Origin of the sequence: Achromobacter dolens, from assembly GCF_902859745.1 — a bacterium.
In the GTDB taxonomy this organism is placed as follows: Bacteria; Pseudomonadota; Gammaproteobacteria; order Burkholderiales; family Burkholderiaceae_B; genus Achromobacter; species Achromobacter dolens.
Genome location: NZ_CADIJW010000033.1, coordinates 1 through 54,696 on the forward strand (window position 1 = coordinate 1; position 54,696 = coordinate 54,696).

General features: G+C 66.7%; 56 protein-coding genes and 1 tRNA gene. 27 read left to right on the top strand and 30 right to left on the bottom strand.

The genetic code is table 11. The annotated features are described in order from the left end of the window. The 3 genes from HV783_RS20060 to HV783_RS20070 form a co-directional block, all read right to left on the bottom strand. Nucleotides 1–236, bottom strand: a 236-nt coding sequence (locus HV783_RS20060; protein WP_175189751.1) for a DUF4880 domain-containing protein, incomplete at its 3' end; no start/stop codon positions are given. Continuing rightward, entirely contained in the window at nucleotides 236–739 is a 504-nt protein-coding gene (locus tag HV783_RS20065) for a sigma-70 family RNA polymerase sigma factor (protein ID WP_116791969.1), read from the bottom strand. The genes HV783_RS20060 and HV783_RS20065, both read right to left, overlap by 1 nt. 151 nt (nucleotides 740–890) lie before the next feature. Beyond that, nucleotides 891–1,460, bottom strand: a complete 570-nt coding sequence (locus tag HV783_RS20070) for a helix-turn-helix domain-containing protein (protein ID WP_054503177.1) — start codon at nucleotides 1,458–1,460, stop codon at nucleotides 891–893. Nucleotides 1,461–1,498: 38 nt separating this feature from the next. Between HV783_RS20070 and HV783_RS20075 the strand changes: the two genes are divergently transcribed. After that, on the top strand, nucleotides 1,499–2,380 hold the full coding sequence (locus tag HV783_RS20075) for a DMT family transporter (protein ID WP_144654887.1): 882 nt from the start codon (nucleotides 1,499–1,501) through the stop codon (nucleotides 2,378–2,380). Between the two features lie 10 nt (nucleotides 2,381–2,390). On the opposite strand, the gene HV783_RS20080 is transcribed toward HV783_RS20075, so the two are convergent. Next, a complete protein-coding gene (locus HV783_RS20080) occupies nucleotides 2,391–3,047 on the bottom strand; it encodes a GntR family transcriptional regulator (RefSeq protein ID WP_049072824.1) in 657 nt (218 codons plus the stop codon). Nucleotides 3,048–3,262: 215 nt separating this feature from the next. Between HV783_RS20080 and HV783_RS20085 the strand changes: the two genes are divergently transcribed. The 4 genes from HV783_RS20085 (at nucleotide 3,263) to HV783_RS20100 (ending at nucleotide 8,623) form a co-directional block, all read left to right on the top strand. Beyond that, nucleotides 3,263–4,237, top strand: coding sequence for a Bug family tripartite tricarboxylate transporter substrate binding protein (locus tag HV783_RS20085; RefSeq protein ID WP_054503178.1), 975 nt, complete (start codon nucleotides 3,263–3,265; stop codon nucleotides 4,235–4,237). A gap of 25 nt (nucleotides 4,238–4,262) precedes the next feature. Next, nucleotides 4,263–5,858: a gamma-glutamyltransferase gene (gene ggt / locus HV783_RS20090; RefSeq protein WP_054503179.1), complete on the top strand. Its 1,596-nt coding sequence runs from the start codon at nucleotides 4,263–4,265 to the stop codon at nucleotides 5,856–5,858. 107 nt (nucleotides 5,859–5,965) lie between these two features. Next, nucleotides 5,966–7,306, top strand: coding sequence for a trypsin-like peptidase domain-containing protein (locus HV783_RS20095; protein ID WP_175189752.1), 1,341 nt, complete (start codon nucleotides 5,966–5,968; stop codon nucleotides 7,304–7,306). 54 nt (nucleotides 7,307–7,360) lie between these two features. Beyond that, nucleotides 7,361–8,623, top strand: a complete 1,263-nt coding sequence (locus HV783_RS20100) for an arsenic transporter (RefSeq protein WP_175189753.1) — start codon at nucleotides 7,361–7,363, stop codon at nucleotides 8,621–8,623. 99 nt (nucleotides 8,624–8,722) lie between these two features. Here the strand turns inward: HV783_RS20100 and HV783_RS20105 are convergent, their stop codons facing one another. Both HV783_RS20105 and HV783_RS20110 read right to left on the bottom strand, forming a co-directional pair. Next, nucleotides 8,723–9,268, bottom strand: coding sequence for a thioredoxin family protein (locus HV783_RS20105; RefSeq protein ID WP_144654616.1), 546 nt, complete (start codon nucleotides 9,266–9,268; stop codon nucleotides 8,723–8,725). A 31-nt stretch (nucleotides 9,269–9,299) separates the two neighbouring features. After that, nucleotides 9,300–9,992: a cytochrome c biogenesis CcdA family protein gene (locus HV783_RS20110; RefSeq protein WP_054417701.1), complete on the bottom strand. Its 693-nt coding sequence runs from the start codon at nucleotides 9,990–9,992 to the stop codon at nucleotides 9,300–9,302. Nucleotides 9,993–10,174: 182 nt separating this feature from the next. On the opposite strand from HV783_RS20110, the gene HV783_RS20115 reads away from it, so the two are divergent. The 3 genes from HV783_RS20115 to HV783_RS20125 are packed head-to-tail and all read left to right on the top strand — an operon-like array spanning nucleotide 10,175 to nucleotide 12,408. Then, on the top strand, nucleotides 10,175–10,336 hold the full coding sequence (locus HV783_RS20115) for a hypothetical protein (RefSeq protein ID WP_175189754.1): 162 nt from the start codon (nucleotides 10,175–10,177) through the stop codon (nucleotides 10,334–10,336). An 8-nt stretch (nucleotides 10,337–10,344) separates the two neighbouring features. After that, the gene (locus tag HV783_RS20120) at nucleotides 10,345–11,082 is read left to right on the top strand and encodes a response regulator (RefSeq protein ID WP_054417700.1); all 738 of its coding nucleotides are present in this window, start codon (nucleotides 10,345–10,347) and stop codon (nucleotides 11,080–11,082) included. Next, nucleotides 11,083–12,408, top strand: coding sequence for an ATP-binding protein (locus HV783_RS20125; RefSeq protein WP_175189755.1), 1,326 nt, complete (start codon nucleotides 11,083–11,085; stop codon nucleotides 12,406–12,408). It abuts the gene before it with no gap. Nucleotides 12,409–12,525: 117 nt separating this feature from the next. On the opposite strand, the gene HV783_RS20130 is transcribed toward HV783_RS20125, so the two are convergent. After that, entirely contained in the window at nucleotides 12,526–12,951 is a 426-nt protein-coding gene (locus HV783_RS20130) for an organic hydroperoxide resistance protein (protein ID WP_049072817.1), read from the bottom strand. Between the two features lie 126 nt (nucleotides 12,952–13,077). After that, complete coding sequence (locus tag HV783_RS20135; protein WP_175189756.1) at nucleotides 13,078–14,031, bottom strand: LysR family transcriptional regulator; 954 nt, start codon at nucleotides 14,029–14,031, stop codon at nucleotides 13,078–13,080. 270 nt (nucleotides 14,032–14,301) lie between these two features. On the opposite strand from HV783_RS20135, the gene HV783_RS20140 reads away from it, so the two are divergent. From HV783_RS20140 to HV783_RS20170, 7 genes are all read left to right on the top strand, one after another. After that, complete coding sequence (locus HV783_RS20140; RefSeq protein WP_116791962.1) at nucleotides 14,302–15,276, top strand: ABC transporter permease; 975 nt, start codon at nucleotides 14,302–14,304, stop codon at nucleotides 15,274–15,276. Then, the gene (locus HV783_RS20145; RefSeq protein WP_064527293.1) at nucleotides 15,273–16,178 is read left to right on the top strand and encodes an ABC transporter permease; all 906 of its coding nucleotides are present in this window, start codon (nucleotides 15,273–15,275) and stop codon (nucleotides 16,176–16,178) included. The genes HV783_RS20140 and HV783_RS20145 overlap by 4 nt, the downstream gene beginning before the upstream one ends. Before the next feature lie 8 nt (nucleotides 16,179–16,186). Further along, nucleotides 16,187–17,170, top strand: coding sequence for an ABC transporter ATP-binding protein (locus tag HV783_RS20150; protein WP_175166574.1), 984 nt, complete (start codon nucleotides 16,187–16,189; stop codon nucleotides 17,168–17,170). After that, nucleotides 17,167–18,195, top strand: coding sequence for an ABC transporter ATP-binding protein (locus HV783_RS20155; RefSeq protein WP_217484240.1), 1,029 nt, complete (start codon nucleotides 17,167–17,169; stop codon nucleotides 18,193–18,195). The genes HV783_RS20150 and HV783_RS20155 overlap by 4 nt, the downstream gene beginning before the upstream one ends. After that, on the top strand, nucleotides 18,192–19,787 hold the full coding sequence (locus tag HV783_RS20160; RefSeq protein ID WP_175189757.1) for an ABC transporter substrate-binding protein: 1,596 nt from the start codon (nucleotides 18,192–18,194) through the stop codon (nucleotides 19,785–19,787). Before HV783_RS20155 ends, HV783_RS20160 begins: the two co-directional genes overlap by 4 nt. Next, on the top strand, nucleotides 19,784–21,682 hold the full coding sequence (locus HV783_RS20165; RefSeq protein WP_175189758.1) for a CocE/NonD family hydrolase: 1,899 nt from the start codon (nucleotides 19,784–19,786) through the stop codon (nucleotides 21,680–21,682). Before HV783_RS20160 ends, HV783_RS20165 begins: the two co-directional genes overlap by 4 nt. 109 nt (nucleotides 21,683–21,791) lie before the next feature. Continuing rightward, entirely contained in the window at nucleotides 21,792–22,808 is a 1,017-nt protein-coding gene (locus HV783_RS20170) for a porin (RefSeq protein WP_064527285.1), read from the top strand. A 3-nt stretch (nucleotides 22,809–22,811) separates the two neighbouring features. Here HV783_RS20170 and HV783_RS20175 read toward each other — a convergent pair whose 3' ends face one another. Beyond that, nucleotides 22,812–23,339, bottom strand: coding sequence for a DedA family protein (locus HV783_RS20175; RefSeq protein WP_064527280.1), 528 nt, complete (start codon nucleotides 23,337–23,339; stop codon nucleotides 22,812–22,814). Nucleotides 23,340–23,389: 50 nt separating this feature from the next. Further along, on the bottom strand, nucleotides 23,390–24,775 hold the full coding sequence (locus HV783_RS20180) for an aminotransferase-like domain-containing protein (protein ID WP_054503190.1): 1,386 nt from the start codon (nucleotides 24,773–24,775) through the stop codon (nucleotides 23,390–23,392). Between the two features lie 278 nt (nucleotides 24,776–25,053). On the opposite strand from HV783_RS20180, the gene HV783_RS20185 reads away from it, so the two are divergent. Together HV783_RS20185 and HV783_RS20190 are read left to right on the top strand one after the other, a co-directional pair. Further along, nucleotides 25,054–26,004, top strand: coding sequence for a glycosyltransferase family 9 protein (locus tag HV783_RS20185; RefSeq protein WP_175189759.1), 951 nt, complete (start codon nucleotides 25,054–25,056; stop codon nucleotides 26,002–26,004). Nucleotides 26,005–26,036: 32 nt separating this feature from the next. Continuing rightward, the gene (locus HV783_RS20190) at nucleotides 26,037–27,158 is read left to right on the top strand and encodes a glycosyltransferase family 4 protein (RefSeq protein WP_175189760.1); all 1,122 of its coding nucleotides are present in this window, start codon (nucleotides 26,037–26,039) and stop codon (nucleotides 27,156–27,158) included. 21 nt (nucleotides 27,159–27,179) lie between these two features. Here HV783_RS20190 and HV783_RS20195 read toward each other — a convergent pair whose 3' ends face one another. The 4 genes from HV783_RS20195 to HV783_RS20210 all read right to left on the bottom strand — a co-directional run bounded on the left by HV783_RS20195 (nucleotide 27,180) and on the right by HV783_RS20210 (nucleotide 30,531). Next, nucleotides 27,180–27,503, bottom strand: a complete 324-nt coding sequence (locus HV783_RS20195) for a four-helix bundle copper-binding protein (RefSeq protein ID WP_054503193.1) — start codon at nucleotides 27,501–27,503, stop codon at nucleotides 27,180–27,182. A 128-nt stretch (nucleotides 27,504–27,631) separates the two neighbouring features. Then, entirely contained in the window at nucleotides 27,632–28,219 is a 588-nt protein-coding gene (locus HV783_RS20200; RefSeq protein ID WP_175189761.1) for a GrpB family protein, read from the bottom strand. 43 nt (nucleotides 28,220–28,262) lie between these two features. Next, nucleotides 28,263–29,267: an alpha/beta hydrolase family protein gene (locus tag HV783_RS20205; protein ID WP_254603972.1), complete on the bottom strand. Its 1,005-nt coding sequence runs from the start codon at nucleotides 29,265–29,267 to the stop codon at nucleotides 28,263–28,265. 370 nt (nucleotides 29,268–29,637) lie between these two features. Beyond that, complete coding sequence (locus HV783_RS20210; RefSeq protein ID WP_064527301.1) at nucleotides 29,638–30,531, bottom strand: manganese catalase family protein; 894 nt, start codon at nucleotides 30,529–30,531, stop codon at nucleotides 29,638–29,640. A 235-nt stretch (nucleotides 30,532–30,766) separates the two neighbouring features. Here HV783_RS20210 and HV783_RS20215 point away from each other — a divergent pair, with 235 nt between their 5' ends. Then, complete coding sequence (locus HV783_RS20215) at nucleotides 30,767–31,450, top strand: LexA family protein (RefSeq protein ID WP_175189762.1); 684 nt, start codon at nucleotides 30,767–30,769, stop codon at nucleotides 31,448–31,450. A 402-nt stretch (nucleotides 31,451–31,852) separates the two neighbouring features. Here the strand turns inward: HV783_RS20215 and HV783_RS20220 are convergent, their stop codons facing one another. Genes HV783_RS20220 through HV783_RS20230 form a run of 3 tightly spaced genes read right to left on the bottom strand, consistent with a single transcriptional unit; the run spans nucleotide 31,853 to nucleotide 34,477 of the window. Continuing rightward, nucleotides 31,853–33,481 carry a DUF2326 domain-containing protein gene (locus HV783_RS20220; RefSeq protein ID WP_175189763.1) on the bottom strand — a complete coding sequence of 543 codons (1,629 nt, stop codon included), beginning with the start codon at nucleotides 33,479–33,481 and terminating at the stop codon, nucleotides 31,853–31,855. After that, nucleotides 33,471–33,692, bottom strand: coding sequence for an ABC-three component system middle component 7 (locus tag HV783_RS20225; protein ID WP_175189764.1), 222 nt, complete (start codon nucleotides 33,690–33,692; stop codon nucleotides 33,471–33,473). The genes HV783_RS20220 and HV783_RS20225 overlap by 11 nt, the downstream gene beginning before the upstream one ends. Continuing rightward, a complete protein-coding gene (locus HV783_RS20230; protein WP_175189765.1) occupies nucleotides 33,689–34,477 on the bottom strand; it encodes an ABC-three component system protein in 789 nt (262 codons plus the stop codon). Before HV783_RS20230 ends, HV783_RS20225 begins: the two co-directional genes overlap by 4 nt. Before the next feature lie 566 nt (nucleotides 34,478–35,043). On the opposite strand from HV783_RS20230, the gene HV783_RS29635 reads away from it, so the two are divergent. Together HV783_RS29635 and HV783_RS20235 are read left to right on the top strand one after the other, a co-directional pair. Further along, on the top strand, nucleotides 35,044–35,175 hold the full coding sequence (locus HV783_RS29635; RefSeq protein ID WP_302477811.1) for a hypothetical protein: 132 nt from the start codon (nucleotides 35,044–35,046) through the stop codon (nucleotides 35,173–35,175). Then, nucleotides 35,172–35,408, top strand: coding sequence for a hypothetical protein (locus tag HV783_RS20235; protein ID WP_175189766.1), 237 nt, complete (start codon nucleotides 35,172–35,174; stop codon nucleotides 35,406–35,408). Before HV783_RS29635 ends, HV783_RS20235 begins: the two co-directional genes overlap by 4 nt. 22 nt (nucleotides 35,409–35,430) lie before the next feature. Here the strand turns inward: HV783_RS20235 and HV783_RS20240 are convergent, their stop codons facing one another. Continuing rightward, on the bottom strand, nucleotides 35,431–36,027 hold the full coding sequence (locus tag HV783_RS20240) for a hypothetical protein (protein WP_175189767.1): 597 nt from the start codon (nucleotides 36,025–36,027) through the stop codon (nucleotides 35,431–35,433). Nucleotides 36,028–36,146: 119 nt separating this feature from the next. Between HV783_RS20240 and HV783_RS20245 the strand changes: the two genes are divergently transcribed. Beyond that, a complete protein-coding gene (locus HV783_RS20245; protein WP_175189768.1) occupies nucleotides 36,147–36,956 on the top strand; it encodes a ParB/RepB/Spo0J family partition protein in 810 nt (269 codons plus the stop codon). A gap of 51 nt (nucleotides 36,957–37,007) precedes the next feature. On the opposite strand, the gene HV783_RS20250 is transcribed toward HV783_RS20245, so the two are convergent. Continuing rightward, the gene (locus HV783_RS20250) at nucleotides 37,008–37,760 is read right to left on the bottom strand and encodes a hypothetical protein (RefSeq protein WP_175189769.1); all 753 of its coding nucleotides are present in this window, start codon (nucleotides 37,758–37,760) and stop codon (nucleotides 37,008–37,010) included. Nucleotides 37,761–38,462: 702 nt separating this feature from the next. Here HV783_RS20250 and HV783_RS29370 point away from each other — a divergent pair. The 3 genes from HV783_RS29370 to HV783_RS20265 all read left to right on the top strand — a co-directional run bounded on the left by HV783_RS29370 (nucleotide 38,463) and on the right by HV783_RS20265 (nucleotide 40,670). Continuing rightward, on the top strand, nucleotides 38,463–39,161 hold the full coding sequence (locus HV783_RS29370; RefSeq protein WP_217484241.1) for a BRO-N domain-containing protein: 699 nt from the start codon (nucleotides 38,463–38,465) through the stop codon (nucleotides 39,159–39,161). 256 nt (nucleotides 39,162–39,417) lie between these two features. Further along, nucleotides 39,418–39,741 carry a DUF4224 domain-containing protein gene (locus HV783_RS29665; RefSeq protein ID WP_367646389.1) on the top strand — a complete coding sequence of 108 codons (324 nt, stop codon included), beginning with the start codon at nucleotides 39,418–39,420 and terminating at the stop codon, nucleotides 39,739–39,741. Further along, the gene (locus HV783_RS20265) at nucleotides 39,726–40,670 is read left to right on the top strand and encodes a site-specific integrase (protein ID WP_175189771.1); all 945 of its coding nucleotides are present in this window, start codon (nucleotides 39,726–39,728) and stop codon (nucleotides 40,668–40,670) included. Before HV783_RS29665 ends, HV783_RS20265 begins: the two co-directional genes overlap by 16 nt. 86 nt (nucleotides 40,671–40,756) lie before the next feature. Here the strand turns inward: HV783_RS20265 and HV783_RS20270 are convergent. The 7 genes from HV783_RS20270 to HV783_RS20300 form a co-directional block, all read right to left on the bottom strand. Then, nucleotides 40,757–40,833, bottom strand: a tRNA-Arg gene (locus HV783_RS20270). 109 nt (nucleotides 40,834–40,942) lie between these two features. Then, the gene (locus tag HV783_RS20275) at nucleotides 40,943–41,527 is read right to left on the bottom strand and encodes a helix-turn-helix domain-containing protein (RefSeq protein ID WP_049072794.1); all 585 of its coding nucleotides are present in this window, start codon (nucleotides 41,525–41,527) and stop codon (nucleotides 40,943–40,945) included. A 12-nt stretch (nucleotides 41,528–41,539) separates the two neighbouring features. Beyond that, entirely contained in the window at nucleotides 41,540–42,832 is a 1,293-nt protein-coding gene (locus HV783_RS20280; RefSeq protein ID WP_175189772.1) for an NAD(P)/FAD-dependent oxidoreductase, read from the bottom strand. A 47-nt stretch (nucleotides 42,833–42,879) separates the two neighbouring features. Beyond that, nucleotides 42,880–43,569: an amino acid ABC transporter permease gene (locus HV783_RS20285; RefSeq protein WP_049072792.1), complete on the bottom strand. Its 690-nt coding sequence runs from the start codon at nucleotides 43,567–43,569 to the stop codon at nucleotides 42,880–42,882. A 2-nt stretch (nucleotides 43,570–43,571) separates the two neighbouring features. Next, a complete protein-coding gene (locus HV783_RS20290; RefSeq protein WP_054503196.1) occupies nucleotides 43,572–44,264 on the bottom strand; it encodes an amino acid ABC transporter permease in 693 nt (230 codons plus the stop codon). Nucleotides 44,265–44,301: 37 nt separating this feature from the next. After that, nucleotides 44,302–45,093 carry an ABC transporter substrate-binding protein gene (locus HV783_RS20295; RefSeq protein ID WP_049072791.1) on the bottom strand — a complete coding sequence of 264 codons (792 nt, stop codon included), beginning with the start codon at nucleotides 45,091–45,093 and terminating at the stop codon, nucleotides 44,302–44,304. Between the two features lie 196 nt (nucleotides 45,094–45,289). Next, complete coding sequence (locus HV783_RS20300) at nucleotides 45,290–46,045, bottom strand: amino acid ABC transporter ATP-binding protein (RefSeq protein ID WP_175189773.1); 756 nt, start codon at nucleotides 46,043–46,045, stop codon at nucleotides 45,290–45,292. 127 nt (nucleotides 46,046–46,172) lie between these two features. Between HV783_RS20300 and amaB the strand changes: the two genes are divergently transcribed. Together amaB and HV783_RS20310 are read left to right on the top strand one after the other, a co-directional pair. Beyond that, a complete protein-coding gene (gene amaB, locus HV783_RS20305) occupies nucleotides 46,173–47,675 on the top strand; it encodes an L-piperidine-6-carboxylate dehydrogenase (RefSeq protein ID WP_175189774.1) in 1,503 nt (500 codons plus the stop codon). A 149-nt stretch (nucleotides 47,676–47,824) separates the two neighbouring features. Beyond that, on the top strand, nucleotides 47,825–49,108 hold the full coding sequence (locus HV783_RS20310) for a phospholipase A (RefSeq protein WP_116791951.1): 1,284 nt from the start codon (nucleotides 47,825–47,827) through the stop codon (nucleotides 49,106–49,108). Between the two features lie 27 nt (nucleotides 49,109–49,135). Here the strand turns inward: HV783_RS20310 and HV783_RS20315 are convergent, their stop codons facing one another. Genes HV783_RS20315 through HV783_RS20330 form a run of 4 tightly spaced genes read right to left on the bottom strand, consistent with a single transcriptional unit; the run spans nucleotide 49,136 to nucleotide 53,330 of the window. Continuing rightward, complete coding sequence (locus HV783_RS20315) at nucleotides 49,136–50,071, bottom strand: dihydrodipicolinate synthase family protein (RefSeq protein ID WP_175189775.1); 936 nt, start codon at nucleotides 50,069–50,071, stop codon at nucleotides 49,136–49,138. A gap of 5 nt (nucleotides 50,072–50,076) precedes the next feature. Then, on the bottom strand, nucleotides 50,077–51,249 hold the full coding sequence (locus HV783_RS20320) for an L-rhamnonate dehydratase (protein WP_054503201.1): 1,173 nt from the start codon (nucleotides 51,247–51,249) through the stop codon (nucleotides 50,077–50,079). Nucleotides 51,250–51,306: 57 nt separating this feature from the next. Further along, nucleotides 51,307–52,347 (bottom strand): 4-hydroxythreonine-4-phosphate dehydrogenase PdxA, encoded by a 1,041-nt coding sequence (locus HV783_RS20325; RefSeq protein ID WP_116791949.1) that lies wholly within the window; start codon nucleotides 52,345–52,347, stop codon nucleotides 51,307–51,309. 8 nt (nucleotides 52,348–52,355) lie between these two features. Then, the gene (locus HV783_RS20330) at nucleotides 52,356–53,330 is read right to left on the bottom strand and encodes a Bug family tripartite tricarboxylate transporter substrate binding protein (RefSeq protein ID WP_175189776.1); all 975 of its coding nucleotides are present in this window, start codon (nucleotides 53,328–53,330) and stop codon (nucleotides 52,356–52,358) included. Nucleotides 53,331–53,450: 120 nt separating this feature from the next. On the opposite strand from HV783_RS20330, the gene HV783_RS20335 reads away from it, so the two are divergent. Continuing rightward, the gene (locus HV783_RS20335) at nucleotides 53,451–54,377 is read left to right on the top strand and encodes a LysR family transcriptional regulator (RefSeq protein ID WP_064527261.1); all 927 of its coding nucleotides are present in this window, start codon (nucleotides 53,451–53,453) and stop codon (nucleotides 54,375–54,377) included. Nucleotides 54,378–54,696: the final 319 nt, after the last annotated feature.

The window sequence follows — 54,696 nt, forward strand, 5'->3', positions numbered from 1 at the left end:
AGCAGGCGGCGGCGCTGCTGCCGGCGCGCGCCGCGCAGGGTCGGCAACAGCAGGTCGCCAGGCACGCTGCCCAACCGTTGCTGCAGGGCCAGCATGCGCTCCCAGGCCTGGCGGTGGCGCGCGTCGGCCTCCAGCCAGCGGCGCCAGGCGGTCCGCGCGGGATCGTCGGCATCGGCGTCGCGCAGGGCGACGTACCAGTGCGCGGCGGCCTCCAGCAGTTCCGGCGCGGGCCGCATCAGTCGGCGGCCAGCAACAGGCACTGCGTCAGCGCGCGCACCATGTGCTTCTTGACGGTGGTGACGGACACGCCCAGCCGGGCGCCCACCTGGGCGTAGGTCAATTCCTCGAACTGCGCCAGCAGGAAGATCTCGCGGGTGCGCGGGCCCAATTGATCCAGCATGCGGTCGATGGCCAGCACGGTTTCGAGCAGGATGGCGCGGGTCTCGGGCGAGATGGCGACCGGCTCGGGCCGAGCCGCCAGGGTTTCGAGGTAGGCGCGCTCGATGGCCTGGCGGCGGTAGGCATCGGTGACCAGGCCGCGGGCGATGGTGGCGAGATACTCGCGCGGCCGCAGGATCGCCTCGACGTTGCGGTTGGCGAGCACGCGCAGGAAGGTGTCCTGGGCCAGGTCGGCGGCGCTGTCGCCGTCGCCGAGCTTGCGGCGCAACATGCCCACCAGCCAGGGATGGTGGTCGCTGTACAGCGCTTCGAGGGTGGGAGCGGGAGCCTGGTCGGACATGGAACGCACTTGACGCCCATGCAACCGAGCGGCCTAGGAATGAATATTATTCTCGATTCTAGCCGACCGCCGCGACGCCGTGGCGCAAGAAAATCCGGGCCGTGGCGGCAAACCGACGTCCCGGGGCGGCGGGCGCCCCGCCAATGCGGACCTAGCGCAACACGTTGCGCACGAAGCGCAGCGGCGCGTCGGCGTCGTTGCGATAGGAATACGGCTGCGCGCTGCTGTAGATGGCGAAGTCGTTGGCCCGCACCGGCTGCGTCACGCCCGACAGCTCCAGCAGCAGCGTGCCCTCGATGACGTAGATCATCTCGTGCCAGCCTTGCGGGTCGGGCTCGGCCACGTAGGTTTCGCCCGGTCCCAGCGACCAGATCCAGAGCTGCGCCTCGCAACTGGCGGGCGCGGCGCCCAGCAGCACGGCCTGACTGCCGGGGCGCTTGCCGCGCCAGGCGCGGGCCTCGATGCGGCGCCGTTCGCGCGCCGGATCGCTGACCAGGTCGACAAACCCCACATCCAGCGCCTGCGCCAGCTTGTCCAGGCTGGACAGGCTGATGTTGGCGTTGCCCGCTTCCAGGCCGGCGATCATGCGGCGGCTGATGCCGGAGGCGTCGGCCAGCGCCGACTGGCTCAGGCCGGCCAGCTTGCGCAGGCGTTTCAGATTGGCCCCCACGTGCGTGAGGACATCACTGTCGGAATTGGTAATGTGCAGTATATTGCTCAAATTAGTGACACCTGAAGTCCGCCGTGAAATCCGAATCGATGTTTGCCTTGTCGCGCCAGGAAATCGCCCTGGTGCTGGTCACCATGCTGTGGGGAAGCACTTTCCTCATTATCCATATCGCCATGCAGCATAGCGGACCGCTGTTCTTCGTGGGCGTGCGGTTCACCCTGGCGGGGGTGGGGTCGATGCTGCTGTTCCGCCGGCACATGGCGGGGCTGACGCGGCGCGAGACCGGGGCGGGGGTGGCGATCGGCTGCGCCCTGTTCCTGGGGTATTACCTGCAGACCTACGGCCTGCGCACCATCACCAGCAGCCAGTCGGCCTTCATCACCGCGCTGTATGTGCCGATCGTGCCGTTGCTGCAATGGGCGGTGCTCAAGCGCCCGCCGGGCCTGATGAGCTGGGTCGGCGTGGCGCTGGCGTTCACCGGGCTGGTGCTGTTGGCGGGGCCCGAGGCGGGCGCGCTGCATTTCAGTCCGGGCGAGGTCGCGACGCTGGCGGGCGCGGCGGCGATTGCCGCCGAGATCATCCTGATCGGCCATTTCGCCAGCTCGGTGGACAGCCGCCGTGTCACGGCGGTGCAGTTGCTGACGGCGGGGCTGGTGTCGTTCGCGCTGATGCCGCTGCTGGGCGAGCCCGTGCCGGCGTTCTCGTGGCGATGGGCCGGCGGGGCGATCGGGCTGGGCCTGGCCAGCGCGGTGATCCAGTTGACCATGAACTGGGCGCAAAAGTCGGTGTCGCCGACCCGCGCCACGGTGATCTATGCCGGCGAGCCGGTGTGGGGCGGCATCGTCGGCCGGCTGGCCGGGGAACGCCTGCCGGGCGTGGCGCTGGTGGGCGCGGCGCTGATCGTGGCCGGGGTCCTGGCCAGCGAGATCAAGTTCAAGCGCAAACCGAAGTCGCTGCCGCGCGAGGCCTGACCGCCGGACCTCAGTTTGCCCGTTCGAGGAAGGCCTGCAACGCCGGCACCGTGTTCAGCACGTGCTGGCGCATCGCCGCCTCGCAGCGGTCGGCGTCGCCGGTGAGCAGCGCGTCGATCAGTTCCTGGTGCGATTCGCGCACCCGCAGCACGCGTCCCGGCTGGGCGGCCCACAGGCGCATGTAGGGCTCGACCACCGAGTGCAGTTCGGAGATCTGCCGCAACAGGCGCGGCTGCTGGCAGAAACTGCAAAGGTATTCGTGGAAGTCGCGATGGGCGCTGGTCCAGTCCAGGTAATCGCCGGAGCCCTGTTCGAGCTGGTCCAGCATGTTGGCCAGGCGGCGGATGTGTTCGGCGCTCATGTGGCGCACGGCGTTGCGCACGGCCAGCCCTTCGAGCACCGAGCGCATTTCGAAGACTTCGCGCATTTCCTGCTGGTTCAGGCCGCGCACCACGGCGCCGCGATTGGCGCGGATCTCGACCAGGCCCTCGGAGGCGAGCCGGCGCAGCGCGCCGCGCACCGGCATGCGGCTGGTGCCGATCTCGCTGGCGATGACCTCGGGCACCAAGCGGTGGCCGGGCGGGTAGTTGCCCAGCCTGATTTCGCGCTGCAGGTGCTGGTAGGCCTCTTCTTCGGCGCTGACGGCTGTCTTCTGAAACTGCAGCATTCTCGTCCCCGGGTTTTCAAAGCCGCCATGATAGATAAACGCAAAAATAACACAAATTGGATCCAGTGATCCATGGATGCAAATACCTATATTCGGATCGCCGGCGCTCGCGTCAAATCCGTGACTGGCGCGCCGACCTTGCGCGTCCGCCGGGACCGCAACGGGCGATAGACCCGCCTGGCGCTCCATCGATACAACGCATTCAAGGGGAATCCATGCCTTTCCGTCTCATCCGCGCCCTGGCGGGCGCCGCCGCCGTGGCCTTCGCCGCGCAAGCCGGCGCCCAGGCCACCGATTGGCCGCAGCATCCGGTGCGCATCGTGGTGCCGTTCCAGGCTGGTTCGGCCACCGACCTGATTTCGCGCCAGCTTGGCGCGGCGCTGTCGACCGAACTGGGCCAGCCCTTCGTGGTGGAGGCCCGCCCGGGCGCCGCCGCCGCGATCGGCAGCGCCTCGGTGGCGCGCTCGGCGCCCGATGGCTACACACTGCTGATGGGCGGCCCGGCCGCCGTCGTCACCAACCGATTCCTGCAAAAGCGCCTGGCCTACGATCCGGACAAGTTCGAGCTGGTGTCGATGGTGGCGTATACGCCCAACATTCTGCTGGCCAATCCGCAGCAGCCGTTCAAGACCCTGCCCGAGATGATCGCGTACGCCCGCGCCAATCCCGGCAAGCTGACCTACGCCTCGTTCGGCACCGGCACCACCTCGCACATGGCGGGCGAAATGCTCAAGTCGGTGGCCGGCATCGATATCCTGCACGTGCCCTACAAGGGCGCCGGCGAAGCGATTCCGGCGCTGCTGAGCGGCCAGGTGTCGATGTACTTCGACACCATCATGACCGGCCTGCCGCAGGTCAAGAGCGGCGCGCTGCTGGCGCTGGGCATGTCCAATTCGCAGCGCTCGTCGCTGGCGCCGGACATCCCCACCATCGCCGAGCAGGGCTATGCCGGCTACGACATCGCCCCCTGGTACGGGCTGGTGGCGCCGGAAGGCACGCCCGCGCCGATCCTGGACAAGCTCAACCGCGCCGTCAACAAGGTGCTGGCCGATCCCGCCTTGCGCGGTAAGCTGGCCGAAGCCGGCGCCGAGCCGCGTGGCGGCAGCCGCGAGGAATTCGCCGCCTTCATCAAGGCCGAGATTCCCCGCACCAAGCAGTTGATCGACCAGGCCGGCATCACCCCGCAGTAATTTTCCACAGAGTCTCCACGCCACCATGTCTTCTTCCTTCGATTGGTCTTTTCCGTACGCTTCCCGAAAAATGCCGGTGCTGGCCGCCAACGCGGTCGCGACCAGCCAGCCGCTGGCGGCGCAGGCCGGCCTGCGCATGCTGCTGGCCGGCGGCAATGCCGTGGACAGCGCCATCGCCACCGCCATCGCGCTGACCGTGGTCGAGCCCGTGATGAACGGCATCGGCGGCGACATGTTCGCGCTGGTGTGGCACGAAGGAAGACTGCATGGCCTGAACTCCAGCGGCTGCTCGCCGGCGGCGTGGACGCCGGCGTACTTCGCCGGCCGCGAGGCGATGCCGGGCACCGGCTGGGGCACGGTCACCGTGCCCGGCCAGGTGGCGGGCTGGAAGGCGCTGTCCGACCGCTTCGGCAAGCTGCCGTTCGCGCAGTTGTTCGAGCCGGCCATCGCCTACGCCGAGAATGGCTTCGCGGTGAGCCCGACGATCGCGCGCCAATGGGCCAACCAGGCGTCCAAGCTGGCGCAGGAGCCGGGCTTCGCGCAGGCCTTCCTGCCGCAAGGCCGCGCGCCGCAGGCGGGTGAATGGTGGCGCTTTCCGGACCAGGCGCGCACCCTGCGCGAGATCGCCGAGAGCGGCGGCGACAGCTTCTACCGCGGCGCGCTGGCCAACAGGATCGCCGATTTCGCCGCCCGCACCGGCGGCGCGCTGAGCGCGGCCGACCTGGACCAGCATCGCCCCGAGTGGGTCGAGCCGATCTCGCAATCGTTCCGCGGCTACCAACTGCACGAAATCCCGCCGAGCGGCCAGGGCATCTCGGCGCTGATGGCGCTGGGCATGCTGGAACAGTTCGACCTGGAATCGATGGGCCGCGACAGCGCCGATTACTACCACGTCAGCATCGAGGCCATGAAGCTGGCCTTCGCCGACCTGCATCACCACGTGGCCGACCCGCGCCACATGCGCACCGACGCCCGCGCCCTGCTCGACCCGGCCTACCTGGCCGAGCGCGCGCGGCTGATCTCGATGGATCGCGCCGCCGTGCCGGTGGCCGGCACGCCCGCGACCGGCGGCACGGTCTACCTGACCGCCGCCGACGCGGCCGGCACCATGGTGTCGTTCATCCAGTCCAACTACCACGGCTTCGGTTCGGGCGTGGTGGTGCCGGGCACCGGCATCAGCCTGCACAACCGCGGCCTGAACTTCGTGCTGACGCCCGGCCACGTCAATCAGGTGGCGCCGCGCAAGAAGCCGATGCACACCATCATCCCGGCCTTCGTCACCCGCGGCGGCGAGCCGGTGATGTCGTTCGGCGTGATGGGCGGCTCGATGCAGGCGCAGGGTCACCTGCAGATGATGACGCGGCTGGCGGCCTTCGGCCAGAATCCCCAGGCCATGAGCGACGCGCCGCGCTTCCGGGTGGAAAAGGGTCCGGTGGTGAACGTCGAATCGCACCTGCCCGCCGACGTGGTCGACACGCTGCGCCAGCGCGGCCACAACGTGGCTGTGGCGCCGGTCGACAGCCTGGAGTTCGGTTCGGCGCAACTGATCCGCCGGCTGCCGCAGGGCGGCTATGTGGCGGCGTCCGATTCTCGCCGCGACGGTCAGGCGGTCGGTTTCTAGGCGCGCCGGGCGCGGCGGCGGAACACGCCGCCGGAAAGGGGCTTGATCGGTCATATGGGCGACGCCGGGCGCGGCGATACTGCCGTGCAGACTCAGCAAGGCCCCCCATGAACCGAATCCTGTCCGCCGCGGCCCTGGCCGCCTCCCTGGCAATCCCGTCCGCCCTGCCCTGCCGCGCGCTGGCCGCGCTGCCGATGGCCGTGGGCGGCCAGCCGTTGCCCTCGCTGGCGCCGATGCTCGAACGCGTGACGCCGGCGGTGGTCAACATTTCCGCCCAGGGCGACGGCGGGCAGGCGCCCGCCTTCGGCCCGGCCCGCGCCGGCGGACGCCAGAGCATCGGCTCGGGCGTGATCGTCGACGCGGCCCAGGGCAACATCCTGACCAATCACCATGTGGTGCGCGGCGCCACCTCCATCCGCGTGTCGCTGCAGGACGGCCGCAGCTTCACCGCGACGGTGGTCGGCAGCGATCCGGACACCGACCTGGCGGTGCTGCGCATTCCGCCCGACAGGCTGCAGGCCCTGACCCTGTCCGATTCCAGCGACCTGCGGGTGGGCGACTTCGTGGTCGCCATCGGCGATCCCTACGGCCTGGGGCAATCGGCCTCGTCGGGCATTGTGTCAGCGCTGGAGCGCTCAAGCCTGCGCGCGGCCGGCTACCAGAACTTCATCCAGACCGACGCTTCCATCAATCCGGGCAACTCGGGCGGCGCGCTGGTCAACCTGAATGGCGAGCTGGTCGGCATCAACACCATGATCTACACGCCCTCGGGCGGCAACGTCGGCATCGGTTTCGCGATTCCGTCGAACCTGGCGGGCGAGGTCATGCGCCAACTGCTGCAGCACGGCCAGGTGCAGCGCGGCGGCCTGGGACTGGACACCATCGACGTCACGCCGCGCAACGCGCGCCAGTTGGGCATGGCGCCCAACGCCACGGGGGTGGTGGTGGCGCGCGTGGCGGACGGCTCGCCGGCGCAACAGGCGGGGGTGCAGGCGCGCGACCTGATTGTGGCGCTGGATGGCAAGCCGATCGGCAGCAGCGCGCAACTGCGCAACGCCGAGGGCCTGCTGCCGGTGGGCAAGCAGGTGCGGCTGACGCTGTCGCGCGGCGGCCAGCGCTCGGAGGTGACGCTGCGCATCGAACCCGAGAAGAACGAGCGGCTGCACGGCGGTTCGCTGGATGCGCGCCTGAACGGCGTGGAATTCGCCGAGATCGGCCGCGAACAGCGCCTGAAGGGCAACGATGGCGTGGCGGTCAGCGCCACCTATCCCGAGCGCGGCGCGGTGGCGGCGCGGATGCAGCGCGGCGACGTCATCATCGGCGTCAACCAGCGCCCGGTCAGCCGGCTGGCCGACCTGCGCGGCCTGCTGGCCGGCGCCGCGCCGGGGCAGCCGCTGCTGCTGACGCTGGTGCGCGGCCGGGCGATGTATACCTTGCAGATCCAGTAGGCGCGCCGAACCGGCGATAATGCTTCCCGCCCTGGATTCTCGCCGTCGCCGCCCATGTCCTTTCCCGCACCCTCCCTCGCCCTCTGGGGCATTTCCGCCCTGGCGATCGTCGGCATCCTGCTGCGCCCCTGGAAGCTGCCCGAATACGTCTGGGCCGGCGGCGCCGCGCTGCTGCTGACGGCGACCGGGCTGATCCCGTGGCAGGCGGCGCTGGGCGCGGTCGGCAAGGGGCTGGACGTGTACCTGTTCCTGATCGGCATGATGGTGCTGGCCGAGCTGGCGCGCCAGCAGGGGCTGTTCGACTGGCTGGCGATGGTGGCGGCGCGCCATGCGCGCGGGTCGGCGCGGCGGCTGTTCGACCTGGTGTTCCTGGTGGGTATCCTGGTCACCGTCTTCCTGTCGAACGACGCCACCGCCGTGGTGCTGACACCGGCGGTGTACGCCGCGGCGCGGGCCGCCGGCGCGCGGCCGCTGCCCTATTTGTTCATCTGCGCATTCATCGCCAACGCCGCCAGCTTCGTGCTGCCGATCTCCAACCCCGCGAACCTGGTGGTGTACGGCAGCCAGATGCCGCCGCTGCTGGACTGGCTGCAACGCTTCACGCTGCCGTCGCTGGCGGCCATCGGCCTGACCTATCTGGCCCTGCGCTTCAGCCAGCGCGAGGCGCTGCGCCAGCCGCTGCGCACCGACATCGTGCCGCAACCGCTGGCCGCGGGCGCGCGCCTGACCGGCATCGGCATCCTGGTGACGGCGGCGGTGCTGATGCTGGCCTCGGCGCTGCACGCAGACCTGGGCCTGCCGACCTTCATCGCCGGGCTGGCCACCGCCGGCCTGATCCACCTGAAGCAGCGGCTCAGTCCGCTGCCGGTGCTGCGCCACGTGGCCTGGGGCGTGCTGCCGATGGTGGCCGGCCTGTTCGTGCTGGTCGAGGGCCTGGCGCTCAGCGGCGCCATCGACGCGCTGGCGCGGGCATTGCTGCGGCTGGCAGGCGACTCGGCCGGCGGCGCGCTGTGGGGCGCGGGCATCGTGGCGGCATTGGCCAGCAATGTCATCAACAACCTGCCGGCCGGCCTGATCGCCGGCTCGGTCGGCCAGATCGCCGACCTGCCGGCACAGACCGCCGGCGCGCTGCTGATCGGCGTGGACCTGGGCCCCAACCTGTCGATCACCGGCTCGCTGGCGACGCTGCTGTGGCTGATCGCCGTGCGGCGCGAGGGCCAGCACGTCGGCGCGCTGCGCTTTCTCAAGCTGGGCGCGTGGGTGATGCCGCCAGCCCTGCTGGGCGCGCTGCTGATGCTGGCGCTGGCCGGCGGCTGACAGCCCGCGGCCGCGTCACGCGCCGCTCCCGCGTGCTGTCGCACGCCCTCCGGCGTACCCAGCGGCGGTCCGTCGCGATGGCGGCGCCGCGCGCAGGGGTCAAGACTGGGGCTGCGCCAGCAGCCGCTGGATCTCGGCCTCGGTCTCGGCATAGCGCCCCTCGCCGAAGTGGCGGTAGACGATGTTGCCGCCCTTGTCGATCAGGTAGAACGCGGGCCAGTACTGGTTGCGGTAGGCGTCCCAGGTCTTGTACTGGTTGTCCTGCGCCACCGGATATTCGATGCCGAAGCGCTTGATGGCGTCCGCCACGTTCCGGGTGGTGCGCTCGAACGGGAATTCCGGCGTGTGCACGCCGACCACGACCAGGCCCTGGTCCTTGTACTTCTGGTTCCACTGCTTCACGTACGGCAGGGTGTTGATGCAATTGATGCAGGTGTAGGTCCAGAAATCGACCAGCACGACCTTGCCGCGCAGGCCGGCCAGGGTGAGCGGCTCGCTGTTGAGCCAGGTCTGGATGCCGGTGAATTCCGGCGCGGGGGCCGGCGCGGGCGCGGCGGCGTGCGCGGCGGCGCCGAGCAGCAGGCCGGCCAGGGCCAGTTTGGCGGAGATGAGGGCCCGGCGGGCCGGCAGGCGGATGGATGGCATGGTGCGCTCCTTCAGGTTGCGGATAAACGGCTCAGGAAAACAGGCGGCTGATCCAGGCATAGGCCAGCACGTCGTATTGGAAATGGATGGCGACGGCCGAAGCCACCAGCAGCACGCCGAAGGCGCGCTGCAGGCGCACGGCGTGGCGGGCGATGGCGCCGACCCGGCGCGCGGCGAAGCCGCCGCCGTAGGCGATGGCCAGCATCGGGATGCCCGCGCCCAGCCCGTAGACGAGCAGCAGCAGGCTGGAATGGGCCAGGTTGTCGGCGCGCGCGGCCAGGATCAGGATCGAGGCCAGCACCGGGCCGGCGCAGGGGGTCCAGACGGCGCCCAGCGACATGCCCAGCAGGAAGCCGCCGGCATTGCCCGAACCGCCTTTGTCGCCCAGGCCGATCACCCCTTGCAGCGGACCGCTCAAGCGCGCCGCGAGCCAGTCGTAGGGTCGCGGCCAGATGCGCGCCAGGCCGAACAGCGCCAGCGCCGCCACCGACACCGAACGCACTGCCTCGTGGGCCGACTCGACCGCGCCCGACAACAGGCTGAGCGCGATGCCCAGCCCGGAAAACGCCGCCACGAAGCCCAGCACAATGAACAGGGGACGCAGCCGGCCGCCGCGCTCGACCGCGCTGCCCAGCAGGATGGGCAGCAGCGGCAGCACGCAGGGCGAGGCCACCGTCAGCATGCCGGCGGCCAGGGCAAGGGGGGTGTCGATGAAGGTGGTCATGGCGCGGCGGTCCGTTTGTGTCTCGATGACCGCATTGGACGCGCGCCGGGTATCCGTCCTGTGCCCGGAAAGCGGGTTTTTACCCGGCTTTTGTATCGTGTCCGGCCCCGCATACACTACGACACACTTGGCGGCGCGGGCGGCGCTATAACCTGCCGGACACCCGTTGCCGGAGCCCGCGCATGAACACCGTTCCCCTTCCCCGCCCCCGCCTTTCCTGGCGGCGCCTGCTGGCCGTGCTGGCGCTGCTGGCCGGCGGGCTGGGCGCCGAAGCCGTCCAGCCCGGCCCCTGCCAGTTGATCGTCAACAGCCAGGCGCGCCGCCGCGCGCCGCCCGCTGAGTAGAATGCGCCATGGACAATCCAGACCACATCCTGATCGTCGACGACGACCGCGAGATCCGCGAACTGGCCGGCAACTTCCTCAAGAAGAACGGCCTGAACGTCACCCTGGCCGCCGACGGCCGGCAGATGCGCACGCTGCTCGAAACGCTGACCGTCGACCTGATCGTGCTGGACATCATGATGCCCGGCGACGACGGCCTGGTGCTGTGCCGCGAACTGCGCGCCGGCAAGCACCGCCGCACCCCGATCCTGCTGCTGACCGCGCGCGACGAGGACATGGACCGCGTGCTGGGACTGGAGATGGGCGCCGACGACTACCTGGTCAAGCCGTTCGTGGCGCGCGAACTGCTGGCGCGGATCAAGGCGATCCTGCGCCGCACCCGCATGCTGCCGCCCAACTTCCAGGTCACCGAACCGGGCCGCGCCGTGCGGTTCGGCGCCTGGACGCTGGACACCACCGCGCGCCACCTGGTCGACGCCGAAGGCACCATCGTGTCGCTCAGCGGCGCCGAGTACCGGCTGCTGCGGGTGTTCCTGGACCACCCGCAGCGGGTGCTGAACCGCGACCAGTTGCTCAACCTGACGCAGGGCCGCGACGCCGATTTCTTCGGCCGCTCGATCGACCTGCTGGTCAGCCGGCTGCGCCAGCGGCTGCGCGAGGACGCGCGCGAGCCGATGTACATCAAGACCGTGCGCAGCGAAGGCTATGTGTTCGCCGCGCAGGTCGACGTGTCCGAGGCGACGTAGATGGCCACGCTGGTTCCGGCGCTGCGCCGCTGGCCGCGCACCCTGGCGAGCCGGCTGTTCCTGATCTTCCTGGTGGGCCTGGTGCTGGCGCACGGGCTGTCGTTCGGGCTGCAGTTCTACGAACGCTACCAGTCCGCCAAGAGCGTCATGCTCGACAACCTGGAGCGCGACGTGGTGGTGGCGCTGGCGATCCTGAACCGCCTGCCGGCCGACGAACGCGCGGCCTGGCTGCCGCGCCTGAGCGGCAACAACCGTCAATACCTGCTCGGCCCCGGCGACATCGACCGCCCGCTGCAGACGCCCGCCGCCGAGGCGGTGCGCGACTCGATCCAGGCGGCGCTGGGCAACGCCTACCCGCTGGCGTTCGGCACCGTCGGCGACGATCCCAAGCACATCCAGGCGCGCGCCACGCTGGCCGATGGCCAGCCGGTCACGCTCGACATCCACATGACCGTGATGCCGCTGGCGATGTGGCTGCCGGTGGTGCTGCTGGCGCAACTGGCGCTGCTGATCCTGTGCGCCTGGCTGGCGGTGCGGCTGGCGATCCGCCCGCTGACGCGGCTGGCCGGCGCGGCCGACGCGATGAGCCCCGACCGCCGCAGCCCGCGCCTGGCCGAGGACGGGCCGGCCGAAGTGGCGCAGGCCTCGGCCGCCTTCAACGCCATGCAGGACCGCATCGCCGCGCACCTGGCCGAGCGCATGCAGATCCTGGGCGCGATTTCGCACGACCTGCAGACGCCGATCACGCGCATGAAGCTGCGCTCGGAATTCATGGACGATTCGACCGACCGCGACAAGCTGGCGCATGACCTGCAAGAGGTCGAACAATTGGTGCGCGACGGCCTGGCCTACGCGCGCAGCGCCGGCGCGGCCACCGAGCCGCCGGCGCGCATCGACCTGGACGCGTTCCTGGACAGCCTGGTGTGCGACTACACCGACATCGGCAAGCCGGTGACGCTGCAAGGACACTGCCCCGGTCCCTGGCAGACACGCCCGCGCGCGCTGCGGCGCATCCTCGGCAACCTGATCGACAACGCGCTGAAATTCGGCGGCGCCGCCGAGGTCGAGGTCGGCGCGGCCGACGATGGCCGCGGCGTGTCGATCCGCGTACTGGACCGCGGTCCCGGCATTCCCGAACAGGAATTGCAGGCGGTGCTGCAGCCGTTCTACCGGCTGGAAGGCTCGCGCAACCGCGACAGCGGCGGCACCGGCCTGGGGCTGGCGATCGCGCGGCAACTGGCCGATGTGATCGACGGCGAACTGCGCCTGCGCAACCGCGAGGGCGGCGGGCTGGAGGCGCAAGTGCTGTTGCGGCCCGGCGCCTGAGCCCAGGCGCCGGACGGCGCATCGACGCGCCCTGCTCCCGCCCGCCCCGGTTCCCGGCTGCACGAAAAACGCCCCGCGATGTGTCATCGCGGGGCGTTGCGCTTGGCGTTGGGGGATTCAGACGATCGCCAGTTCCACGTCGATGTTGCCCCGGATCGCCCCCGAGTAGGGGCAGGTCTGGTGCGCGGTGTCGACCAGTTGGCGCCGCTGTTCGTCCGACAGTCCCGGCAGCGAAATGTTCAGCCTGACCGCCAGCGCGTAGCGCGCGCCGCCGTCGGTCTTGCCCAGCGACACCTCGGCATCGACCGCCACGTCGCGCGGCACGGCGATGCCGAGCTTGGCGCCGGCCAGTTGCATGGCGCCGATGAAGCAGGCGGAATAGCCGATGCCGAACAGTTGCTCGGGGTTGGTGCCGGGCCGCCCCGAGCCCGGCGGGCTGAGCGGCAGCAACAGCGCGCCGTCGTCGCTGCGGCCGGCGCCGTCGCGGCCCCCGGTGGTGTGGGTGTGGGCGGTGTACAGCACGGTTTCCAGCGCTTGGGACATGATGGCTCCTGGTATCGGAATTGAGGAACCCGCATTGCACCAAGGCGCTGTATCCCGCCTGTGTCGCAAGACCGCCGCTTTTGCGTCGTACTGTATCCCGCGTCCGAGCCAGCGGCGGCGCGCGCCTCAGGCCGGCGCGGCAGGCGCGGCGGCGTCGTCCGGCGCCAGCAGCGTGAAGGCGTCCGGTCCCGCCCGCCGCGCCATCGCGTCGAGGATGCGCTGGACCAGTTCGGGCACCAGCGGGTGCGGCGGCTGGCCGGCCAGCGTGGCCATGCCCACGCAGTAGTCGATGCGCGGCCGGAACGGCCGGCAGGCGATGCCCATGTCCAGGCACAGGCGCGCGAACAGGCCGTTGACGATCGACACGCCGATGCCCTGCGCCGCCAGGCGGCAGGCCATTTCCACCGAATGCACCTCGGCCTTGATCTGCGGCATCATGCGGCCCTGGCGGAACGCCTGGTCGATCTGCAGGCGCAGCGATCGCTGCCGGCCCAGCAGCACCAGGTCGACGCCGATCAGGTCGGCCGGGCCGATCTCGTCCAGCGCCTCCAACGGATGGCCGGGCGGCATGATGCAGACCGCCTCGGTGGCCAGCCGCCGCATCATCGACAGACCCGAATTCATGGGCGGCGAACGCACCAGCGCCAGGTCGGCCTCGCGCCCCAGCACCGCCACTTCGCTGGTTTCGTAGGTGCCCACCAGCACTTCCAGCGCGACGTCGGGGTGATCGGCCAGGAACGACTCGACCACGGCGGGCATGACCGACTGCGCCACCGTGCTGGGCAACTGCACGCGGATCAGCGTGCGACGCTGTCCGCCCAGCCGCAACTGGTTGACGTGGCGCTGCAGCGACTCGGCGTCCGAGATCATGTTCTGCACGTCGGGCAGCAGCGATTCGGCCTCGGCGGTGGGATGCAGGCGGCCCTTGCGGCGCACGAACAGCGGCACGCCCAGGTCGGTCTCGAACTGGCTCAGCAGGCGGCTGACGGCCGGCTGCGACGAGCCCAGCCGCTGCGCGGCCTCGATGGTCGAGCCGGTGATCATGAAGGCGAGAAACGCCTCTAGCTGCTTAAAGTTCATCCTGTCCCGCAAGGTCCGAAATGCCGGCCCCGCGCGGCGAATCGACGCGCGGGGCCTAGGGTTAACACCAAATTTCTCGTCATTCACATAGCCATATGCCGCCTTCGCATACGGTTGCCAGCCGGGCGCGATGGATCGAACATTCCGCCCATCCGGATTCTCGCCATTCACGAATCCGCAATCAATACGCGATATCGCCGATATTGTCCGGCAAGGAGCCCCACCGATGCGCGCCGTTCCGTTTCCCGCTTCCTGTCGCCGCGAGGCGCCATGACCGCGTTCATTATCCGCCGGCTGTGCCAGAGCCTGGTGATCCTGGCGCTGACCTCGCTGATCGTGTTCGCCGGCGTCTACGCCATCGGCGACCCGATCGAGATCCTGGTGCCGGCCGACGCCACGCAGGCCGAGATCGCGCAGGCGGTGCAGTCGCTGGGCCTGGACCTGCCGCTGTACCAGCAGTACCTGAAGTTTGTCGGCAACGCGCTGCACGGCGACCTGGGCAACTCGTTCGTCTTCAACCAGCCCGCCATCCAGTTGATCCTGCAACGCCTGCCGGCCACGCTGGAGCTGGCCTGCGTGGCGCTGCTGCTGGCCCTGGCCATCGGCCTGCCGCTCGGCCTGGTGGCCGGCCTGAAGCCGGATTCGGCGCTGGATCGCGGCATCATGACCGGCTCGATCCTGGGTTTCAGCCTGCCCAACTTCTGGCAGGGCATCATGCTGGTGCTGATCTTCTCGGTGACGCTGGGCTGGCTGCCGTCCACCGGCCGCGGCCCGACCGGCGAGATCTTCGGCATCCACACCAGCCTGGCGTCGTGGGACGGCATCCGCCACCTGATCCTGCCGGCGCTGAACCTGGCGCTGTTCAAGATCGCGCTGATCGTGCGCCTGACCCGCAGCGGCGTGCGCGAGACGATGCCGCTGGACTACGTGAAATTCGCCCGCGCCAAGGGTCTGCGCGAATCGCGCGTGATCTACATGCACGTGCTCAAAAACATCCTGATCCCGATTGTCACCGTGGTCGGCATGGAGTTCGGCTCGCTGATCGCCTTCGCCACCGTCACCGAAACCATCTTCGCCTGGCCCGGCGTGGGCAAGCTGATCATCGACAGCATCATGAAGCTGGACCGCCCGGTAGTGGTTGCCTACCTGCTGATCGTGGTCACCATGTTCATCGTGCTCAACCTGCTGGTGGACATCATCTATTCCGTGCTGGATCCCCGTGTCCGCGTGGGAGCCTCCGAATGACATTGCTTCCCAACAAATGGCTGCCCGGCCGCGACACCACCCTGGGCCAGGCGCTGCACGGCGTGCTGGACAGCCGCCCCGCGACCCTCGCCGCGATCGTCTTCCTGCTGCTGGTGCTGGCGGCGCTGCTGGCGCCGTGGATCGCGCCGCAGAACCCGTATGACCTGGCCGCCATCACCATCCTGGACGGCCGCATGCCGCCGGGCAGCCAGGGCATCTATGGCGACATCTACTGGGCCGGCACCGACGCCCAGGGCCGCGACATGCTGTCGGCCATGATGTATGGCCTGCGCACCAGCCTTTCCGTGGGCGTGCTGAGCGGCCTGTTCGCCATGGCCGTGGGCACCGTGCTGGGCCTGACGGCGGCGTACTTCGGCGGCCGCATCGACGCGCTGATCATGCGCCTGGTGGACCTGATGCTGGGCTTTCCCACCATCCTGGTGGCGCTGATGATGCTGGCCATCCTGGGCCAGGGCGTGGACAAGGTGATCCTGGCGCTGGTGGTGGTGCAGTGGGCCTACTTCGCCCGCGCGGTGCGCGCCACCGCCGTGGTCGAGCGCCGCAAGGAATACATGGAAGCGGCGCTGTGCCTGGGGCTGAGCCACCGGCGCGCGCTGTTCAGCCAGCTACTGCCGAACTGCATCCCGCCGGTCATCGTCATCGCCATGATCCAGACCGCCAACGCCATCGCCGCCGAGGCCACGCTCAGCTTCCTGGGCATCGGCCTGCCGGTCACCGAGCCGTCGCTGGGCCTGCTGATCGCCAACGGCTACCAGCAGATGCTGGCCGGCCTGTACTGGATCAGCGTGTTCCCCGGCGTGCTGCTGCTGACCGTGGTTTTCACCATGAACATCGTCGGCGACCGCGTCCGCGAGGCGCTCAATCCGCGCCTGCAGAAATAGGAAGCGCCATGCAATCGGCAACCCCCACTCTTTCCGTGCGCAACCTGCGCACCTGGTTCCACACCCGCGCCGGCCTGGTGCGGGCGGTGGACGACGTCAGCTTCGACGTCCACCCGGGCGAGATCCTCGGCCTGGTGGGCGAGTCCGGCTCGGGCAAGTCCATCACCGGCTTTTCCATCCTCGGCCTGATCGACCCGCCAGGGCGCATCGACGGCGGCCAGATCCTGTTCAAGGGCACCGACCTGGCGACGCTGTCGCGCGAGGAACTGCGTCAGTTGCGCGGCAACCGCATCGCCATGGTGTTCCAGGACCCGATGATGACGCTGAACCCGGTGTTCCGCATCGAGACCCAGATGGTCGAGACGGTGCTGAGCCACGAGCGCTGCAGCCGCAAGGCGGCCCGGGACCGGGCCCGCGACACGCTGGCGGCGGTCGGCATTCCGTCACCGGCCGAGCGCCTGAAGGCCTACCCGCACCAACTGTCGGGCGGCATGCGTCAGCGCGTGGCGATCGCCATCGCCATGCTGCACAAGCCCGACCTGATCATCGCCGACGAACCGACCACCGCGCTGGATGTCACCATCCAGGCGCAGATCCTGGCCGAAATGCAGAAGCTGTGCGCCGAGACCGGCACCGCCATGGTGTGGGTCAGCCACGACCTGGCGGTGGTGGCGGGCCTGGCCGACCGCGTCTGTGTGATGTACGCCGGCCGCGTGGTCGAGTCCGGCAGCACCGACGACATTCTCGACCGTCCACGCCACCCGTACACCATCGGCCTGATCGGCTCGGTGCCGAGCAATGAGCACACCGGCGACCGCCTGTACCAGATCCCCGGCATGGCGCCGTCGCCGCTGGCGCTGCCGGCCGGCTGCGCCTTCAACCCGCGCTGCGCCCACGCCACCGAGCGCTGCCGCGCCGAGCAACCGCCGCTGGAGACCACGGGCGTCCGTGGCCTGCGCTGCTTCCATCCCCAGACTGGAGTGTTTTCGTGAGCCCGACGATCCTGATGCAGGCCAACCAGGTGTCGCGCCTGTTCGTGAAGCGGCCCGACTACGCCGAACGCCTGGCCGGCCTGCTGGGCGCCAAGGTGGCCTCGCACACCGTGCACGCGGTCGACCGCGTCGACCTGACCATCCACCAGGGCGAAGTGGTCGGCCTGGTGGGCGAATCCGGCTGCGGCAAGTCGACGCTGGGCCGGGTGCTGGCGGGCATCCTGCCGGCCACCTCGGGCAGCATCCAGACGCCCGCCGGCGAGCTGTCCACCCTGACCGGCCGCGCCGCGCACGCACAGCGCATGGCCACGCAGATGATCTTCCAGGACCCGATGTCCTCGCTCAATCCGCGCAAGCGGGTGCGCGACATCATCGGCGAGGCGCCGCTGGCCAACGGCATCATCGCGCGCCGCGACTACGACGACTACGTGGTGCAGGTGATGCGGCGCGTGGGGCTGGACCCCGACTACCGCAACCGCTTTCCGCACCAGTTCTCGGGCGGCCAGCGCCAACGCGTGGGCATCGGGCGGGCGCTGGCGGTCAAGCCGGGCTTCCTGATCTGCGACGAGTCGATCGCGGCATTGGACGTGTCGATCCAGGCGCAGATCCTGAACCTCTTCATGGACCTGCGGCAGGATCTGGGCCTGACCTATCTCTTCATCAGCCACGACCTGGGCGTGGTGCGGCGCATCAGCGACCGCACCGTCATCATGTACCTGGGCCGCGTGGTCGAATCCGGTCCCACCGCCGAGGTGTTCGCCGCGCCGCGCCATCCCTACACCCAGGCCCTGCTGCAGGAAGTGCCGCGGCTGTCGAACCGCAAGCGGCGCTTTCACGCCATCAAAGGCGAGATCCCGTCGCCACTGAACCCGCCGGCCGGCTGCCATTTCCATCCACGCTGCCCGCAGGCCATGGCGCGCTGCAAGACCGAGCAGCCCTTGCTGCGCGTCACGGCCGACGGCCACCAGGCCGCCTGTCACCTGCTCGATGGCGCCGCGCCCCTTCAAGGAACTCCCGCCGCATGAACCGCTTTTCCACTCCGATCCGCCGCGGCGTCGCCGCGCTGGCCCTGCTGGCGCTGCTGGCCGGCGCCGCGCCCGCCCTGGCGCGGCCGCTGCTGACCATCGGCCATTCCAGCGAGCCATCGTCGATGGACCCGCTGTTCTCGCGCACCGGCAACAACCAGGCCGCCGCCGAGAACATCTTCGAGCGGCTGGTGTCGACCGACGAGAACATGCAGATGCGGCCGGGCCTGGCCCTGTCGTGGCGGGTGGTTACGCCCGATACCTGGGAGATCAAGCTGCGGCCCGGCGTGCGCTTCCATGACGGCACGCCGTTCAGCGCCGACGACGTGGTCTTTTCACTGGCTCGCGCGCCCAAGGTGCCGAACAGCCCGGCGCCCTTCAGCGGCGCGGTGCGCTCGATCGCCGCGGTCGAGGTGGTCGATGCGCTGACGCTGCGCATCCGCACCAAGGAGCCCACGCCCGACTTCATGGAGCAGATCGGGCTGGTCTACATCCTGTCGCGCCACGCGGCGCAGGACAAGCGCTCGGAAGACTTCAACAGCGGCGTGGCGGCCATCGGCACCGGCCCCTACAAGTTCGTGCGCTGGCAGCCGGGCGACAGCCTGGAGCTGGCGCGCAACGACGACTACTGGGGCGCGCGGCCGGACTTCGAGCGCGTGGTGATCCGCTACATCGCCAACGACGCGGCGCGCATCTCGGCGCTGCTGTCGGGCACGGTCGACCTGATCGACAGCGTGCCGCCGACCGACGCCAAGACGCTCACGGACAAGGCCGGCTATACGCTCTATCGCTCGCCGTCGGCGCGCCTGATCTACCTGGCGCTGGACTCGGCGCGCGATGTCAGCCCGTTCGTCACCGACGCGCAGGGCAAGCCGATGACGGTGAACCCGCTCAAGGACGTGCGGGTGCGCCTGGCGATCTCAAAGATGTTCATGCGCGGCCCGATCACCGAGCGCCTGCTCAGCGGCGCCGGCGTGCCGGCCGGACAGATGGTCCCGGAGGGCCTGGGCGGCTACAGCCCCAACCTGCCGGCGCCCGCCTACGACCTGGCGGGCGCGCGCGCCCTGCTGGCCGAGGCCGGCTATCCGCACGGCTTCGGCCTGACCCTGCATTCATCGAACGACCGCTTCGCCGGCGACAGCGACCTGGCCCAGGCGCTGGCGCAGATGATGGCGCGCGCCGGCCTGCGCATCAACGGCGTGGTGACCCAGCCCTACAACGTCTACGCCGGCGCCAGCGGCAAGCAGCAGTACAGCGCCTTCATCTTCTCGTACGGCAACAGCACCGGCGATTCGTCCAATGGCCTGACCAACGTGCTGGCCACCTACGACAAGGCCGCTGGCACCGGCGCCTTCAACCGCGCGCGCTATTCCAACCCGGCCGTGGACCGCCTGCTGGCGCGGGCCGCGGTGGAGTTCGACCCGGCGCAGCGCGACGCCCTGCTGCGCCAGGCGGCGGAAACCGCCTTCAACGACGTCGGCATCGTGCCGCTGTATTTCCCGGTGGCCTTCTGGGCCGCGCGCGACGGCACCGTGATGCGCGCCAACAAGCTCGAACGCACCTCAATGCTGTACATACAGGAAGCAAAATGACCGCCCCCGAAGTTTCTCCCGCCGTGCTGCTGGCGGACCAGATGGTGCGCATGCGCGACGGCGTGCGCCTGGCCACCGACGTGCACCTGCCGCCCGGCTATCGCCCCGGCCAGGACGCGCCGCTGCCCGTGATCCTGGAGCGCACGCCCTACGGCAAGGCCGAGGTGTCGCGCTCGGAACAGATCGACGGCCGGCTCGGCGTGCCGCGACCCGAGGTGGCGCGCTATTTCACCGCGCGCGGCTTTGCCGTGGTGTTCCAGGACTGCCGCGGCCGCTACGGCTCGGAAGGCCACTTCACCAAGTACCTGTCGGAAGGCCCGGACGGCTTCGACACGCTGGCCTGGATCGTGCAGCAGCCGTGGAGCAACGGCCGCATCGGCACCATGGGCCTGTCGTATGCCGCGCACACGCAGATGGCGCTGGCCTGCCTGAACCCGCCGGGCCTGGCCTGCATGGTGCTGGACTCGGGCGGGTTTTCCAACGGCTACCAGTGCGGCATCCGCCAGTCGGGCGCGTTCGAGCTGAAGCAGGCCACCTGGGCCTACAAGCAGGCCAAGCTGAGCCCGGCCGCGCAGCAGGACCCGCTGGTGCTGGCCGCGCTCGAGGCCGAGGACATCCGCCAGTGGTTCACGCGCATGCCGTGGCGTCCCGGCCATTCGCCGCTGGCCAGCGTGCCCGAGTACGAGGACTACCTGTTCGAGCAATGGCGCGCCGACACCTTCGACGAATCCTGGCGGCAACTGGGCATCTACGCCCAGGGCTACTACGACGCGATTCCCGACATCCCGGTGGCGCTGATGTCCAGTTGGTACGACGCCTACGTGCGCACCACCCTGGAGAACTACGCCGGCCTGACGCAGGGCCGGCGGTCGCCGGTGCGGCTCATCATGGGCCCGTGGCTGCATGGCGACCGCAACACCACCCACAGCGGCGACGCCGAATTCGGCCCGCGCGCGGCCTTCGACGGCAACCTGGCGCGGCACTGGCTGGACTTCCGGCTGGCGTGGTTCCAGCGCTGGCTGCAGGACGCGCCGGCGGGCGCCGCGCCGGACCCGGTCGCGCGCCTGTTCCTGATGGGCGGCGGCAGCGGCGCGCGCGATGCGCAGGGCCGCTTCGACCACGGCGGCGCGTGGATCCAGGCCGACGCCTGGCCGGTGCCGCAGGCCCGCGCCACCGTCTTCTACCTGCACGCCGACGGCCGCCTGGACCCACGCGCGCCGACGGGCGAGGCGGACCGGCTGCGCTACCAGTACGACCCGCGCAATCCCGTGCCGACGATCGGCGGCGCGCTGACCTCGGGCCAGCCGGTGTTCGAGGGCGGCGGCTTCGACCAGCGCGAGGACGCGCGCTTCTTCGGCGTGCGCCAGCCCGGCCTGCCGCTGGCCGCGCGCGACGACGTGCTGGTGTTCCAGACCGAGCCGCTGCCAGAGGACCTGGCGGTGGCCGGGCCGGTGACGGTCCGGCTGCACATTTCGTCAGACTGCCCCGACACCGACTTCACCGCCAAGCTGATCGACGTCTACCCGCCCAGCGCCGACTACCCGCAGGGCTATGCACTGAACCTGACCGACGGCATCTTCCGCTGCCGCTTCCACGAGACCTGGGACGAGGCGCGGCCGCTGGCGCCGGGCAAGGTCTACGAGATCACCATCGAGCCGTTCGCCACCTGCAACCTGTTCCAGCGCGGGCACCGCATCCGCCTGGACATCTCCAGCAGCAACTTTCCGAAGTACGACGTCAACCCGAACAGCGGCGAATCGGCCGCCGACGCCCGCGAAAAGCGCATTGCGCTGAACACAGTGCATCTGTCGGCCGCCCATCCGTCCAGCGTCACGCTGTGCGTGGCCGGGCCACGGGACCTGACGCCGCTGCCCGCGCACGGGGCCCTGACATGACCCGCTAGCGCCCGCGCCGACACCTCCGCTTGCTTCATCCTTTGCCGCCGGCGAGCCGGCGGCAGGGGCTTCTTTTGTCCAACGCCATACCAATCGAGGGGATCACACCATGAAAAGAATCATCCGCCACCGCAGCACCCTGGGCGCCGCGCTGGCCCTGAGCTGCCTGAATCCGGCGCAGGCGGCCGAGACCAGCAGCGTGACGCTGTACGGGATCGTCGACCTGGGCACCACCTATGAACGCAAGGACGGCCAGTCCAGCCTGCGGCAAAAGAGCGGCAACCAGTCGGGCTCGCGCTGGGGCCTGCGTGGCTCGGAGGACCTGGGCAACGGCTACAAGGCCGTGTTCCGCCTGGAAAGCGGCTTCAACGCCAACAACGGCACGCAGGCGCAGGGCCGCCTGTTCGGCCGCTGGGCCTACGTCGGCCTGGCCGGCGGCTTCGGCGAAGTGCGGCTGGGACGGCAGTGGGTCTATGGCTTCGAGTGGGCCGGCGTCGGCTCGCCGTTCGGCACCGGCTGGGGCCAGTCGTCCAACAACGCCAGCCTGGGCTACAACGACGGCGACTTCGGCGCCGGCGGCCGCGTCAACAACGCCGTGTTCTACGCCACGCCGCGCCTGGGCGGCTGGCAGGCGGGCCTGGGCTACAGCTTCGAGGCCCACGACGGCGAGGCCTTCGCCACCAACGCCCATGACCGCGTGCTGACCGCCGGCCTGCGCTACAACGGCGGTCCGGTGGCGGCGGCGCTAACGTACGAACGGCTCAATCCGAATTCGCAACTGCCGAACAAGAAGACGGCGGGCAACCTGCAGTTGGCGGCCTCGTACGATTTCGACTGGATCAAACTGCACGGCACCTACGGCAACCTGCGCAACGCCAACACCGGCCCGTCGGCGGGCTATGGCCGGGTCAATTCGTACATCGCGGGCGTGACGGTGCCGACGAGCAAGGCCGGTTCGGTGATGGCCTCGTACCAGCGCGGCACCGGCTCGGACATCACCGGCTGGGCCCTGGGCTATCAGTACGACCTGTCCAGGCGCACCAACCTGTATGCCTACGTCAATCGCCTGGATATCCGCGAGTCGCACACGCTGCAAAGCTCGGTCGGCATCCGGCATCAGTTCTGACCGCTACAGGAACGTGCGCGTGCCCCACCACCCGGGCAGCAGTAGCGCCGCCGCCCACAGGAATGCCGAGGCCCAATTGGCGACCTGGAACGCGGCGGCGCGCATGCCGCAGATGCCGGCGATCATCGGCACGGTGGCGCGCAGGGGGCCAAAGAAGCGGCACAGCACGATGCTCAGCACGCCCCACTTCTGGATGAACCGCGCGCTGCGATGCAGCAGTTCGGGACGTTTGCGCAGCGGCTTCGATTGCGTCAGGCTCGGCCCGAACCATACGCCGCAGGCATACTGCACCCAGTCGCCCAGCGCCGCGCCCACCGCGATCGCCAGCCATACCGGCACGAAGCCGCTATCGCCCAGCCCCAGGATGGCGCCGATCGACAGCAGCAGCGCGGTCCCGGGAATCACCAGCGCCACCAGCGGCAGCGACTTCAGGAACGCGAACGCGAAGCCCAGCGGCGCCAGCCAGTCGGCGTGGGTCCGGGCGAAATCGACCAGGGTCTCCTGCAGGGAATGGAACGTCTCGAACAGCATGCGGCGTCAGCACCAGACAGGCATCAGGTCCATAGTATGCGGCCCGCGCCTCAGACGACGAGGTCGCGCGGGTCGCGCGGCCGCCGCAGCACCAGGCCGGCCAGCCGCTCCAGCGCCAGCCCCAATGCCCCGCGCTCGGGAATGCTGCCGAGCGAAATACGGATGGCATTGGGCGTGCCGGGGCCCTGGTGGAAGGCTTCCGACGAGGTCACGCTCAAGCCCTCGTCGCGCGCCACCCGCTCCAGGTCGGCCGCGGTCCAACGATCGGGCAGCGGCTGCCACAGGTGGATGCCGGCCGCCGCGGCCGGAAAGGGCCCCGGCAACAGCCGGCGCGCCAGCCGCTGGCGCGCAAGGGACTCGGCGCGCACGCCGTCCAGGATCTGCTGCGCGGCGCCGCTGGTGATCCACTGCGTGGTCAACGCGCCCATAAGCGGCGCGGCCATCACCGCGAAGGACCGCATTGCCGCCAGCACGTTGCGGCGGCTGTCCTGGTCGGGACTCAGCACGAACGCGGTGCGCAGCCCCGGCGTCAGCGTCTTGGCCAGCGTGGCGATGTAGAACACCGAGGCCGGCGCCAGGCTGGCCAGCGCCGGCGGCGCGCCGTCCAGGAACAGCGAATAGGGATCGTCCTCGATGATGCGGGCGCCACAGGCCACGGCCGCGCGCACCAGGTCGCGGCGGCGCGCCGCGCTCATGGTGTGGGCGGTAGGGTTCTGCAACGTGGGATTCAGGTAGACCAGCCGGCCGCCCTCGCGGCAGGCGCGCTCCAGCCCGGCGGGGGTCATGCCGTCGGCATCGGTCTCGGCCACCAGCACGCGGCGGCCCAGTTGCCGCGCGGCGGTCAGGAGGCCCGGGTACACCAACGGCTCGGCGACGATGCCGTCGCCCGGCTGGCTGTAGGCCAGCATCACCGCGGCCAGCGCGGCCTGCGCGCCGGGACACACCAGCACGCGGTCCGGATCGACCCGCTCGACCGACTGCGACAGCCATTGCGCCCCGGCCTCGCGCTCGGCGGGACCGCCGCCGGCCTGGTGATAGGTCATCATCACCCCCACGTCGTGGCGTTCCATGGCCTTGGCCAGGCCACGCCGCAGCAGGTCCTGCAGGTCGCAGTCGAGCGGCAGCGGCGGCATGTTCATGCCCAGATCCAGCATCTGCAAGAGCGGCTGCTCGGCCGGTCGCGCGATGAACGTGCCGAGCGGCCCGCGCGCCTCGAGCAGGCCGCGCTGCCCCGCCTCGGCGTAGGCGCGCGTCACGGTCGTCAGGTCCACCCCCAGGTGCCGCGCCAGGCCCCGCTGCGGCGGCAGGCGGTCGCCCGGCTGCATGCGGTTGGCGGCCACCGAGGTCTCGATGAAATCGGCGATCTGGCGGTAGCGGGGGCCGGCGCCGCGGACGAATTTCAGCGGCCAGGATGCATACATGTCGTCGTTATGCATTGGTTCTATTGCGCCAAAATGCCGCAACATATAGGGATACAAGGGCCAGACAGTATGGCGACAAACTCCGCTTGCGTCCATACATCGGGAAGCTTGTACGGCCTTTCCTGACCGTCGGGCAGAAGATGGGGTGAATCCGGCCGGCGGCACAGATATGTATTTCTATGAAGCCGCCCCCGTTAAATTTTCACATTCCTTAAATGTATCGAAGAAGGTTTGGCCGCCCGCTCCTTTAGATTGCGTAGCCATCACACATGGCTACCGAGGAGAGGCAAAGCGTGTCGGACATCGTCGTCTACGTCAGAAGCCAGCCCCAGTTGGGCGACCAGATCGTCGCCTTCGCGACGCTCTACCAGCTCAAGGCCTGGTGGCCCGCGCGGCAGGTCAAGGTCGTCGCGCGTGACGACGTCGGCCACATCTACCGCGGCCTGCCATGGGTCGATGAATTCGTGCGCGCCCGCAGCCTGCTGGATTACGCCCGCAGCCTGACCGCGCGGACCCAGGTGTCGGTCAGCCTGCACCACAGCAGCGAACGCTTCGGCCTCATCAACCTGCTGCGGCTGCCCGCCATCCGACTGGGCTTTCGCAATGCCCGCTTCAGCGACCTGGTGTGGACCCATTGCCATCGCAAGGACGAGGCCGAGTACATCGGCCTGGCCAACCTGCGCCTGCTGGCCGCGTACCGTCCGCTGAACGCCGAGGAGGCGGCTCGCCGCTGCTTCACCGAACTGGCCCGCGCGCACCGGCACACCCCGCTCGGCGCGGACGTGGTGTTCATTCCCGGCGGCGGCTCGGGTCCCTTCAAGCGCTGGAGCCTGGCGCACTACCTGCGGTTGGCCGACCGGCTCAAGCCGCTGCTGGGCGCCGACACCCGCTACACCTTCGTGCTGGGCCAGCAGGAAGCGCGCGAGCGCGCCGAGCTGGACGCCCTGCGGCGCACCGACATCGAGGTGGCCTATTGCCGTCCGCTGTCCGAGCTGAGCGCGATCATGTTGCGCGCGCGCCTGGTGGTGGCCAACGACTGCGGCCCGTCCCACGTGGCGCAGGCTACCGGCGTGCCCTACGTCGGCATCTTCAACAGCACCAATCCGGAATGGTTCTGGCGCCGTCGCAACGCCACCGACGTCGTGCCGCGGCATCCGCGCGACGGCATCAACTCGATCACCCCGGACCAGGTCGCGCACGCCTGTGCTCGCGTGCTGTCGCACGCGCCCGCGGCCCGCGCCTGACGCGCGGCCGTCCTTACCCATCAGGTCACACCATGCGGATCCTGCATACTCTCGGCGAAAAAAGCCTGGGCGGACTCGAATTCCGCACGCTCGACCAGGCCTGCTGGCTGGCGCGCCACGGCCACGACACGGCCATCGCCGCCCCCGCCGGCAGCGCAATCAACCTGGCGGCGCGGCAGCGCGGCATCGCCACCGTCGACATCAACTTCGACGCGCCCTATTCGCCGGTCACCGTGCTGCGGCTGCGGCGCGCCGTGCGGCGCCTGCACATCGACGTCATCGACAGCCACAGCCGCGCCGACGGCAAGACCGGCGCGTTGTGCCGCGATCTGTGCGCGGTGGTGCGCACACGCCATTTCGCCAAGCCCATGCGCAGCAGCGCACGCCGTCGCCTGGAATGGAAACTGGGCTGCGACCACGTGATCGCCACCAGCGCGGCCGGCCGCGACGCGCTGCTGGACGCCCGGCTGGCGCCGGCCTGCCGCATCAGCGTGGTGGGCGAGTGGGCCGGCGACGAATTCTTCCGCGCCACCGACAAGCAGGGCGTGCGCCGCCAGGTGCGGCGCGAGCTGGCAATGGGCCCGCACGATTACGTGGTCTCGACAATCGGCATGCTGCGCCCCGAGAAACGCCAGGCCGACCTGCTGCGCGTGGTGCTGCGGCTGCGCCGCAACGCCGTGCCGGCCACCGCGCTGGTGGTGGGCACGGCCACCGCCGACACCCAGGCGTACGCGAACGAACTGCGCATCCAGGCCGCGCGGCTCGGCATTGCCGAGCACGTGGTGTTCGCCGGCCACCGTGCCGACGTGCCAGACCTGATCCATGCCTCTGACGTGGTGCTGGTGCCTTCCGCCACCGAAGCCTGGTCGCGGGTGGTGCCGGAATCGTTCGCGGTGCGCTGCCCGGTGGTGGCCAGCAACGTCGGCGGCCTGCCCGAGATCGTGCGGCCCGGCGACACCGGCTGGCTGGCCGAGCCGGGCGACATCGCCGGCTTCGCCGACCGCATCATGCAGATCCGCGCCGACCCCGCCGCCACCGCCGCCGCCGTCGCCCATGCGCGCGGCTACGCCGAATCGCACTTCCGCCTGGCCGGCCAGATGCAGCGCACGCTGGAGGTTTATGCGCGCGCCATGGCGCGCAGTCCGGGCGGCTGAGCCGCGCGCCTGCCGAGCGCCTCAGCCTCTCATGCTTTCGCAGGCCTGGGCACACGCGCGGCAAGTGTCGGCGCAGGCCCGCATCCCGTCGATGGCGTCACAACTGGCCGCGCAGTCCCGGCATACGGCGGCGCAGACCTTACACACCTGCGCATGATTTTCCGCGCCCAACAGCATCATGTGCGCCGATGTGCGGCACATTTCCGCGCAGGCCATCATGCTACGGAAATGGCCCGGCGCGATGTGTTGTCCTCCCGCCTCCAGGCAGTGCCCCATCGCCTCTTCCAGGCAGGTTCGGTAACAGTTCAGGCAGGCGTCGATGCATTCTTTCATGGCGTCATCCATGGCGTTTCTCCTTGTATCGCATCAATGAACGACACAAGGTCAGCAACCGCCATTCCCGCCTGCGCATCTGGCCCATCCCGGCCGCTACGGCCTGGCCGCAGCGGCGTCCGCCCCCTTGGCGCGGCGCGCTAGATGAAGCCGGCCGCCCGGAACATGCGTTCGTAGATCTCGCGGATGACCGCCTGCTTGCGCAGGTTGTAGTCGGCCACCCGGTCCACGCCCCGCGCCGCGGCGTGCTTGGCCTGGGCATAGCGGTCACGGTCCTCGTCATGCGCGCGCAGCCAGTCGCGGAACATGCGATGGCGGATGTTCTCGGGGCAGTCCGGGGCGAACACATGCAGGTTGACGCGCGGCGCCGCCAATTGCAGGCAGCGATGCTGGTGCCAGGACGGCTCGCGGATCGTAAGCACGTAGCCCAGCGCCTCCAGCGCCGGCACGTACGCGGCCTCGTCGGCGGGGTCGGCCACCGCCACGTCGATATCCACCACCGGCTTGGCCGGCAACCCCGGCACCGCCGTCGAGCCCACATGATCGATGCGCAGCGCCGCCGGCCCCAGCGTCGCCGAGATCTCGGCGGCAAGGCGCGCATAGCGCGCGGGCCAGTCCGGGTCGTACGGCGCCACGGTCACCGCCTCCGGCGCCGGCTTGCCGCGCACCCATGGATCCTCGTCCGGATCCGAGTCGTAGTGCCGCATGATGTCTTCAGGCGTGGGCATTGCGAGTCCTTGAATAACGAACCGCTATTGTAGGAAGCCTGCGTCAGCGCGCGGGCAGGCCGTCCAGCCACGCCGCCATGTCATCGGCCACTTCGCCCATGCGGCTGACGCCGTCCGCGTCGCGCAGGCCATGGTCCAGCCGCGGATAGGCACGATAGGCGATATGGCGCTGCCCCGCGCGCCGCAGCTCCTCGACCATGCGTTCGACCGCCCCCGGCGACACCGAGGCGTCCCGTCCGCCCTGCACGATCAGCAACGGCGTGCGCACGCGCGCGAGCACCGCCTGTTGATCCAGCGCCAGCGCCTGCCTCCACCACGCATGGCCGTGGCTGCTGGCGACCAGGTCAGACGACGGCGTCTCGCGCAGGAACGCGGCGAACTCCCGGAACCCCGCCGCCGAGTCCGCCTTGGCCTCGGCGGGCGTATCGGCGGCCTCGATGGTGTGCAGCACGTCGTCGAGGAACCAGCGCCCGCCGCCGTTGAAGGCGATGCTGGCGTCGACCGACCCGCCGCGCGCGGCCAGCAGGTTGGCCACCACCGCGCCTTCGCTGCCGCCCAGCGCCACCACGCGCCGGTACGCGCCATGGCGGCGCAGCAAAGCGATCACGGCTTCGTAGTCGCGCACGCGCTGGTCGAAGTCGTCATGCAGCAGATACGCCCGCGGACAATCGGCGCGGTTCTCGCCGTCGTCCTGCTGATACGGCAAGGCGGCATCGATGCCGTACTTGTCGACCGTCAACACATCGGCCGCCGGCAGCGCCCGCCACAACTGCTCGCGGATCGCGCGGTTGTGGCGCACGCTGTTGCAGTCGGATCCCTGCATCACCACCAGCAGGCTGTCGGCGGTCCGCGCCGGATCTCGCTGCTGCAGGTAATAGGCGATCGACGAGCCGTCGGGGCGCGGCAAGCGGCCCTGCTCAAGCAACTGGGCGTGGACGGGCAGGCAGGCGGCCAGGGCGGCGGCGGCCGATAGCAGCGGGCGGATCCAACGCTGCCGCAAGCGCAGGCAAACCCGCGGCGTTTCCTTGATTTTTGTACCAGGCGTCATGCTGCGAAGGATACGCCACGTCCAGGCGTCCGAGTTTTCGCCCACGGCTTCCGCGTCAAAGCTGCGGTCGTCTGGCCCGCGCCAACAATCCAGACGCATTGGCAAAACGCTGATCTTCACCTCGCCCATGAAGGCCAGCTTGCGGCGGTGGTGCGGGGTATCGCGGGCGCCTGACGATCCGGACTACCAGGGCGGAAACATCAGGAACAGCCCGATCAGTAAAACGGCGGCCAATAGCCACATCAGGAATTTTCTGTTCTTCATGGCGAACTCCAAGAGTCGCTGGGCGGATCATGGCCCAGGCACCGGGCCCTCCCGCCTTGGCGGATTCGGGCACCGCGCCTGCGGCGTGCAGCAATGACGGCTCTGATCATTCCTCGCGGCGATCCGTCATCACGCTACCGTCGCCCAGTTCAGTACCCGTCACCGGGTCGGCAGCGGGATCCGACGCGGTACGGGCGACCATGGCCTGCAACGCCATCGTTTCATCCTCGGTAAGACCTACCGATGCAAGCCCGTCTCCGTCGATTGCGCATTGCGCCTCGCGCTCAGACACGTAGGTGAAGTTCTCGTCGCTATTCCACGACCCACGCATATCGCCCTCGCCCTGCGACATATTGAAATAGACGTTCGCAAAGCTCGGATCGCCCGGCAGCTTGCCAGGAGGGAAGTTCGGCTCCATCGAGTACAGCGCCTTCTCGAACGAGCGCTGATGCGACACTTCACGCGTCATCAGAAAGCCCAGCGCCTCCTTGACGCCTGGATCGTCGGTCGCATTGATCAGCCGTTCGTAGATGATCTTGGCCCGCGCCTCGGCGGCAATGTTCGAACGCAGGTCTGCGGAAGGGTCGCCGATGGTATCGATATAGCCGGCGTTCCATAGCTGGCCGCCGGAGTTGACCAGGGCCGGGCCACCGCCGAACAAAAGCTGCGTCACGTGCGAATCGTTGCCCGGCCCGTTCAGGCGGCGATAGATCTCGGCTTCCGATTCGGTGGCCTCGGCCAGTACGCCCTTCGCGCCCTTGTTGAGCATGGCCACCATCGTACCGATAACTTCCAGATGGCTCAGTTCCTCGGTGGCGATATCAAGCAGCATGTCTTTTCGTCCCGGATCGTCCTCCGCCAGGGCCTGAGTGAAGTATCGACAGGCAGCCGCCAATTCCCCCTGCGGCCCCCCGAACTGCTCCAACAGCAAGTTGGCCAGCCCAGGATTCGTCTGCGCGACGCGCACGGTGTACTGCAAGCGTTTGTTGTGAGCAAACATGGTCATCTCCCGATTTCCCGTCCTCCATTGGCCGGGCCGGAACGCTGAAAGCAACTGCCATGCCGAAACCTGGGACTTTCCCAATTTTCTCAACGACATATATGAAGGCCGCGCCGCTCCAAACGCGTTGATGGCATCTTGCTTAGTCATGCCTCAAGCACTCCACTTTAGGTTAGTCAACTAAGCAAATAGTATGGCAAGTCTACTAGATTCCCAAGCGGTTAATCTGCTAAACATGAACACACTGCAAGATCGAATCCGGGAAGCGGCTGCCGAGGCCCGCATATCTCAATCGGAATTGGCCCGCCGCCTTGGCTTGACACGCGGGGCCGTGTCCTTCTGGTTCACTGGAACGACCAAGGAACTGGCCGGCGATAACCTAGTGGCCGCAGCCCAGGCGCTGGGAGTCAACCCGACCTGGCTGGGCACCGGCAGGGGGCCGAAGTCCCCGGATTCGGTCCCACTTTCTCCCGTTTTCGATAGCAACGTGGCACCGTCGTCCGTAGGCTCTCGGCGCGTGCCGCTCATCAATTACGTCCAGGCGGGCGAATTGACCGAGATCGGCGCCGCTTTCTCGGGAGAAGCCTTCGAGTACCTACTTACGGACATGCACCTGTCGAATCACGCCTTTGCGCTTGAGATCGCTGGGCTGTCCATGTCCCCGGAGTTCAAGCCCGGGGACCGCATCATTGTGGATCAGGAGGTCTGCCCCCAACCCGGCGACTTCGTGGTCGCGCGCAATGGCGGCTTCGAGGCCACATTCAAGAAGTACCGCCCACGCGGCATAGATGAACAGGGCAACGAGGTTTTCGAGCTGGTGCCACTCAACGATGACTTCCCCACGCTCTACAGCGCACGCGAACCGCTCATCATCATTGGCACCATGATGGAACACCGCCGCTACTACCGCCGCGGCTAGCTTCCCCCTCCCGCCCCACCCAAGCCGCCTCTAGGCGGTTTTTTCGTCCGACTAACCTGCTAAACATGAGACGAATAGTAGACCTGACTACAAAGGCGAGCGATATGTATAGTTCATTCAACATCGCGACACCGCTCTTTAACAACCGAGGCCGCCCGCCCCCGAGAGGGAGGACGGGCGAAACAGGATCACCCAGGCCAACGCCTGGCCCCTGTGTGCTTGGCGCGAAGTTCAGCCAAGCAACGCCCAGCCGGGCGTGGCGACGATAACCCCGGCGGTTTCACTTCACCCTAAGCAGTTCGGGAAAGGTGACAGACAACGATGCACCGTTCAGCCTGTACTAAACGCGCATTTCGACGAATAAGCCGGAGGGCAAGGCAAGTTGATTGGTTTGCCAATCTTCTAACTACTGCCTGTTTCACCTTTACCCCATCGCCTCCTAAACAGAACGTTAGACTCGTCGAGTTTGCATACGCATAAACGGCGGAGTTCAGCCGCTACTTCCGCTCCATACTTTTCTATCTGGTCGAGCGCGATGAAAACCTGCTTATCGCTTCGCAGGTACTCCCAGAGGAATTGCGCTACTGCGCTATTTTCCACGTTCTTGAAGAGAGGAGAATCGTGTATCAATATAGGAAGCTGAGTTAGGGAAAGGATGGCCAAATCGAAGATAATGAGGTTGGCATACGCCGTGCCAGTACCTGTGTCGTCAACGATCTTAAATTTATAACCATCCTCCTTCAGAATAAGGGTTGGCGCGCGCACTCCCTCGCCGTAGACTCGTACGACAATCGCCGCAATTTCTTCGTTGACGTACTTTTCTATATCCGCGACGACGCGGGCTTTCACTCCAGACAATACAGCCTGTAGAGTCTTTAGCCCGCTGTCCATCTCGGTCTTTTTCTCAAAGAGCGAGTTCTGGCTTCTCAGACGGCTCCACCGTTCCGACAGAGTTGCCACCCTGTCTACGAGGGCCACCGGGTTTTCAAAGTTCTTCAACCGCGCTGCAATTTCAACATCAAGCCCTTGAATTTTTTCGTCTATCTCTTGAAGTTGAACACTCAGGTTCTTCTGATTTTCCTGCAGCTCTTTCTTCAGCACACCCGCTATCGAACTGTGAAAAAGTTCAATCTCGGCAATGCGTTCGGAATTCACCGAGGGAAAAAAATCTTGCAATGCCTCGAACTGCTTACTTTGAATATACTTACTGCCCTTTAAGTTGCGCTCCGTACGTTGCAGCCGAGATTGCAAATCTAGACGATGCGTAAGCAGGGCATCCTTGGTTTTCTTCAATTCCAGAAGATCCTTATCCACCACCTCGCGAATATTCAATGCGAACTTTGCGAGATCTGCTCGAATCGCATCAACCTCGTCGGTTATTGACTGTAGTTCGACCACATTACTTGAGTAAGTAGTCTTCGTTATAGGCTCGACAATTGAGTGCCTGATTGCGCCGTACAGTGCCTTTCGCTGTGCCGCCTTTTCAGTCAAGGCAGTTTGGGCCTCCTCTATTTCACCATACCGGTCGAAGAGCTTTATCAGCGCCAGCACGCAGTCAGCGCCACTTTCTGCCGCTACAGCATGTAGCGGGTATTGCACATTTTTAATGTTCGACTTCGGCCAAATGCGCGAATACAAGCCCACCACACCCCTAAAGGAAACCGATTTCACGCCTGGCAGGTACATGGTTTTCAGCCAAGCCGTGAATTCTTTCGTGCTTAGCTCATCCACCGGCGCATATGCTGCATCACAACGAAAAACAATTTTCTCGTTAATCGTATCGCGGCGAAAGTGGAACAATTCCGAGTCAAACTGGAACGTGAATTCGTAACTGTGGTGCCCGAGAGCGCGAATCGCGTCGAGATTAAACTCGAGGAAGGAATCGCCGCCGAATGCAAAATCGACCAACATAAGAGCCATCGACTTCCCGATGGAGTTCGTGGCATTCTCATCGCCCAGAACAACATTCAGCCCCGAGTGAAACTGAATCGAGCCCTCCCTTAACACCGAGGATCGAATTTCAATCAACATAACGTATGACACCCGTTGAAAAATCGACGCTGATTTGATTCAGGATGAAAAGCACATCCAGTGCGAATATGAATTCGTCTACGCCTTTAAACTGATCCTGAACTTCCTCATAGAGATCAGAAATCTGCACCATTTCTCCTCGCCTAACAACCGAGGGCAATCTTGCAAGAATAGATTGCTCAAACGATATGAATTTGCTAGGCGTGATCATTCGAACAACTCGCAATTTTGCACAAAAAAGGCTGCTATCACCCCCGAAGCCTCCTGAGACGCAGCCGGCCGCTTTGACTGTATCCATTGGACAGCGTTTTCGTAAATCTGCTGTTGTGGCAGCCCTAGCGCCTTCTGCTTTAGGTAGAAGCTCTTCACTTGGTGCGCAATGAGTACAGCTTTATTTGGATCCAATCGCTCCAAGTCGGAAAACCTATCGCGGACAAAAATATAGAAAGCAGCCACATCACTCTTTATTTTTCTTTTTGTGAGCGGCCGCACAGATTGATCAAGTTTAGCATCCACGCGTTTGGCTTCAAAACTATCATCGGCAGGAAAATAGGCCGCAACATCGCAGAGTGAATCTATTATTTCATTTAGTTCACGCTCAATTTCGTACTGGAGAAATATCCGCTTCTGCTCATCCCCCATAAGCAACGCTCTCTTAATCTCGACGAGCTCACGGTACTTCTCGATAGTTTTTCCATTGTCGTATATCGCATGACAAGAGAAGCAAAGTGGAATCAAATTCTCCGAGTCGTTTACATCGCTGAAAAGCCGCGCCTCCCCAAGAAGCAATGCTTCTTCCTGCGCCGTTGGGTTGAGAGGATAAATGTGAGCGATCTCGAACTGCCGATAGTTCCGCCCACCCTTTCTTAGGAAAAGTGGTGCGCCACAAAGCGGGCAAGCGCCGTCTACCTGCGCGCAAAGCGCCAACTCGTCGGGCTTACTGATGCCGACTCGCGCCTTTGGCTGTTTCACACCTGATTTCGTCTTGGAGTTCATCGAGCAAGCATATGAGTCGATCTGTCCGGTGGTCCGCAGGACCACCGAATGCGGGAAAACTCTAAAAACAATTCACAGAGTATCAAATTGTAGAGATTGCCGCTCGTATCCATTGCGCCGGCGCGTGCCCAGGAGTGCTGTGCGAAAGAATGCCGGCGAACTTATAAGCACCCCCTGTATACGACAAGCGCCTGCAAAAGCCGATACAACCGGTGCCACGAAGTACCCGCACGCGCGGAGGCTTTGGCTATGACGAACATCTTAATGAAGCATCAGCCTCGAGAGTTCTGCGCCGGCTTTATCCACCTTAACCTTATATAGACCTCGGAGGCCCAGCATGCTTACCGCCCTCATACGATTCCTGGAAGAACTGATCGACATTGCCAACTTCGGCCGCGACGTCAGCAAGTAGCACCGCAAGCCCCGCACGCCGGGGCGGCTTCGGAGAGCGGGCCGGCGCCGCTTCGTCACCGGCGCAAAAAGTGACTTTCTTCCTGGAAGTGAACTGATCGGGCCTTCCGGCCAGCTCTACGAAGCCTCACCACTGCGCATCCGCGCAAATTCCCATGACCTCATCTATCCCCGCCTTCTGGTGGGGCTTGGCGCTGCTCGCCCTAGTGGCGGTGGCTTTGGTCCCCATCGGCAACTACTTCATCCGCCGCTATGTCGCGGCCGATCCCTGGAGCGCCAACCAATGAACACCATCAGCGCAAGCGCGCCCCCGGCACGCATCCGCCCCCTGCGCATCGCCGCCAAGGCGGCCCGCAAGCTGGGCGACTTCATCGCACCCCGCGACCACGCCGGCAAAGGCAACTGGAGCAAGGACGCGGATATCCCACCGTGGATCGGCTGGCCAGCTGGCGTGGCTATGGCGGCGTTTTCTCTCTTTGGACACCAGGTATTGCGTTGGGCAATTCAACTGGTCACGTAGTCGACGATCGGTCTCATGGCACTCAATCTGGCAAGACCTTGATAGCACCCGTCCGAATTACCTGCCGCATAACCTCTGCCCCCCAAACGCTCTGAAGTCGGTCGCAATTGCGCATTGTCTCCGTCAGTTCCATCCTCTCGAACTTTCCGTCGAGCCCTTGCATCAGGCCACTAGGACTCTTAGCCGACGACTCAGCTGAGGTCCGAAGACGGCGAGCGACGCCAACGAATTCGTTAAAGACAACTCCGCCCGCAGGGCTCTTCACGTTTGATTTGGCCGCCTTCAGATCATCAATCAATGCCTGTATGTGCTGAGGCGATGGAACTTTGCCATCTCCAGCCCAGGTGTCCAGGCAATTGCGCACCTCTTCGAATAATCGCAACGCACCTTGCAGGGCGACCCACTCCGCGACTGCTTCTTCCCGTGCCTGTTCGCGACGCCGGTCCCAGCTTTGCCAAAGTGGCACCGCAAGGGCAACAACAACCGCTGCAAGCGTGCCCATTGCAGCGACGGCGTCCCAATTGATGGGGCCAATTTTTTCCCAAGGAGTGAAGATCCAGGCAGAGGCCGAGGCTACTGAGGAAACCGCCAGGGCCTCTGGCCAATTGCTGTTTGACATATCCCACCCGGTTAATGGCTGATCTGGGCCGCATCGTATCCCAACCCTTCCAAGGTGTCAGCCGCCCCGCCGGCCGGCCCAGCCCCCCTTTTGTCCCCTCACTTCAATCAGAGAAGACCATGGCAAAAAAATCGAAAGACGTTTATGGCGCAGAAGGCCAAAGCAACCTGCTCAACTTCGACCCAGCCAAGCTGACCCTCGTCACAGACGAAAACAGCCCGCTCTACGACGCGCGTGTCCATCTGCCGGTGGACGAAGCGCTGGCCCGCAATATCGACTACCAGGGCGTGCTGGAACCCATCGCAGTCTCCAAGAACCCCAAGACCGGCGAAACCGAGGAGGTCTTCGGGCGCCAACGCGTCAAGGCGGCCCGTCTCGCCAACGAATGGCGGCGCCACCGCGGCGAGCCCGAGCGACAGATTCCCGCAGTTGTGTACGCCGGCAAGCGGCAATCGGCTCTGGACGCCATTGCTAGCGAGAACGAGGCCCGCACAGCCGACAGTCCGCTCGGCCGCGCCGAGAAGATGCGCCGGCACCTGGCATTGGGCAAAGGTGAAGACCAGATTGCCGTCATCTACAACTGCAGCGTCGCCACGGTACGCGACACGCTGGCCCTTCTGGATAGCCCCAAGGTCGTGCAGGATGCCATCGAGGCCGGGCAAATCACCCTTACCCATGCCAAAGCCCTGGCGAAACTCAAGCCCGAAGAGCAGCGCGCCAAGGTGGCCGACCTGGTCGCAGCTGGCAAGGACGCCACGCCCCACCAGCGCAGCCGCAAGCAAGCCGCCGTCATGGGCGAGCGGCCCCGTGTCAAATCTCGCAAGCAGATCCAGGCTGCCATGGTAGAGGCGCAGGGTGCCTATGCGGCGGCGCTGCGCTGGGTCTTGGGCGAAGAGGACGGGGCGCCACATGCCCGCAACCCAGACTGAACTAACAGCGAAAACTAGGCCATATCAAAGCGAAAACTCAAAACAGATGTGCTAACCCGTACTCTCGATAGCCCTTTGACTTTTCATATCTGCCAAGCACTTCTCAAGGAGGGGAAGAACGGTCATAACGGCCTTAAAGGCTCTATCGGCGGGCAATCTTACGAAGTCGGGATGCCCTTTGTTGTCGAACAAATTCAGAGCATCTCGGCAGTCTTTTTTTATTACCTCGATGCGCCCAAATACATCGACCAGTTCGATACCACTAGTTCCGGGCAAACAGAAAAGGTGCTCGAAGTATCGATCAAACTGATCTATGTCCAAGCTCCCTATTGCATTCAAAACTTCAGTACGCCAGGCATGTGCAGCGTCGAACTGACTTTGACTCATTCTGTCGCTAGATGCCCCTCGATCTATGGCAGCTCGCAGCGATGCAGGGTCCGCTTCAAATGCTCCAATCGCCGGTCCTAACATCATAAGGTCCCGTTTTAAGTTCGATAACGGCGCATGAATACGGCTAGCCAAGACGCGACCAAATTTCGCTTGCTTCATTTCGCTGAGCCGCTCCCCTCGTCTGGCCAACCATAGCGAGACTCCTACGGCCGCCGCTGTAGCAACTGCCGAGACGATTTGCCACCAGCTCTCTCCTGTAGTCGCGAATTGCCAACCGTGCAGACTGGCAACAAATGCACCGGAAAAACTCGCGGCACCAAGACACACAAAGAACTTCCATTCATCCCGGAAAAGTTTTCGGCAGTCCTTGAGAATCTTCTTAGATCGAATTTCCAGCGATTCACACCAGCCCACTTTTGACCTCCCTGCTCGAATTATTTGGTCCGCATATTAGCTCACTCGGCAAGATAAATAATCTCCAAAGTTCGGCCAGGGAACCTGTCTGTTTTCCCCTTTACTACAACGATACCTAGCTCTCTAGTGAGGTCGAATAATGTGCTTTCTGTCGGTTTGTTCAGGCATCGAGGCGGCAAGCGTGGCCTGGAACCCTCTCGGCTGGAAGGCAGTCGCCTTCAGCGAAATCGAGCCGTTCCCCTGCGCTGTCCTCGCCCACCATTACCCCGACACGCCCAACTTGGGCGATATGAACAAATACATCGAACGGCCCAGCTATCCGGCCCATAAACACCGCAATGTGCCATTTCCATAAGCCACCCGTCCTAGCATTTTGAGCGGCTGACATGCAAGATTGCACCCGAATCAATCGGACGCTTTGACCTTCGCGTCTGCCTGCCACGGGTTTACCGTCTGCTCATCGCTGCAATAGCAGAGATATCGGGATTGGCGTCCCGGACAGAACAGGCGGATGAACCGCCACAGAAGTTTTGTGGCGTCTTTTTTTGTCCGCAGCATGGCAAGTCCTCTTTGGGCGGGCCGTGTGGGGAGCCGCAAGGCTCACCGGTCCTGTTCCCGGCACGCCAACCTGCACGGTTCCGCCCGCCCGATTGGCGTCAGGTAGGCGGTTTTCCACCGCTTGAACAGAAAGGGTGTTCACCAATGGCCCAATCTCAAGGCGCGCTTGCGCTCAGCCAGTCCTCTTACACCTTCGAAGGTCACCCCGTGCGCATCTTCGTGCGCGACGGCGAGTCGTGGTTCGCCGCTGCCGACGTTTGCAGGGCACTGAAACTCACGAACTCCCGAATGGCTCTCAAGGCGTTGGATGACGATGAAAAGGGTGTAAGTTCAACTGACACCCTTGGCGGCCCCCAAACCGTCGCCATCATTTCCAGGCCCGGTCTAGACACTCTGGTTCTGCATTGCCGGGATGCGATCAAGCCAGGAACACTGCCGCACCGTTTCCGCCGCTGGGTCACGCACGAAGTGCTCCCCAGCATCCGCAGGACGGCCATGTACGCCGCCCCCGCCCGCGTCACCCTGGCCCAGACCATGGCCGCCGAGGTCGCCGCCATCGCCTACCGCACCGTGCTTCAAGCCGTGCTGGCCGGCGCCGAGGATATCGAAGGCAGCCGCTGGACGTTCGGCCTGCGTCAAGCGCCATCGGGGCGCGGGGAACACGGCTACGAGCCTTGGGCCTCTGCCCTGCCACGGGGCGCCGTCATCGGCACCCTGGACCGCCTGGCAGGAATGATCGCCACGCCCAACGGCTTGACGCCCACTGACGCCGACCTGGTGAAGCTCGGCCGCGCTTGCCTCGATCGGCTGAACCAGCACATTTCACACCGCGCCCAGCGGTAAACCCCACACCACCCTATGCCCTACCCGCCCAAATGGCGCGGGCGGGGCTTCTATTGCCCAATGCGAGGGAAACATGACCAAGCCGAACAGCGCCGCCCAGGCGCCCCCTCCAATGATGACCGTGCGCCCCAGTCATCACCGCCACGCCGAAAGCCCGCCCCATGCGGGCTTTGCTTTGGAGACCTGAATGGAGGAGTACCTATCAGCGTCTGAACTCGCTGCGCTTGTTGAATGCAAGCCGAATCAGAAAAAGATGATGGAGCGTTGGCTCACGCGCAACGGCTGGCCCTTCGTCATTGGCAATACCGGTATCCCGCGAGTCATGCGGGCGTACCGAGACCGGAAATTAGGAATATCCGATGGCAACCAGAAAGCCCGCCTCTCGCAAGGGCCGAACCGCGACGCCTTCCCACCTGGGAGAAAACACGCATTCAAAGACTTTACAAGCGCGTCGGCGCGCAGCGTATTAGTTGGATCTACAAACATATTGACGGGAGGTCGCAAACCCTCGCTTCCAGCGAAATCGGAGACCGCGAAGGCAGGTTCGACGCCGAGCGCAAGGCGATGCGCGAGGCCATAGAAATCCAGCAGGGAGTTGTGGTTGCCAACTCGGTAGGCGAAATGATTGAGCGCTTTGAACTGCTGGTGGACCCGGTCTACTACGCGGACCAATCGAAGGACGGCAGAAAAATCCGAAAGGCGATGTACTCCAACCTCACCAGCTTTTTCGGGCGAATGGACCCTTCCCAGCTCACAACGCAACATGGCTATCAGTACCTGGAAGACCGCGCCAGCAGCGGCGCCCCCATCAAGGCAAACAAGGAAATCAGCCAGTTTTCTGTCATCTGCCACTATGGTGTCCGCTGGGGCCTGCTCGCGGCTAACCCCTTCATCAACATGATGAAGAACCGCAGCAACACGGAATCGAAGGCTGTACCGCGCCGGTTGATCCTGCGCTTCTACTTGTGGAGCTTGAAGCAAAGACAGAACTACCGCACGATGGGTTGCGCTGCGATGTTCACCTATCTCACCGGATTTCGCTCATCAGAAACCCGCCCCTTCCTGAAATCGGGTTTGCACAAGGATGCGGTGCGCGTCGTGGCAACGAAGCGGCGAAAGGGTGAAGTGGTAACCGAGAAAGAGCGCCTTTGGTCCAAGCGGCTCCGCTGCGTGGTTCGCCGTGCCCTGGAACGCGAGGACGCGGGCAGCAGCCCGTACCTGTTCGCGCCCACACGCCGGGCCAAGAGCTACACGCGCTGGGGTTGGGCTTCCAGTTGGAAGGACGCCATGCTGGCCTGGATCAGCACCTATGACGACAAGGTGGAAGAATCGACGCTGACCAGCCACCCCATGTACTTCAACCTACAAGATATCCGGCCGGCGGCAATCACTGCGAAGCTTCAAAATCGAGACGCCGACGCATACGACTTTGCAGCCCACGCGAACCCCGCGACGACCCATCGACACTACGACCGCAGACGCATAAAAACGGCTTCGGCGACCGAGTGAAATTCTAACGCGGGCTTTTTTGTTCTAACGCTTAACATCGCAGCGTTTTTGAAGATGCCCTAAGCTATTGTAATTATTAGGCTTTCTGGCGCGGCAGGAGGGGCTCGAACCCCCGACCCCGGGCTTAGAAGGCCCGTGCTCTATCCAGCTGAGCTACTGCCGCGCGGTGTGTGACTGCCCGGAACCGGTCCGGGCGGCGCATTTTACCCTGTTGCGGACGGCCCGTGGCGCCGCCGGGCCGCGCGCTCCGGTTTATCAGTCGCGGGAACGGTTCATTCCTCGCCCAAATCGGCGTGGGTGGACACCCACAGCACCAGCGCGTCCTGCTTGCTCAGGCTGATCACCCGGTGGCCCATGCGGCTGTCGATATAGAAGCTTTCGCCCGCCTTCAGCCGGGCCGGTTCGTAGAACTCGGTGTACAGCTCGACCTCGCCCTCCAGCACGTAGACGAACTCCTCCCCGCCATGCCGGCTCCAGTCCTGGAATTCATCGAAGGAGCGCGCCTTGACGCGGGTATGGAACGGCATCATGCGCTTGTGCGACAGCGCGGTGCAGAGCAGGCGGTGGTCGTAATACGGGGTTTCGTACTGGCGGCCCTCGCCCTGGCGGCTGAGGCTGCGGCGGCCGGTGCCCATGTGGGCGTCCGACGCGGTGAACAGTTCGGCCACGTCCAGCTCCAGGCCCGCGGCGATCTTGATCAGGTTGTCATAGGTGGGCGAGAGCAGGCCGTTCTCGATTTTCGAGAGCGTGGAGGTGGACACGCCGGTGGCCTGCGCCGCCTGCTTGAGCGTCCAATCGCGCGCCTGGCGCAGGGCTCGCAGCCGTTGTGCCAACACGCTCTGTTTGTTGCCTTGCATCTGTACACCCTGTCATGCCCGCGACTGCCGCTCCCGCCACCAATCGCGCGCCTGGTAAGACCAATATGTGAGTTGAACCGCCGCCGTGCCCAGCGCCCCGCCGTTCCACGCCAGTCCGAAGGGCTCGAACAGCCGGTAACGCTGGCTGTCACCGGAGATCCCTTCGGCCACGACACGGCCGCCGATGGCGGTGGTGTTCATGCCGTGCCCGCCAAAGGCCGTGCAATACCAGACGTCGGGCGCCAGCCTGCCGATCTGCGGCATCAGGTGCCGCGCGTAGGCCATGCGCCCGGACCACGCGGTCTCGACGCGCAACCCCTGCAACTGGGGATAGACGCTGAGCAATTCGCGGCGCAGGGACTCGGCCAGGTCGGGCGGATCGTCGACACGGGTGGTGATTCTACTGCCCCAGCCGATGCGTCCGCCTTCCAGTACCCGGTAGTAGTTGCCGGCGCGGCGGTCGTCGCCGATGGCGGCCTGGGTGCGGATGGCTTCGCGCACCCGTTCGCCCAGCGGCTCGGTCAGCATGATGTAGGTGGCGATCGGCAGCATGGCGCGCCGCAACGCCGGCACCACCCCATCGGTATAGCCGCCGGTGGCCAGCACCACGGTGCGCGCGTTGATCTCGCCAGCGGCGGTGCGCAATTGCTTGGCGGCCCCTTCCAGGCGGGCCTGGGTGACCGCGGAATCCTCGTGGATGCGCACCCCCAGCCGCGCGCACTCGCGCGCCAGGGCGCGGGCGTAGTTCAGCGGATGGAAGTGGAACGAGGACAGGTCCTCGATGCCCTGGAAGTAGACGTCGGATACCAGCCGTTCCCGCACCTCGGCGCGGCTCAATAGCCGCACGTCGCGGCCGAAGTCGCGCCACTGGTCCTCGCAATAGCGCCGCAGCGCGTCGCTGGCCCCGTAGCGCACCACCCGCAGGCGGCCGTCGACCTTGTGGGCGTCATCGATGCGCAGGTCGCGGATGTTGTCGCGGATGATCTCCACGCCCTCCATCGACAGCCGGTACAGTTGGCGGTAGTGATCCTCGTCGACGTGCTTGCGGATGGCGTCGGCGCCCGCCGAGAACGCCGGCGACACCGAGCCGCCGTTGCGGCCCGAAGCGCCCCAGGCGACGCGGCGCCCCTCCAGCAGCGTCACGGCGCGGCCGCGGCGGGCCAGTTCCAGCGCGGTGGTCAGGCCGGCCAGCCCGCCGCCGACGACGCAGACGTCGGTCTCGGCCGCGCCCGCCAGCGGCGGGTAGCAGGTCTGCGCATCGCCCAGCGTGCGCTTGTAATAGGTGTCGATGTACTCGGTAGCCATGGTCGTGGGTCAGGGCCCGTGCGGGACTCTCGTCGGTGTGGGCGGGCCTAGTTCAGCCCGGCGCCCTGCAGCCCGCCGGTCAGGCGCTTCTCCAGCCAGGTGGCCAGGCGCAGCAGCGGGTAGCAGTACAGGAAGTAGATGGCGGCGATCATGCCGTAGATGAACAGCGATTTCGCCGGGAAGGTGATGATGAATACCTCGCCCTGGCGCGTCAGCTCGGTGATGCCGACCACCGAAAGGATGGCGGTGCTCTTGATCAGCATGACGTAGACGCCGCTCATGGGCTGCACGATCAAACGCATGGCCTGCGGCAGGATCACCAGCCTCAGGATCTGCAAGGGCCGCAGGCCCAGCGTCATGGCGCCCTCGGTCTGGCCGCGCGGCACGGCGCGGATGGCGCCGGTGACGATCTCTGCCACATAGCAGGATGTGTAGACCGACAGCGACACGAACGCCGCCGTGCCCGAGTCCCAGTGCAGCAGCTCGATGCCGGTGCTGGGCAGCACGAAATAGAAGATATAGAGCTGCACCAGGAACGGCGTGCCGCGCAGCACGTGGATGTACAGCCCCAGCAGTTGATGCAGGCCACGGATGCGGTAGCTGCGGATCACGCCGATCACGAAGCCCAGCAGCGAGCCGGCAATGATCGCCAGGAACGAGATCTTGAGCGTCTCCCAGAAGCCCTTGAGCAGGAAGGGCAGCACGACGCCGGCGGTGGACAGGTAGGAATCCAGCATGCTTACCTCGCGTTCCAGGCCGGACCGGCCAGCCACAGGCTCACGCCGCGCGACAGCATCAGCATCACGGCGTAGATCAGCAGGTAGCCGGCGGCGATGGTCAGGAAGCTCTCGGTAGGCACGATACGGTCGCTGTTCATCTGCACGCCCGCGGCCACCAGTTCGAACACCGTGATCAGCGACAGCAGCGAGGTGTCCTTGATCAACACCGCGGTCTGCCCCAGCAGCGGCGGCAGCGTGTTGGCGAAGGCCTGCGGCAGCACCACGTAGCGCAGGCGCTGGTGGTAGTTCATGCCGCAGGCCTTGGCGCCTTCGATCTGGCCGCGCGGCACCGACTCGATGCCGACGCGGATGATCTCGCTCATGTAGGCGGCGTGGTGCAGCGTCATCGCCAGGATGCCCAGCAGCATCTCGCTCCAGCCCTTGGCGCCGGGCACCAGCATCGGCACGGCGTAATACACCAGGTAGATCTGCACCAGCAGCGGGGTCGAGCGGATGAACTGCACGTAGCCCGCCACCGGCCGCCAGACCGCGGCGCGCGGCGACATGCGCGCCAGCGCCAGCGGCACGCCAGCCAGCACCGACAGCACCAGGCTGGCGCCGGCCGCGATCAGGGTATTGGCCAGGCCGGTGGCGAACTGGCCCGTGTACTGGCTGACGATGCGCCAGTTGTAGTAGTCGATCAGCCAGTCCATGCGGGTCCTGTCGGTCGGTGGTGGCGAAGGCGCGCGATCAGTGGTCTTTCTTCCAGTCGGTCGAATACCAGTACTTGACCTGTTCCGGCAATGTGTTGTCGGCGGTCTTGAGCGTCTGCCAGTTGTCGAGCCAGAACTTCAGGCGGAAGGCATTGGGGCCGACGGCGAAGGCCAGCGGTTCGCGCACCATGATGCCGTCCAGCACCCGCAGGTTGCCGAAGTCCACCAGGAACTGGTTGGCGGTGGACAGGGACATGATGCCGGCGTCCAGGCGGCCGGTGGACAGCGCCTGGCCGACCGGCGCGCTGCCGCCGGAGAATTCCTTGAGCGTGGCCTTGGGCAGCATCTTCTTGCCGACCTCGGCGTAGGTGCTGGCGCCCAGCGCGCCGACGGTCACCCCGTCCTTGTCCAGTTCCGCGTACGACTTGTAGGGCGAGTCCTTGGGCACCACGGCCACGGTGTCGGCGTAGAACATGGGCGCCGAGAACAGCACCTGGGCGGCGCGCTGCGGCGTCGGCGTCATGTCGGCGGCCACCATGTCGGCCTTGCCGGACAGCAGCGCCGGGATCAGGCCCTTCCACTCGTAGTCCTGCAGCACCAGCTTGACGCCCAGGTCGTCGGCCATGCGCTTGGCGACTTCGACCGCCAGGCCGGTGCGCTTGCCGCTCTTGTCCATGAAGCTCATCAGCGGGCCGGAGGTCTGCACCGCCACCCGCAGCTCGCCGCGCTTGATGATGTCCGACAGTTCGTCGGCGCGGGCAGGCTGCGCCATCGCGGTAACGGCCAGCGCGACGCCGGCGGCGCCCAGCCATTGTTTGATTTTCAGCATTTGCTTCCCCTTCAAGATGGATGACATGTGTCGTTCCGGGCGTACACCTGGTGCCGGCGGCGCCCGGTCAGGCCGGGCCGGCCCTGCTTGCTGCGTACTGCGATTGCTGCGTGATGCGGATGCGGCGTGCTGCGTGAAGCGAAGACTGCGTGATGCGCAAATACGAACGGCCATGCGGGCCGGCGCCGACGGCCCGCTACAGGATCTTTTCCAGGAAAGCCCGGGTGCGCGCCTCTTTCGGCTGGCCGAAGACTTCAGCCGGCGTGCCGGACTCGACGACGCGGCCGGCGTCCATGAACAGGGCGCGGTCGCCCACGTCGCGGGCAAAGCCCATCTCGTGCGTCACCACCGCCATGGTCATGCCGTCGCGCGCCAGCGCGCGCATCAATTCCAGGATGCCGCCAACGGTTTCCGGGTCGAGCGCCGAGGTGGCCTCGTCGAACAGCATCAGTTTCGGGTCCATCGCCAGGGCGCGGGCGATCGCCACGCGCTGCTGCTGGCCGCCGGACAACTGGGTGGGATAGCGCGGGCCGAAGTCGGCCATGCCGACCCGGTCCAGCAGTTCCAGGGCGTAGCGCTCGGCCTGGGCGCGGTCGCGGCCGCGCACTACGCGTTGCGGCAGGGCCACATTGTCGAGCGCGGTGCGATGCTGGAACAGGTTGAAGTGCTGGAACACCATGCCGACCTCGGTGCGCCAGCGGTTGACGTCGGTGGCCGGGTCGGTCAGCGAGACGCCATCGACGCGGATAGTGCCGCTGTCGATGCGCTCCAGCCCGTTGAGGGTGCGCAGGAAGGTGCTCTTGCCCGAGCCCGACGGCCCCACCACCACCAGCACCTCGCCACGCTCCAGGCGGCAGTCGATGCCCGCCAGCGCCAGATGATCGGGCTGGCCTTCGCGCTGGTAGGTCTTGGTGACCGACTCGACTAGCAGCAGGGGTTCTGACACGCGCATTGCCTTCAAAAAAGGTTTCGCATTTCGCGCTGGAGTTTCGTATAGTAAATTTATTTCCAGAATCGCCACTTAGGCATAACCCTTAAGCGAAGGCTCGCCCCTTCGCCGGCATCTCCAAGGAACCGGTATGGACACGCCCCAAGACATCCTGCGCGCACTCGGCCTCAACCCCGCGACCCTGACCGGCGGCACGCTCGTCGCCCGCAGCCCGATCGACGGCGCCGAGCTGGCCCAGGTCCACGAGCACACGGTGGCGCAGGCCCACGCGGCCATCACCCGCGCCCGCCAGGCCAGCGTGGCCTGGCGCGACGTGCCCGCGCCGCGCCGCGGCGAGCTGCTGCGCCTGTTCGGCGAAGTGCTGCGCCAGCACAAGCGCGAACTGGGCCGCCTGGTCAGCCTGGAAGCCGGCAAGATCCTGGCCGAGGGCGAAGGCGAGGTCCAGGAAATGATCGACATCTGCGACTTCGCCGTGGGCCTGTCGCGCCAGTTGTACGGCCTGACCATCGCCTCCGAGCGCCCCGGCCACCGCATGATGGAAACCTGGCATCCGCTGGGCGTGGTGGGCGTCATCAGCGCCTTCAACTTCCCGGTGGCGGTGTGGTCGTGGAACGCCGCGCTGGCGCTGGTGTGCGGCAACGCGGTGGTCTGGAAGCCGTCGGAAAAGACGCCGCTGACAGCCCTGGCCTGCCAGGCGCTGTTCGCGCAGGCGCTGCAGCGCTTCGGCGACGCGCCGGCCGGCCTGTCGGAAGTGCTGATCGGCGGCCGCGACATCGGCGAGGCGCTGGTGGATTCGCACACCGTGGCGCTGGTGTCGGCCACCGGCTCGACCCGCATGGGCCGCCAGGTGGGCCCGCGCGTGGCGCAACGCTTCGGCCGCGTGCTGCTGGAACTGGGCGGCAACAACGCCATCATCGTCGGCCCCACCGCCGACCTGGACATGGCCGCGCGCGGCATCGTCTTCGGCGCCATCGGCACCGCCGGCCAGCGCTGCACCACCACGCGCCGCCTGATCGTGCACGAAAGCGTGGCCGACGACCTGCTGCAGCGCCTGCACAAGGCCTATGCCAGCGCGCCCATCGGCAACCCGCTGGACGGCAAGAACCTGGTCGGCCCGCTGATCGACCGCGCCTCGTTCGACGCCATGCAGGCCGCGCTCAAGGCCGCCGGCGAACAGGGCGGCAAGGTCACGGGTGGCGAACGCGTGCTGGCCGACCAGTACCCGGACGCCTGGTACGTGCGCCCCGCCATCGCCGAGATGCCCGGCCAGACCGACGTGGTCTGCCACGAGACCTTCGCGCCGATCCTGTACGTGATGCGCTACAGCGATTTCAACCAGGCGCTGGCGCTGCAGAACGGCGTGCCGCAGGGCCTGTCGTCGGCCATCTTCACCAACGACCTGCGCGAGGCCGAGACCTTCCTGTCGGCCGCGGGGTCCGACTGCGGCATCGCCAACGTCAACATCGGCACCTCGGGCGCCGAGATCGGCGGCGCCTTCGGCGGGGAAAAGGAAACCGGCGGCGGCCGCGAGTCGGGCTCGGACGCCTGGCGCAACTACATGCGCCGCGCCACCAACACCATCAACTACTCGCGCAACCTGCCGCTGGCGCAGGGCATCAAGTTCGGCGAATAGGCCGCAAGGCGGGTGACATGAGGCCCGCGCGTCGCCGGCGATGCGCGGGCCTCGCCCATGTTGCAAGTCCTACATCCGATTAGCCTGGCTTACAAAATGTAGGCCGGGCCGATGCTACATTGCATCGTCACAGATTCCACCCGCCTCCCATGACTTCGTCCCGACGCATCGCCCTTCCCCTGCGCACCCTGACCGCCGCCCTGGCGCTGGGCCTGGCCGGCACCGCCGCCGCCGGCGTGTCCTACCGGCTCGACCGTCCTTCGGCCGCCCCCGGCGACACCGTGACCATCGAAGCGGTGTATTTCAACGAAGGCAATGCCCGCGCCACCTGGGAGGCCCCGCCAGAGCTGGTGCTGCAATGGCGCGGCCAGGACGGCCAGATCGTGCGCAGCCTGGCCAAGCTGCAGGGCGACAAGGCCAATTACAGCGTGCCGGTCAACAATTTCGCGCGGATGGCGTGGACGGCCGTCGTGCCCGCCACGGCGCGCGGCTTGCAGGCGATCGCCATCGAAGGCCAGCCGGCGATGATGGCGCTGGACGCCACCGGCCGCGACAGCGGCACACTGGCCAGCACGCCCGCGCAAGGCCCCGTGGTCGATCCGCGCACCGGGCAGCCCGTGCCGCCGGCCGTGGTCACGGCGGCCGGCGCGTCGCCCGAGGGCGGACCGGCGCCGGACGCCGTGGCCGTCTCGTCCTACCAGCAATCGGCCTTCGATCATTTCCGCAGCGCGATCTCGGAATACAAGCCGGTGTACTTCGACATCGGCACCCGCGGCCAGACCACCGCGCGCTTTCAGATCAGCGCCAAGTACCGCCTGTTCAGCCCGTCCGGCAACCGCCCGGCGACCTGGGGCGAGAATTTCTACCTGGGCTACACCCAGACCTCGCTGTGGGACCTGCAGGGCGATTCCATGCCCTTCATCGACACCACCTTCAACCCCAGCCTGTTCTGGCTGTCCGACAACATGTGGCAGTCGGCAAACCAGAGCTGGCGACTGGGCATGAACACCGGCGTCGAGCACAACTCCAACGGCAAGGCCGGCGACGACTCGCGCTCGGTCAACGACGCCTACATCCAGCCGCAGTTCAACTACCGCTTCGACGGCGGCAGCACGCTGACCTTCGCGCCCAAGGTCAAGGCCTACTTCGGCGTGGCCAGCGAGAACTCCGACTACGCCGACTATGCCGGCCGCGTGGACTGGAACCTGCGCTGGGCGCAGGACAACGGCGCGGTGGTCTCGGCCATGTACCGCCAGGGCGACCAGCGCCGCCGCACCACGCAGCTCGACTTCGCCTGGCCGCTGCAGCGCACCTGGCTGAACATGAACGGCTACCTGCACCTGCAGTACTTCAACGGCTACGGCGAAACGCTGCTGGGCTACAACCAGCGCAACGAATCGCAGTTCCGCATCGGCTTGTCGCTGGTGCCTTGACGCACAGGCCGCCGTCGGTCTGGCGTCCTAGCGCCCCCAGCGCAGCACCAGCGGATCCAGCCGCCGCGCCACCTCCAGCAGGCCCTGCCGCACTTCCGGCCGCATGGCCGGGAACGGATGGCGCGGCGCGTCGCAGGCGATCACGCCGCCGGCCTTCATCAGCGCCTTGGCGGTCAGGATGCCGCCCTGGCGGTTCTCGTAGTTGATGAGCGGCAACCAGCGCTCATACAGGCGGTAGGCGTCGTCGGCGCGGCCTGCGCGATGCGCCTCGATGATCGGCCGGATGCCGTCGGCGAAGCCGCCGCCCGTCATGGAGCCGGTGGCGCCGGCGTCCAGGTCCGGCAGCAGCGTGATGGCCTCTTCGCCATCCCACGGCCCTTCCACCGCCGCGCCGCCCAGCGCGATCAGGTCGCGCAGCTTGCTGGCCGCGCCGGCGGTCTCGATCTTGAAGTACGACACCTGCGCGATCTCGCGCGCCATGCGCGCCAGCAGCGCAGCGGGCAGCGGCGTGCCGGCGACCGGCGCGTCCTGGATCATGATGGGGATGTCGATGGCGTCCGACACCTGCTGGAAGAACCCGACCACCTGCTCCTCGGCAACGCGGATGGTGGCCCCGTGGTACGGCGGCATGATCATCACCATGGCCGCGCCCTGCTCCTGCGCCCGGCGGCTGCGCGCCGCGCACACCCGGGTGCCGTAGTGCGTGGTGGTGACGATCACCGGCACCCGGCCCGCCACGTGTTCCAGCAGCGTGCGCGTGAGGATCTCGCGCTCGTCGTCCGACAGCGAGAACTGCTCGGAGAAGTTGGCCAGGATGCACAGGCCGTCCACGCCGCTGTCGATCATGAAATCGACGGCGCGCTTCTGGCCCGCCAGGTCCAGCTCGCCCGCTTCGGTGAAGATGGTGGGCACCACCGGAAAGATGCCGCGATAGCGCGGCGCCGGCACAGTCGTCGTGGTCATGGCGCTCACTCGATGATGTTGAAGTCTTTCAGGTATTCGGTCTTCAGGCTCAGGCCCAGGCCCGGCTGGTTGTCGTCCAGGTCGATGAAGCCTTCCCTGGCCACCGGCTCGCCGTCGAAGATGTAGTAGAAGAGTTCGTTGCCCACTTCCACGTCGAACATCGGGAAATACTCGCTCATGGGCGAGGCCAGCGTGCTCATGGTCAGATGGTAGTTGTGCATCTGGCCGGCGTGCGGGATGACCGGCACGCTGTAGGCTTCGCACAGGGCATTGATCTTGTGGGCGGCGGTGATGCCGCCGACGCGGTTGGTGTCGTACTGCACCACCGACACCGCCTTGCGGTCCAGCAGTTGCTTGAAGCCATACAGCGAGAACTCGTGCTCGCCGCCCGAGATCGGGATCGAGGTGAGCTGGTTCAGTTCGGCATAGCCGTCGATGTCGTCGGCGATGACCGGTTCCTCCAGCCAGCGCGGCTCGAACTTCTCCAGCTTGGGCAGCATGCGCTTGGCGTATTCCAGGTTCCAGCCCATGTAGCATTCGAGCATCAGGTCGGTGTCGTAGCCGATCACCTCGCGCACCGCCTCGACCGACTTCAGGTTCTCCGACACGCCGCGCTGCAGGTGCGCCGGGCCGTAGCCGAAGCGCATCTTGAAGGCGGTGAAGCCCTGGTCCAGGTAGGTCTGGGCCTCTTCCTGCATGGCCTTGAGATCAGTGCGGTAGAGCTTGGAGTAATAGACCGGAATCTTCTCCTTGGTGCGCCCGCCCAGCAGCTTGAAGACCGGCTTGCCGACCGACTTGCCCAGGATGTCCCAGATCGCCAGGTCCACGCCCGAGATCGCCGCCATGGTCACGCCCTTGCGGCCCCAGGCATGGGTGGCGCGGTACATGCGCTGCCACAGGTATTCGTAGTCCCACGGGTCCTGGCCGATCACCAGCGGCGCCAGGTACTGGTCGATGATGGCCTTGGCCACCCGCGGCGCCAGCGCCACGTTGCCCAGCCCGACGATGCCGTCGTCGGTCTCGACCTCGACCACGGTCCAGCCGTGGAAGCGGAAGGTGCTCATGGTTTCCTGCGGCGAATACAGCAGGTCCATGGCGTTGGAGCAGAAGTTGCCTTGCGGCGGCACGGTCTTGCCGGTCCATTCAAAGACGCGCGCGCGGACGGATTTGATCTTCATGGGGATTCCTGCAAAAAATGGATCGAACGATGCGATGAATCGGAAGGAAAGGCCGCCTCAGGCCGCCGCGCGCGCGGCGCGGTGCGACAGGCCCATGCGGCAGGCGATGCGGAAAGCCTGCCAGGTGGCGTCGACGCTGGCGCGTCCCTGGCCGGCGATGTCGTAGGCGGTGCCGTGGGCCGGCGTGGTGATCGGGATCGGCAGGCCGCCCTGCACCGTCACGCCGCGCGAGAAGCCCAGCAGCTTGATCGCGATCTGGCCCTGGTCGTGGTACATGGTGACGATGGCCTGGAACTCGCCCGCCTGCGCCTTCAGGAAGATGGTGTCGGCCGGGAACGGGCCCTGCACCGGCAGCCCTTCCTGGTTCAGTTGGCGCACGGCCGGGGCGATGATGTCGACCTCTTCGCGGCCGCAGGTGCCGCCATCGCCGCCATGCGGATTGAACGCCGCCACCGCCACACGCGGCGCGGCCACGCCGTTGGCCTGCAAGGACTGGTAGATCAGCCGCGTGGCGGCCTTGATGCCGTCGATGCTGAGCGCGGCGGCGGCGTCCTTGAGCGGAATGTGCGAGGACACGCGCGAGGTCCACAGCTCGCCCAGCGTGTTGAACTCGCAGAAGTAGCCCGTCACGCCCAGGTACTGCGCGAAGTGGTGCAACTCGTCATCGTGGCGCAGCCCGCCCTGCTTCATCGCGTGCTTGTTCAGCGGCGCGAAGCAGATGGCGTCGATGTGGCCGGCCAGCGCCGCGTCCATGCAGGCGTCCAGCACCCGCAGCACCGAGGCGCCGCCGGGCGCCTGCGCCTGGCCCAGGTTGACGTCCTCGCGCCGCACGGTGTCCATCGCCAGCCACGCCGGCACGCCGGTATCCGGCCGCGTCCGCACGGCGTCGAAGCCGGCCACGGCCTGCGTGGCCACCTGCACCCCGGCCACCCGCTGGCCTTCGCGCCACAACCATTCATCGCCCACCAGCACGATGTTGGCCAGTTGCGCCGCCTCGGGCCGCGCCAACAGGCGCGCGATCAGTTCGGGGCCGATGCCGGCGGGATCGCCCAGCGTGAGGGCGATGACGGGTTTGGCGGCGTTGCGGTCGTTGCTCATGCTGTGCTTCATTCCACGGAGATATGGTTCTTCTTGATGATGCCGGCGTAGCGCTGGTTCTCGGCCTGGTGAAACTGCGCGAATTGCGCCTGGCTCATCGGATTGATGTCGGCGCCGATCGCCTGCAGGCGCGTCTGGGTCTCGGGCATGGCCAATACCGCATTGACCGAGTCATGCACGCGCTGCTGCACCGCCGCCGGCGTGCCGCTGGGCATGTAGATGCCGTACCAGGCGCTCATCTCGACGCCGCTGACGCCGGCCTCGGCCATGGTCGGCACATCGGGCAACTGCGGGTTGCGCCTGGCGCTCAGCACCGCCAGCGCGCGCACCTTGCCGCTCTTGACGTGCGGGATGACGGAGGACGCGGTCTCGAAGGCGATCTGCACCTGGCCGCCCATCAGGTCGACCATGGCCGGGCCGCTGCCGCGATAGGGAATGTGCGTCATCTGCACGCCAGTGGCGTCCTTGAACAGCTCGGCGGCGATGTGCTGGGTGCTGCCCGAGCCGCTGCTGGCGAAGTTGTATTCGCCCGGCTTGCGCTTGAGCAGCGCGATCAGCTCCTGCACCGATTGCGCCGGCAACTGGTTGTTGACCACCAGGATGTTCGGCACCGCGCCCACGAACACCACCGGCGTCAGGTCGCGGTCGTTGTCGTAGCCCAGCTTGAGCAGGTGCGGCGCGATCGCATGCGCGGTGGACACGCCCATCACCATGGTGTGGCCGTCGCCCGACTTGGCCGCCAGGTCCGCCGCCAGCGTGTTGGACGCGCCCGGCTTGTTCTCCACCACCACGGTCTGCTTGAGCATCGGCCCAAGCTTGTCGGCCACGGCGCGCGCCATCGCGTCGGTGCCGCCGCCGGGGGCCGAGCCCACCAGCAGGCGCAACGGCCGGGTCGGCCAGTCGGCGCCCTGCGCCGGGGCGGGTGCGGCGGCGGACAGGCACAGCACGCCCGCCGCCAATGCGGCATAAAGCCGAGTCTTCATGGTTGTCTCCTTGGGGGCTTATGGCCCGTAGCGGGCTTTGTTATGCCTGCATCTTAGAAACAACCGCTGTTTCCGTAAAATGAAACTTTTGCACCAACCGTTCACTACAGGCGATCAATCATGGAACGCGTCCCGAACGTCCCCGCGCTGCTGTCGCGCCTGCGCATGCGGCAGATCGTGCTGCTGCTGGCCATCGAGGAACGCGGCACCCTGCGCGCCGCCGCCGCCCAGCTCAACATGACCCAGTCCGCCGCCAGCAAGATGCTGCACGAACTGGAACTGGCCATCGGCCAGCCGCTGTTCGAACGGGTCGGCCGCGGCCTGGCGCTGACCGCCGCCGGGGAATGCGTGATGGGGTATTTCCGCGGCATGCGCGGCACGGTCTCGTCGCTGGCGCGCGAGCTGGAGGAATTGCGCCTGGGCAGCGCCGGCAAACTTTTCATCGGCAGCATCATGGCCGCCTCGCCGGGCCACCTGACCGACGCCCTGCTGCGCCTGAAACAGACCTATCCGCTACTGGCCGTGGAGATCTCCACCGGCACCAGCGACCTGCTGATCGAACGGCTGAACGAGGGCAAACTCGACGTCGTCATCGGCCGCATGCTGACCCTGTCCGAACGCCATTACGTCTTCCGCCCCATCGGCGACGAGGCCCTCTCCGTCATCGCCGCCGTCGACCACCCCCTGACCCGCCGCAAGCGCATCAGCTTCGACGCGCTGCAGGCCTACCCCTGGATCCTGCAACCCCACGGCAGCCCCATGCGCGACGTCCTGGAACAGGAATTCCGCGCCCACGACACCGCCCTGCCCAAGGGCCTGATCGAATCGGCCTCGATCCTAACCACCACCAACCTGGCCATGAAGTCCGACATGCTCGGCGTCATCCCCGACTCCGTCGCCAGCCGCTACGCCCGCCACGGCCTGCTCGCGATCATCCCCTACCAACTCCAGCACACCCTGACCGCCTTCGGCAGCATCATCCCCAAGGACCGCCCGCTAAGCGCGCCCGCCCGACACTTCGTGGACCTGCTGCACGACACGGAATAAACGCACAAGACACCCAGGGCAAATACCACCAGCCCCGGCGCAGGGCGCGCGCCCCCCACCAGCCGCCCCCCCAACACCGCCCCGACGCAAGACCCCGCGTAAGCCCCAAAAGGCCGCCCGCGCGGCCGACCTGGGGCGGGCCCCGCAAACCTCTCCATGCCCCCGCCGATCTGACAACGCGACACTCCAAGACGCTCGCAGCCCCTCGCGGCGGGCGAGTCGGTGGCGGGCAACCTCGATGCGCCCGAGGGAATCCGAAGGAGTCGCCGAAGGCGAGGACGAGGATGACAACGGGGCAGTCCGGAGCGAACGCTCCGGA

Coding starts and splice junctions, on each gene's coding strand:
- HV783_RS20065 (WP_116791969.1), bottom strand. CDS start 739: ATGTCCGACCAGGCTCCCGCTCCCACCCTCGAAGCGCTGTACAGCGAC.
- HV783_RS20075 (WP_144654887.1), top strand. CDS start 1,499: ATGTTTGCCTTGTCGCGCCAGGAAATCGCCCTGGTGCTGGTCACCATG.
- HV783_RS20080 (WP_049072824.1), bottom strand. CDS start 3,047: ATGCTGCAGTTTCAGAAGACAGCCGTCAGCGCCGAAGAAGAGGCCTAC.
- HV783_RS20085 (WP_054503178.1), top strand. CDS start 3,263: ATGCCTTTCCGTCTCATCCGCGCCCTGGCGGGCGCCGCCGCCGTGGCC.
- ggt (WP_054503179.1), top strand. CDS start 4,263: ATGTCTTCTTCCTTCGATTGGTCTTTTCCGTACGCTTCCCGAAAAATG.
- HV783_RS20095 (WP_175189752.1), top strand. CDS start 5,966: ATGAACCGAATCCTGTCCGCCGCGGCCCTGGCCGCCTCCCTGGCAATC.
- HV783_RS20100 (WP_175189753.1), top strand. CDS start 7,361: ATGTCCTTTCCCGCACCCTCCCTCGCCCTCTGGGGCATTTCCGCCCTG.
- HV783_RS20105 (WP_144654616.1), bottom strand. CDS start 9,268: ATGCCATCCATCCGCCTGCCGGCCCGCCGGGCCCTCATCTCCGCCAAA.
- HV783_RS20110 (WP_054417701.1), bottom strand. CDS start 9,992: ATGACCACCTTCATCGACACCCCCCTTGCCCTGGCCGCCGGCATGCTG.
- HV783_RS20115 (WP_175189754.1), top strand. CDS start 10,175: ATGAACACCGTTCCCCTTCCCCGCCCCCGCCTTTCCTGGCGGCGCCTG.
- HV783_RS20120 (WP_054417700.1), top strand. CDS start 10,345: ATGGACAATCCAGACCACATCCTGATCGTCGACGACGACCGCGAGATC.
- HV783_RS20125 (WP_175189755.1), top strand. CDS start 11,083: ATGGCCACGCTGGTTCCGGCGCTGCGCCGCTGGCCGCGCACCCTGGCG.
- HV783_RS20130 (WP_049072817.1), bottom strand. CDS start 12,951: ATGTCCCAAGCGCTGGAAACCGTGCTGTACACCGCCCACACCCACACC.
- HV783_RS20135 (WP_175189756.1), bottom strand. CDS start 14,031: ATGAACTTTAAGCAGCTAGAGGCGTTTCTCGCCTTCATGATCACCGGC.
- HV783_RS20140 (WP_116791962.1), top strand. CDS start 14,302: ATGACCGCGTTCATTATCCGCCGGCTGTGCCAGAGCCTGGTGATCCTG.
- HV783_RS20145 (WP_064527293.1), top strand. CDS start 15,273: ATGACATTGCTTCCCAACAAATGGCTGCCCGGCCGCGACACCACCCTG.
- HV783_RS20150 (WP_175166574.1), top strand. CDS start 16,187: ATGCAATCGGCAACCCCCACTCTTTCCGTGCGCAACCTGCGCACCTGG.
- HV783_RS20160 (WP_175189757.1), top strand. CDS start 18,192: ATGAACCGCTTTTCCACTCCGATCCGCCGCGGCGTCGCCGCGCTGGCC.
- HV783_RS20165 (WP_175189758.1), top strand. CDS start 19,784: ATGACCGCCCCCGAAGTTTCTCCCGCCGTGCTGCTGGCGGACCAGATG.
- HV783_RS20170 (WP_064527285.1), top strand. CDS start 21,792: ATGAAAAGAATCATCCGCCACCGCAGCACCCTGGGCGCCGCGCTGGCC.
- HV783_RS20175 (WP_064527280.1), bottom strand. CDS start 23,339: ATGCTGTTCGAGACGTTCCATTCCCTGCAGGAGACCCTGGTCGATTTC.
- HV783_RS20180 (WP_054503190.1), bottom strand. CDS start 24,775: ATGCATAACGACGACATGTATGCATCCTGGCCGCTGAAATTCGTCCGC.
- HV783_RS20190 (WP_175189760.1), top strand. CDS start 26,037: ATGCGGATCCTGCATACTCTCGGCGAAAAAAGCCTGGGCGGACTCGAA.
- HV783_RS20195 (WP_054503193.1), bottom strand. CDS start 27,503: ATGGATGACGCCATGAAAGAATGCATCGACGCCTGCCTGAACTGTTAC.
- HV783_RS20200 (WP_175189761.1), bottom strand. CDS start 28,219: ATGCCCACGCCTGAAGACATCATGCGGCACTACGACTCGGATCCGGAC.
- HV783_RS20205 (WP_254603972.1), bottom strand. CDS start 29,267: ATGACGCCTGGTACAAAAATCAAGGAAACGCCGCGGGTTTGCCTGCGC.
- HV783_RS20210 (WP_064527301.1), bottom strand. CDS start 30,531: ATGTTTGCTCACAACAAACGCTTGCAGTACACCGTGCGCGTCGCGCAG.
- HV783_RS20215 (WP_175189762.1), top strand. CDS start 30,767: ATGAACACACTGCAAGATCGAATCCGGGAAGCGGCTGCCGAGGCCCGC.
- HV783_RS20220 (WP_175189763.1), bottom strand. CDS start 33,481: ATGTTGATTGAAATTCGATCCTCGGTGTTAAGGGAGGGCTCGATTCAG.
- HV783_RS20225 (WP_175189764.1), bottom strand. CDS start 33,692: ATGATCACGCCTAGCAAATTCATATCGTTTGAGCAATCTATTCTTGCA.
- HV783_RS20230 (WP_175189765.1), bottom strand. CDS start 34,477: ATGAACTCCAAGACGAAATCAGGTGTGAAACAGCCAAAGGCGCGAGTC.
- HV783_RS29635 (WP_302477811.1), top strand. CDS start 35,044: ATGACCTCATCTATCCCCGCCTTCTGGTGGGGCTTGGCGCTGCTCGCC.
- HV783_RS20235 (WP_175189766.1), top strand. CDS start 35,172: ATGAACACCATCAGCGCAAGCGCGCCCCCGGCACGCATCCGCCCCCTG.
- HV783_RS20240 (WP_175189767.1), bottom strand. CDS start 36,027: ATGTCAAACAGCAATTGGCCAGAGGCCCTGGCGGTTTCCTCAGTAGCC.
- HV783_RS20245 (WP_175189768.1), top strand. CDS start 36,147: ATGGCAAAAAAATCGAAAGACGTTTATGGCGCAGAAGGCCAAAGCAAC.
- HV783_RS29370 (WP_217484241.1), top strand. CDS start 38,463: ATGGCCCAATCTCAAGGCGCGCTTGCGCTCAGCCAGTCCTCTTACACC.
- HV783_RS29665 (WP_367646389.1), top strand. CDS start 39,418: ATGGAGCGTTGGCTCACGCGCAACGGCTGGCCCTTCGTCATTGGCAAT.
- HV783_RS20265 (WP_175189771.1), top strand. CDS start 39,726: ATGCGCGAGGCCATAGAAATCCAGCAGGGAGTTGTGGTTGCCAACTCG.
- HV783_RS20275 (WP_049072794.1), bottom strand. CDS start 41,527: ATGCAAGGCAACAAACAGAGCGTGTTGGCACAACGGCTGCGAGCCCTG.
- HV783_RS20280 (WP_175189772.1), bottom strand. CDS start 42,832: ATGGCTACCGAGTACATCGACACCTATTACAAGCGCACGCTGGGCGAT.
- HV783_RS20285 (WP_049072792.1), bottom strand. CDS start 43,569: ATGCTGGATTCCTACCTGTCCACCGCCGGCGTCGTGCTGCCCTTCCTG.
- HV783_RS20290 (WP_054503196.1), bottom strand. CDS start 44,264: ATGGACTGGCTGATCGACTACTACAACTGGCGCATCGTCAGCCAGTAC.
- HV783_RS20295 (WP_049072791.1), bottom strand. CDS start 45,093: ATGCTGAAAATCAAACAATGGCTGGGCGCCGCCGGCGTCGCGCTGGCC.
- HV783_RS20300 (WP_175189773.1), bottom strand. CDS start 46,045: ATGCGCGTGTCAGAACCCCTGCTGCTAGTCGAGTCGGTCACCAAGACC.
- amaB (WP_175189774.1), top strand. CDS start 46,173: ATGGACACGCCCCAAGACATCCTGCGCGCACTCGGCCTCAACCCCGCG.
- HV783_RS20310 (WP_116791951.1), top strand. CDS start 47,825: ATGACTTCGTCCCGACGCATCGCCCTTCCCCTGCGCACCCTGACCGCC.
- HV783_RS20315 (WP_175189775.1), bottom strand. CDS start 50,071: ATGACCACGACGACTGTGCCGGCGCCGCGCTATCGCGGCATCTTTCCG.
- HV783_RS20320 (WP_054503201.1), bottom strand. CDS start 51,249: ATGAAGATCAAATCCGTCCGCGCGCGCGTCTTTGAATGGACCGGCAAG.
- HV783_RS20325 (WP_116791949.1), bottom strand. CDS start 52,347: ATGAGCAACGACCGCAACGCCGCCAAACCCGTCATCGCCCTCACGCTG.
- HV783_RS20330 (WP_175189776.1), bottom strand. CDS start 53,330: ATGAAGACTCGGCTTTATGCCGCATTGGCGGCGGGCGTGCTGTGCCTG.
- HV783_RS20335 (WP_064527261.1), top strand. CDS start 53,451: ATGGAACGCGTCCCGAACGTCCCCGCGCTGCTGTCGCGCCTGCGCATG.